Raw genomic sequence first — 57671 nt, 5'->3', positions numbered from 1 at the left:
GAACTGCCACCTCTACCGCAACCGGGCGCTCGTGGTGCCGCGCGTGCGCTTTGAGCGCGACGACTACCACTCCTACGCGGACGTGATCGTGGCGGCCGCGCCGGACGCGCGCCGCGCCCGCGAGGAGTACCACGTGGGGGAGGACGCGCTGCTTCGCGCCCTGCGCGACCGCATCCGGCTGGTCATGGCTATCGCGGATGACCTGGGACACAAGAAGCTCGTGCTCGGCGCCTTCGGCTGCGGCAGCTTTGGCTGGGAGGCGGCCGCGGTGGCGGAGGCCTTTCGCATCGAGCTGGAGCGCGGGACGCATGCCGCGCGCGAGGTGGTCTTCGCGGTGCCCCGCGGCCGCTTTGACGAGAACCTCGAGGTCTTCGAGCACGCGCTGGCCACGTTCCCCGAGGTCAACGATGCCCCGTACGTGAGTCGCGCCGAGCGCGCTGCCGCCGAGGCCGAGCGCTCCGTCGCGGATGACGTCGACGAGGACGAGGACTGGCGCCAGTACCTGTAGGCCCGCCGCCTAGGACCGGGCGCGGGCGCGCGCCAGCGCGGTCCCGGCCACCGCGATCGCCACGGCGAAGAGCGCCACGATCGCGGACTGTGTGAGCACGCTCGCCACGAGCTCTCCGGTGAGGCCGTCGGACGCGTACACCGCGCCCATGGCATGGACGGACCACCAGATGGGGGTGAGGCGCGCCACGGCCGTCACCGCCGCGCCCATGCTCGCCTGCTGGACCCAGGTCCCGCCCAGGAACGTGAGCACCATCGATCCCATGTTGCCCGCCGCGTGCGCGATGTCCCCGGTGGCCCCGAGGCCCCAGAGCAAGTAGCCGTACGCCGCGCCCACGCAGGCTAGGGCCAAGAGCGGCACCTGCGCGAGCGCCGCCAGCCGCACGTCCGAGCCCGCGAGCGACTCCGCGCACCAGAGCGCCCCGAGCAAGCCCATCGCCGCCCAGACTGCGAGCCCCACGCCGAGACAGGCGAGCGCGAGCTGGGTCCCGCGCGCCGTGTCGGAGACCGGGGCCGCGAGCAGGCGCGCCGTGACCGGCTGGTCGCGCCCGAGCGAGCGCAGCCCGCATGCGATGAGGATGGCCGTCCCGCCAAAGAGGGCGTAGGTCGAGAACTGCATGAAGACGAGGTAGTCCGTCGGCAGCGCCCCGGAGTCGCCCGACTCTATGACGCCCACCTCAAGACGGGCCCCCTCCGACGCCCGCGCCTCCTCCGCGCAGGCCACGGCCTGATCCACGGAGAGCCCCGTGCCGGCGAGAAGCGCGTAGAACTGCTGGGCGTAGGCGCGCACGCGCTGGTCGGCGAGCGAGCCGCGCGCGTCGCTGTAGCTCACCACGCACTCGAGCTCCGGCATCTCGGCGCCCTCGCGGGCCGCCGCCTCGAGGGCCTCCCCGTAGCCCGCGGGGATCACGAGCACGTAGTTTGCCAGGTCCTTGGCGGCCGCGTCCTGCAGCGCGTAGGTGGTGTCGGGCAGCTCCACGAGCTCGCCCGCCTCGGCGGCGCAGCCGGCCAGCGCCGCGGACACCGCGGAGCCGTCCCGGTCAATCACGGCCACGGTCGGCCGGGCGGCCTCGTAGGCGCTCGAGTCCGTGCCTACGTAGGAGGCCATGAGCCAGCCAAAGGCCCCGAGCATGACCACGTAGAGGGCGAGAAGCCCGCGGTGCCGCAGGACCACGCGCCCAGCAAGCCTAAAGAGCTGCATAGCGCTGCCTCCTCATGAAGAGCGCCGCCACGGCTAAAAGCACGGCGGAGATGGACAGGATCGTGCCCACGGACTGGGCGAACGGCGCGAGCGAGTCGTAGAACGCCAGACGGTAGAAGGCCTCGCCGACCTGCACCGCCGGGTTTATCGCCTGCGCCCACGGCAGGTGGAGGGAGAGCCAGTCGGCCAGGCGAAGCGACGGCGTGCCGAAGAGCCCCGCCGGGAGCGAGAGGCCCATCGTCGCGATGGTGCAGATGACGTCCTTGGCGGACGTGGAGAGCCGCGGGATCGAGCCGATGAAGGTTCCGATGGCGCAGCTCACCAGCGCGCACGCGGCGCAGGCGGCAACGGCCAGCCCCTCTCGGCCGCCAAAGGAGACGTCCGCGACGACTCTGATGTAGACGAGCGCCACCACAAGGCAGACAAAGACCACGACCCACGCGGCGAGAAGGGCACTTGCGAGCTGGCGGACCGGCCCCACCGCGCCGAGCTGGCGCCGCGCGCCCTCCGGCGAGCCGTCCGCGCGCTTGGTGACCACGAGCAAAAGCGCCACCTGCGCGCCCATGAGGCTCGAGAAGCCGAGCATCGCGTAGTAGTAGCGCGCGAACTCGCTCGACTCGGTGCGCAGGACGGAGAGGCGCACGCTCTCCACGTCGTCGCCGGCAAGCGCCTCGGCAAGGCGGGTCGCGGCGTCCGCGGAGGGGAGGGCCGCCGGGTCGGCCTCGGCCACGGTCGCGAGCGTCGAGGAGACCTGCAGGTAGCGCTCGAGCACGAGCTGCACCACCGCCTGGTCCACGGTCCCGGTGGAGCGGGCGGGCACCTCCATGCGCGGTGCGGCGTCCGCCGAGGCCACGACGTAGGCGCAGACCTCCTCGGACTGCGCCCCCTCGGCGGCGCTCGCCTCGTCGGGGTAGGTCACGACCTCGAGGACCGCTTCCTCGCCGGAGGCGAGCTCGTCCAGCACGGCGACGAGCTCGTCGGCCGCCGCCGAGCCGTCCGAGACCACGCCCACGCGCGCCGCGTGCGCCGCCTCGCCGGAGGCGTAGCCGTCGAACATGAACACGAAGACCGTGGCCAAAAGCAGCGGGAACAGCAGCACCCAGATGACCACGCCGCGGTTGCGCAGCGCCTGGGTGAGGTCAAAGCGCAGAAGCGAGAGCACGTCTTTCACGGCACACCCCCCTAGTCGCGCAGTTCACGGCCGCAGAGCTCGAGGAAGACGTCGTTCAGGGTGGGAGGCTCGCTCCAGACGCGCCCGCAGCTCACGCCGGCCGCGCGCAGCTCCTCGAGCACGTCCACGAGCGCGTGGGCGGCCGGCGCGCAGTCCACGCGCAGCTCGCCGTCGGCGTAGGAGGCGCGCCTCACGCACGGCAGCGCCTCCAGGCGCGCGAGCGTCTCGGGTGCGAGGGGCCCCGTCTGCGCCACGATCTTCTCGCCGGCGTCTATGAGGCGCTTGAGCTCGTCGCAGGTGCCCTGCGCGATGGCGCGCCCTGCGTCCATGATCATGACGCGCCCGCAGATCTGCTCGACCTCCTCCATGTAGTGGCTCGTGTAGACCACGGTGGCGCCTGAGTCACGCAGGCGGCAGATGCCGTCCAGGATGGCGTTTCTGCTCTGCGGGTCCACGGCCACGGTGGGCTCGTCGAGGAAGAGCAGCTCGGGCCGGTGCGCGATGCCGCAGGCGATGTTGAGCCGGCGCGCCAGGCCGCCCGAGAGCCTGCGCGGGCGCTTGGTTGCGTGCTCGGCCAGGCCCACGAAGTCGAGCGCCTCGTCCACCAGGCGGCGGCGCTCGCGGCGGTCGGGAACGTAGAGCGCGCAGAAGGCATCCACGTTCTCGCGCACGGTGAGCTCGTCGAGCACGGCCACCTGCTGCGGGACCACGCCGATGCGTCGCTTGAGGTCGTGGCGGGAGGGCGCCATCGGCTCGCCGAAGAGCTCGATGGAGCCGCGGTCGTAGGTGAGCAGCTGCAGGATGCAGTTGATGGCCGTGGTCTTGCCGCAGCCGTTGGGGCCCAGAAGGCCGAAGATCTCCCCCTGTGCCACGGCGAGGTCGAGGTGGTCGAGCGCCAGCGTCTGACCGTAGCGCTTCACGAGCCCCTCCACGCGCACGATGTCGGTCATGTCTCCTCCTTATGCGGTCGGTGGCTCAAGTGTGCGTCGTCGGCCGTGCGCCCGGAAGTGACGTATGTCACGAGAAGGACGGGCGGTACGTGACAGATGTCACGGGTGTCGCCCGCGCCGCGCCTGCTAGAATCCCCGCATGGAAAGAATCGCTGACAAGTTTGTGGCGCTCGCGTGCTGCGCCGGCGCGCTTGCCCTCACGGGGACGGGCGCTGACGTCGTGGGCTCGCTGCTCGCCTCGATTGCCTGCGCGTTTGCCCCCGAGCTGCTTCGCGGTCGCGCGCGGCTCGTGCCGACCCTCGCCTACGCGGCGCTTTCGCTCGCGGTGCCGGTGGCTGGCGCCTTCGTGGCGCCGGTCGCCTACGACCTGGCCGCCGGGCATCGCACCCGCTGGCTCGCCGCCGCGTGCGCGCTCCTGCCGCTTGCCGCCGCCTGGCGCGGCGAGCTCGTGGCACCCGCGGCCCTCGTCGCGCTTCTCGCCGTGCTCGTGGCCTCGCTGCTTGCCGGGCGCACGAGCCGCATGCTGGGGCAGCGCGCGGAGAACCTCCGCGCGGCAGACGCCCTGCGCGAGCGCGAGCTGGCCCTCGAGGCGCGCAACCGCGACCTCATGGACGCGCAGGACTACGAGGTGCGTCTCGCCACGCTCTCCGAGCGGGCGCGCATCGCGCGCGAGATTCACGACAACGTGGGCCACCTGCTCACGCGGGCGGTCGTGCAGGCAGAGGCACAGCGCGTGGTCCACGCCGGGCAGGAGTGCGAGAGGGACTTCGCGGCGGTGGCTGGCACGCTGCGCGAGGCCCTCGACGAGGTGCGCGCGAGCGTGCACGACCTGCGCGACGACGGCTGCGACCTCTCCGTGCAGCTGCGCGCGGCGGCGGAGGCCGTCTGCGCGGACTCTGGCGTAGAGGTGAGCTGCCGGACGGAGGCGTCCGACGTGCCGCTGGCGGTGGCGAGCTGCCTTCTGGCAGTGGCTCGCGAGGCGCTCTCAAACACGCTGCGCCACGCGCACGCTCGGCACGTGAGCGTGGAGTTCGCGGAGCACCCGGGGATCTGGAGGCTGCGGGTGGCCGATGACGGAACTCCGGGCGCGGACGCGGGCCCGCCTCCTGCCCCGGGCTGCCCGGGCATGGGGCTTGCCTCCATGGAGGAGCGGGTCCGTGCGCTTGGTGGCACCTTCCGGGCCGGTCCCGGGGAGCACGGGGGCTGGGTGGTCTTTGCCAGCGTGCCGAGGCGAGAGGAGCCGAGATGCGACTTGTCATAGCCGACGACGACGCAGTGGTGGCGTCGTCGCTCGAGATCGTGCTCGGAGCGCAGCCGGACATCGAGGTCGTGGGTTGCGCCTCCGACGGCGACGAAGCCGCGCGCCTGGCGGCCGAGCTCGCGCCCGACGTGGTCCTTCTTGACATCCAGATGCCGGGCACGGACGGCCTCGCGGCGGCGGAGCGGATTCTCGCGTGTCCGCACCCTCCGCGCGTGGTCTTCCTCACGACGTTCTCCGACGACGAGTACATCGTGCGCGCGCTCTCGCTTGGTGCCGCGGGTTATCTCATCAAGCAGGACGTGGGCGGGGTTGCTCCGGCCCTGCGCGCGGTCATGGCGGGGCGCAGCGTCCTGGAGGGCGAGATCCTGGAGCGAGCCGTCTCCCTCGGTGCCCCCGCAGGTGGGGGAGACGCGTCGGAGCCTGACCTCGTTGCTATGTTCCCGCAGCTCACGGGGCGCGAGCGAGAGGTCGTGCGCCTCGTGGCGGAGGGTCTTGACAACCGCGAGGTGGCCGCGGCGGCCTACATGGGGGAGGGCACGGTGCGCAACCACATCAGCCAGATCCTCGCCAAGCTGGGGCTTCGCAACCGCACTCAGATAGCGGTGGCCTACTGGCGCGCCCTGTAGGGAAATTGGGGACGTGTTATTTCTCTCAGAGAATTTGGGACAGGTCGCCTCTCCCGGGGAGGAGGGCATGTCCACCGTCTGCGCGTCCTGACGTAGGCCGCTGGTGACGCGGTGGGTGGCGCCCGCGACGCCCGCAATGCCCGCGAGCTTGCGACGCCCGCAGCGCTTAAGTAAGCGGGGTAGTTGCACCTTCCTACCCCGGACTCCCAAGCGGCCGGGAGCGATCGGCCCTGTTTCTTGCCCGTAAGCCAATGTTTCGCGTCTGCGTCGGAATCGGCGAGCGGGCTCACCGCTCCTCTCGGCGCGCGCTATCATGGAGTCCCGTGGAAACAAATCGATTCTGCGGGAGGTCCTCATGACAAAGCACATTTTTGTGACCGGCGGCGTGGTCTCGTCTCTGGGCAAGGGCATCACGGCGGCCTCGCTCGGCCGTCTGCTCAAGGCGCGCGGGTATCGCGTCATGATGCAGAAGGCGGACCCCTATCTCAACGTTGACCCGGGCACGATGAGCCCGTTCCAGCACGGCGAGGTCTTTGTCACCGAGGACGGCTACGAGTCCGACCTCGACCTCGGCCACTACGAGCGCTTCATCGACGAGAACCTCACGCGCAACTCCAACTTCACCACGGGTGCCATCTACCAGGACCTCATCTCCCGCGAGCGCGCCGGCGACTTCCTCGGCGGCACGGTGCAGGTCATCCCGCACGTCACGGACGCCATCAAGGAGCGCTTCTGGCGCATCGAGGAGCAGACCGGCGCGGATGTGGTCATCACCGAGCTCGGCGGCACCATCGGCGACATCGAGGGCCAGGCCTTCGTGGAGGCCATCAGGCAGTTTCGCAAGGAGAAGGGCGCGGCGGACTGCTGCATCATCCATGTGAGCCTCGTGCCCTACATCGCCGCGGCCCACGAGCTCAAGTCCAAGCCCACCCAGCACTCGGTGCGCGAGCTGCGCTCCATGGGCATCCAGCCGGACTTCATCGTCTGCCGCTCGGACCACGAGGTGGACGCCTCCCTGCGCGCCAAGATCGCGAGCTTCTGCGACGTTGAGTCGGACTGCGTCTTTGAGAACTCGGACTGCCCCTCCATCTACGACGTGCCGCGCCACCTTGCCGACCAGGGCTTTGACGTGAGGGTCTGCGAGCGCCTGGGCCTCGAGCCGCGCGAGTGCCACATGGAGGGCTGGTACGACTTCACGGACGCCCTGCTCGAGGCCGGCGAGAAGGACGACGTCACCCGTATCAGCGTGGTGGGCAAGTACACGCAGCTCCCCGACGCCTACCTCTCCGTCATCGAGGCGCTCCACCACTCCGGCGTGCTCTTTGGCCGCCACGTTGATATTCGCCTGGTGGACGGCGAGGCGCTGAGCCAGGAGAACGTCGAGGAGGTGCTCGGCGGCTCCGACGGCATTCTCGTGCCCGGCGGCTTTGGCCTGCGCGGCATAGAGGGCAAGGTGGCGGCCGTCCACTGGGCGCGCACCAAGAAGGTGCCCTACCTCGGCGTCTGCCTGGGCCTTCAGGTTGCCGTGTGCGAGTTTGCCCGCAGCGTCTGCGGCATGGAGGGCGCCAGCTCCACGGAGTTTGCGCCGGATTGCGCCTACCCCGTGATCGACCTCATGCCCGAGCAGGAGGGCGTCACCGAGAAGGGCGCGACGATGCGCCTCGGCGCCTATCCGTGCAAGGTGGTCTCTGGCACCCTTGCGGAGGAGGCCTACGGCGCGCCGCTCGTCTACGAGCGCCATCGCCATCGCTTTGAGGTCAACAACGCCTATCGCGAGCGGCTTGCGGAGGCCGGTCTCGTCATCTCGGGGCTCTCTCCGGACGGGCGGCTCGTCGAGATGGTCGAGCTGCCCGAGGACGTTCACCCCTGGTTTGTGGCGAGTCAGGCGCACCCCGAGTTCAAGAGCCGCCCGGACCGTCCGGCTCCGCTCTTCAGGGAGTTTGTGAGGGCGGCGGTCGCGCGCCACGAGGGCTGCGACCGCCACGACGTGAGTCCGCGCAGCGAATAGCGGTTGGAGGGGGGCCGAGGTGAACCTCGAGCGCGCGAGAGGGGAGTACCTGAACTACCTCGCCGTCGAGCGGGGCAGCTCGGAGAACACCATCGCGTCCTATGGCCGCGATCTCGCCCGCTACGTGGCCTGGCTCGTCGAGCGCGGCGTGAGCGATCCCGAGGACGTGACGCGTGAGCTCGTTGAGGCCCATATCGGGGCGCTCGTCGAGGTGGGCCTGGCCCCCGCCTCCGTGGAGCACGCGGTCTCCGCGATCAAGGGCTTTCACCGCTTCATGGTGACCGACGAGATCTGCTCCGCCTTTCCCACCTCAGACCTCCCGCTTCCCGCAAAGCCGTCGCACCTCCCGGACGTGATTTCGGTTGACGACGCCGAGCGCCTGCTCGACCAGCCGTTCCCCTCAACGCCCGCGGGCCTGCGCGACCACGCGATGCTCGAGGTCCTCTACGGCTGCGGCCTGCGCGTGAGCGAGCTCTGCGGCCTCGACCAGCGCGCCATCCAGCTCGAGGACGGCCTGCTGCGCGTCTTTGGCAAGGGCGAGAAGGAGCGCGTGGTGCCGGTGCTCGGTGCGGCCGCCGCTGCCCTGGAGGACTATCTCGACCGTGGCCGCGGCGCGCTCGTGGGACGCAGGCCCACGGACGCCGTGTTCCTCAACGTGCGCGGCGGGCGCATATCGCGCCAGTCCGTGCACGCCACCGTCGAGAAGTACGGGCGCGTGGCGGGCCTCAAGGGCTTGCACCCCCACACCTTGCGACACAGCTTCGCGACGCACCTGCTGGAGGGCGGGGCGGACCTGCGCGTGGTGCAGGAGCTTCTCGGCCACGCCAACATCACAACGACCCAGCTCTACACCCACGTCGACCGCTCTCACATACGGCGCGTGTACCTCGCTGCCCACCCCCGCGCCCGGGAGTAGGGGGAGCGCCCCGCCCCTCCCGTCTTGCTCACTGCTGCGCAGAAATCGCAGACGAGAGGGGCGGGGCGGTTCCCTACTCCCGGGCGCGCGCGATCGAGGTCCCCTGGGGGGCGCCGGGAGGAGACGGTCCCCTGCGCTGTCTTGCTCCCTTCTCGCCGAAAGAATCTCGCCTCTGTACAGGTCTTCACGTCTCGCCGCCGAGAAAAGCGCTCCTCTGTACCGGCCCCCAAATCTCCGCCGAGAGAATCCTGCCTCTGTACCAGTTTTCGCTGTTCTTGCCGAGAAAAGCCTGCCTCTGTACCGAGGGCGGATCGGGGGTGTTGGTTGGCTTGGTACAGAGTGCTGATTCTCTCGGCATGGCTGGTACAGTGCCTCGCTTTTCTCGGCGTCTGTCAGCCTTGGCTGGTACAGACCCGCGGCTCTCTCGGCATGCGTCGCCGCGGCTGGTACAGGGCCTCGCTTTTCTCGGCGTGTCAGCGTGAATCTGGTACAGCCCCGCGGTTTTCTCGGCGCGCGTCCAGCCGGTTCTGAGCGGCGCTTTCACGGCGGCAACACAAATCGTTTGCGAGAAATGCGAACAGGTGGGGCGCCTCTTGTGGTGGGCTCGTCAGTGAGGCCCCATATCTAGGGTCCCTAGCTTGCAAAAAACCGTCCGCGCCCACATATCAACCGCAAGGTGTAGCAAAGTGTTTTTCTGTGTCGCAAAGTGTCGCGGATGACGTATAGTATTCGCACGCTCCAATCGGGGGCGAGGTTTTCGTCTCTAGAGGGGAGGGTGACATGCTCGCCGGTTCGTATCCGATGTCCGTGGATGCCAAGGCGCGCGTTACCCTGCCGGCCGTCTTCCGCAAGCAGCTGATCGACGGCGATAGCAAGACGATATACCTTCTCCCGCTCAAGGAGTGTGTGAACGGCTTCACTCCCGAGGGACTCGAGAAGTTCATCGACGGCCTCTTCATTGAGAACGGCGAGAACCGCTTTGACTCCCGCAGCCGTAAGGACGTTCAGCTCAAGTCCCGCCTGTGGGCGAGCGCCGTTGAGGTCGACATCGACTCCGCCGGACGCGTTGCCCTCGGAAAGCTCGACTCCGCCAAGGTGGGAACCCGCGAGCGGCTCGGCCTTACCGCCGACGTGACGGTCGTGGGCGCCGGGGACCACTTCGAGGTGTGGAACACCGAGCTGTGGAACACGACGCAGGAGAGCTTCGAGGACGAGCTCGACGCGCTCCTCTACCGCGACTAGCCAAGGGGGTGGAGGTCTTGACAGCAGAATATCGGCACGTACCCGTGATGCTCGCCGAGGTCCTGCGCGAGCTCGACCCCCAGCTGGGAGAGATCGTGTGCGACTGCACCCTCGGTGGTGCGGGGCACACCGTCGAGCTCGCCCGCCGCGTGGCCCCGGACGGCCTGTCGCTTGGAATCGACCAGGACGACATGGCCCTCACCGCCGCAGCGGCACGCCTCGAGCGCGAGGTGCCCGAGGCGAGCGTCAGGCTTCTCAGGGGAAACTTTGGGGACCTCGACGAGCTTCTCGTTGAGGCGGAGGTGCCCGGGGTCGACTGCTTTCTCTTCGACCTTGGCGTCTCGTCCCCGCAGCTCGACATCCCGGAGCGCGGCTTCTCGTACCACGAGGACGCGCCCTTGGACATGCGAATGAGTTCGGGTAACAACACCCTAACCGCAGCTGAGGTCGTAAACACCTACAACGAAGCAGACCTCGCCCGAATCCTTCGCGTATACGGCGACGAGCGCTATGCCAACCGCATTGCCCGCCGCATCGTCGAGACCCGCTCAAAGGCTCCCGTCGAGACCACCCTTCAGCTGGTGGAGGTCATCAAGGCCGCGATTCCCGCGGCGGCGAGAAGAACCGGCGGCCACCCGGCTCGCAAGGCCTTCCAGGCGCTGCGCATCGAGGTCAACCACGAGCTGGACGTTCTCGATCGGGGACTCAGGGCGGCGATTCGCTGGGCCAACCCGGGTGGCAGGATCTGCGTCATCTCCTACCACTCCCTGGAGGACCGCATCGTCAAGCACGTCTTCTCCGAGATGTCGCAGGGGTGCACCTGCCCGCCGGACCTCCCGGTGTGCGTGTGCGGTCACGTGCCGATAGTCGAGGTCAGGACGAGAAAGCCGCTCGTTGCCTCCGGCGACGAGATCGAGGCCAACCCCCGTTCGCGCAGCGCCCTCATGCGCGTGGCGGTCAAGCTGGACGTTACGGACTGAGGGCACAACGGGTGAAGTAGCCGGCGTAAGCCGTCTACGAGAGACAACAAACGAGGCACCACCACAGCACAAACGCACCCTAAACGCACCACCAACGAACCACAACGATCTGGCAAAGACGGTATCAACTCTTAAGGTCGCTACAGCACAGCTTGAGACATAAACGTCAAGCAACCCTCAAGCTCCCAGCGTACCTGCCACGTACGAATGATTCACAGCACATCAGCTGAGTAGCGGGGAAGTGTCATGAGGTATCAGGGTTCTGAGGCATATAACGTGGCTGCGGCCGAGAGGAGGCGCGAGCGTCTTGAGCGCTCGGCGCGCCCGTCCTTTGAGGTCGTTGACGGCGGCGGCCTTGATGCCCGCGCCCGCGCCGGCGTCTCCCAGACGTTTGTCATGCGCGTCCGCGCCGTTGTTGCCATCGCGGCGGTCCTCGTCGTCATGGGCATGGCGCGCGTTGCCCTCGCCTCTGCGACGGTCTCAGTCCTCCAGGCAAACGCCGATCTCTCCGCGCAGATCGAGGAGGCGCAGACCCTCAACAGCGATTTGAGGATTGAGCGCTCCGTCCTCTCGAGCAACTCGCGCATCAGCCGCATTGCCACGCAGAACTACGGCATGGTCCTGCCCACCGAGTCGGTCCACGTGAGCTCCCCCGAGCCCGCCCCCTCCGAGGAGGCCGCTCCCGCTGATGGGGAAGCTGCGCAGACGGCAAACGAGACGGGCGCCATCAGCGACGTGTCGTAGACTGTTCTGTCGTGAGCAGAAGAAGCAGACAGAGCCGCAGCGTGCGGCGTTCGTATCCGGAGGCCTCGTATGACGAGGCCTCTCGTGCGCGTTACCACGTAAGGGCCTCGCGCCCGGGTGGCTCGGGCAGCGGTGGCTCCGAGAAGGGCCTCTCCGTGACGCGCCGCCTCTTCATGGGCCTCTTTGGCATCGTTGCGGCGCGCCTCGCCTGGCTCCAGGTGGTCGACGCCGGCAACCTCTCTTCCAAGGCCGAACTGCAGCGCACCAACGTGGCCACGCTGCACGCCAAGCGCGGCACGATCTACGACCGCAACGGCAACATCCTCGCCATGAGCGAGGAGTGCAAGACCATCTACGCCAACCCCGAGGCCGTGAGCGACCCCTCGGGCGTGGCCGACGTCCTCGTGGAGCTTCTCGGCGGCGAGAAGGACACCTACATGGACCTTCTCACGATGGACGGGACCTTCGTCTACATTGAGCGCCAGGTTGACCAGGGCGTGGCCGACGAGCTCAAGAGCCGCCTTGCCGAGGCGGAGCTCTCCGGCATCTACTACCTGCCGGACATGAAGCGCGTCTACCCCTACGGGAAGGTGGGCGCCCAGGTCATTGGCTACGTGGGCACGGACGGCACCGGCCTCTCCGGGCTCGAGTACTACTACAACGACATCCTCACGGGCACCGACGGCGAGATGCTCATGGAGACGGGCCTCGACGGCACGCCCATCGCGGGCGGCGCCTCGCAGGTCACCGAGGCCAAGGACGGCATGGACCTCGTCCTCTCCCTCGACATCGACCTCCAGGAATCCTGCGAGAACATCATCTCGCAGGCCGTTCAGACCTACAACTCAGACTCCGGCTCCGTGATGGTGACCGACCCTCTCACGGGCGAGATCATCGCGGCCTGCTCCACGCCGCTGCCGGACTTCTCGGACCTCGACTCGACCTCCCTCAACCTGAGGCTCGTCTCGGACTCCTACGAGCCGGGCTCGGTCTTCAAGGTCCTCACGACCTCCATTGGCCTCGACCTGGGGCTCTACACCAAGGACACCGTCTACAACGTCCCGGCGTTCTATAAGGTTGGCAACGACTACGTCTCGGACGACGACGGGCGCGACTACGCCCTCGACATGAGCGTCGAGTACATGCTCGTCCACTCGTCCAACCCCGCCATGTCCAAGCTCGTGCTCGAGGTCATTGGCCCGGAGCGCTTCTCCGAGGGCGTTGACCGCTATGGCATCGGCCACCTCACGGGCATCGACTTTCCGGGCGAGGTCGAGGGCATCGTGAAGACCCTCGAGGAGTACGACGGCTCCACCGCGGGCTCGATGGCCTTTGGCCAGGGCCTCGCCATCCCCATGGTGCAGATCGTCCGGGCGTTTGGCGCCGTTGCCAACGACGGCGTTCCCATGACCCCGCACTTCCTCGTCTCCAAGGGCGGGGAGGACGTGGAGTGGCCGGCGGGGGAGCGTATCATCTCCGCCGAGACGGCCAACGAGGAGACCGTGATGATGCGGGGCGTCATGCGGGAGGGCACGGGCAAGAACGGCCAGGTTGAGGGCTACGACTTTGCCGGCAAGACCGGCACGGGCGAGCAGGCCTCCGAGGAGGGCGGCTACGCGGCGTTCCACTACGTGGCGTCGCTGTGCGGCTTTGCCAACGCCGACAACCCCGAGCTGCTCGTCTACGCGGGCCTCAACGGCACCGCCTACCTCGCCCTGGCCTCCTCCGCGCACGTCTTTCACGACGTCGCCGCGCAGGCAACGACGATCATGGGCGTCAAGCCCGTTTCCTAGACTCAGGAGAAGAGCAGATGATTCACCTTTCTGTAGAGGAGATAGCGCGCGACACCGGGGCCTCGCTCGTCCAGGCCGGCACGCGCGACGTGGCGGGTGACGTGGTCATCGACTCCCGCGCAGTGGGCGAGGACGGCCTCTTCGTCGCCTTTGCCGGCGAGCGCGTGGACGGCAACGCCTACCTGGCACAGGCCGCCCGCTCCGGCGCCGCCGCCGTCGTGGCCTCGTCCGAGGTCCCCGCCGAGGCGCTCGCTGCCGCCGCGGAGGCCGGGTGCGCTGTCCTGCGCGCCGAGGGCGACGACTGCGAGGAGTTCCTGCTGCGCCTGGCGCGCCGCTGGCGCGAGCGCCATCCCGAGTGGCTCGTCGTGGGCGTCACGGGCTCGGTGGGCAAGACCACCACAAAGGAGATGCTCGCCGCCGGCATTGGCTCGCAGCGGCGCACCCACGCCACCGCGGGCAACTACAACAACCTCATCGGGCTGCCGCTCACGGTGCTCGCCGCGCCCGAGGACTCCGAGATCCTCGTCTGCGAGCTCGGCATGAACCACTTCCACGAGATCGAGCGCATGGCGGCCTGCTGCGCGCCCACGCTCGCCTGCATCACCAACGTGGGCACGAGCCACATCGGGCTTCTCGGCAGCCGCGAGAACATCGCGCGCGCCAAGGCGGAGATCGTCTCCGGCATGCGCGCCAACGGCGGCGTGGAGCCCATGCTCGCCCTCATGGGCTCGGGCGACTTCACGCCCTTCATCGCCAACGGCTACGCGATCCCGGCGGGCGTCGACGTGATGCTCGTGGGCGCCTCGGAGGGCGACGCGGTTCGCGCGGAGGGGGTAACCCTCAACGCCGAGGGCTGCGCCACGGCTACGCTCGTCTGCTCAGACGGCTGGCGCCGCACGATCACCCTCTCGGTCCCCGGCAGGAAGTCCGTCGACGACCTCCTGCTCGCGCTCGCCGTCATCTGGCGCCTCGGGCTCGACCGCGACGCGGCCGTCGAGGCCATCGAGCGCATGCCCGCGGCCCACATGCGCCTTGACGTGCAGGTCTCTCCCAAGGGCGTGCGCGTGATCGATGACTCCTACAACGCCGCCCCCGCCTCGATGGCCTCCTCCCTCGACGTGCTCTCCTCCATGGACTGCGAGGGTCGTCGCATCGCGGTTCTCGGCGAGATCGGCGAGCTCGGCGACGAGGCGCCGCGCCTCCACGGCTACGTGGGCGCCTACGCTGCCGCCAAGGGCGTCGACCTGCTCGTGCTCGTGGGGGGCGAGCTCGCCGACGAGATGGCCGAGGCCGCGCGCACGATGGGCCTCTCCGAGGACGCCATCGAGCGCTTCGAGACGGTCGAGCGTGCCGTCGAGGTCATGGGACCGGTGCTTTCCGCCGGTGATGTCGTGCTTGTCAAGGCGTCGCGTGCCTCTGGGCTCGACGCCTTCGTGAGGGGAGTGCTCGCTTCATGATCGGAAATCCCGCCTATCCCACCTACCAGGTGTTTCTCGCCGTGGGCATTGCCGCCCTCGTGACGGGCCTCCTCATGCCGCTCTTCATCAGGCTCATGCGCCACGAGGGCGTGGGCCAGCAGATTCGCGCGGACGGCCCGCAGCGCCACCTCGTCAAGCAGGGCACGCCCACCATGGGCGGCCTCATCATCCTCGTGGGCGTGCTCGTCTCCACGGCGCTCATCGCCCAGTGGACGCCCGGCCTCATCCTTGCCGTGGCCGTGACGCTGCTCACGGGCTCGCTCGGCCTGCTCGACGACATCGAGTCCGTGGCGCACGGCCGCTCGCTCGGCCTCACGCCCTCGCAGAAGATGGCGGGCCTCATCCTCATCTCCGTCTCGTTTTGCCTCATTGCGGTCAACGTCTGCGGCGTGGCCCCGGCGGTGCGCTTCCCGGGCGGCCTCTCCATCGACCTCGGCGTGCTCACCACCACCTTCTCGCTCGGCGACACCCCGGTGAGCGTGCCGTGGCTCTACGTCGTCTTTGTCTTCCTGCTCATGGCGGGCCTCTCCAACGCCGTCAACCTCACCGACGGCCTCGACGGCCTCGCGGGCGGCTGCACGATGGTGGTCATGCTCGTCATGGCCATGGTCGCCTTCCGCTACAACGAGCTCGACCTCGCCATCTTTGCCGGTGCCATCGCCGGCGCCTGCGTGGGCTTCCTCTGGCACAACTGCTACCCCGCCACCATCTTCATGGGCGACACCGGCTCGCTTGCCCTCGGCGCCGCCTTTGCCGCGCTCGCCGTCCTCACCAAGACCGAGGTCACCTCCCTCATCATGGGCGGCCTCTTCATCGCCGAGGCGCTCTCGGTGATGATCCAGGTTGCGAGCTTCAAGCTCACGGGCAAGCGCGTCTTCCTCATGGCGCCCATCCACCACCACTTTGAGAAGAAGGGCTGGGCCGAGACCAAGGTCGTCATTCGCTTCTGGATCGTCTCCGCCGCCTTTGCGGCGCTCGGCTTTGCCCTCTACTTCCAGCTTGGATAGGAAAGTGACGAGAATGACCACGGCTTCAAGCGCCCATCTCGGAAACGTCCTCGTGCTCGGGCTCGGCCGCACCGGCGAGTCCGTCGCGCGCCACCTCGCCGCCCTTCTGGGCACCCGCGTGGACTCCGTCACGCTCTACGGCGGCGCCTCGTCCGCCCCCGGCGAGAAGACCCGCGAGCTCGAGGAGGCGGGCGTGAGGGTGGTGTGCGGCACCGAGGACGTGCGCGGGAGCTATGACCTCGCCGTGGCGTCCCCCGGCATCCCCGAGTCCTCCGCGTTCTTCCGCGCTGCCGCCGCCCGCTCGTCAGAGATCATCGGCGAGCCGGAGTTTGCCTTCCGCGAGAGCCCGGAGCGCTGGGTGGTCATCACCGGCACCAACGGCAAGACCACGACCACCTCGCTCACCACGCACCTGCTCCGCGAGGGCGGGTTTGCCGCGGAGTCCGTGGGCAACATCGGCACGCTCGTCACCGACGAGGTTGCGTCCCGCCCCGAGGGGGGCTGGTTCGTGGCCGAGCTCTCGAGCTTCCAGCTTGCCACCACGCGCCTTCTGCACCCGCGCGTCTCGGTGATCTTGAACGTCACGCCGGATCACCTGGAGTGGCACGGCACGATGGAGGCCTACGCCGCGGCCAAGGAGCGCGCGCTCGAGAACCTGGGGCAGGGCGACCTTGCCGTCGTCTCCGTGGACGACGAGTACTGCCGCGCCATGGCCGAGCGCGCCGAGGGGCGCGGCCTGCGCGTCTGCCGCCTCTCCGTGCATGGGGAGCCCGAGGGCCCCTGCGCCGCCTTCCTGCGCGGCGGCGAGCTCGTCGTCCGCCTTGACGGCGCGGAGACAGCGCTGCTGCCTGCCTCCGAGCTCAAGATCTTTGGCCTGCACAACGCCGAGAACGCGCTCGCCGCCTCCGCGGTTGCGCTCGAGCTCGGCACGGCCGCGCCCGACGTGAGCCGGGGCCTTTCCTCCTTCTCGCCCATCGAGCATCGCATCGAGCCTGCCGGCGAGGTCGGCGGCGTGCGCTTTGTCAACGACTCCAAGGCCACCAACACGGACTCCGTGGAGAAGGCCCTCACGGCCTTTGACGCGGGGACCATCGTGGTCCTGCTCGGCGGGCACGACAAGATGACCGACCTCTCCTCGCTTGCCGAGGCCGTGTGCGAGCGCTGCCGCGTCGCCGTGTGCTTTGGCGAGGCGGGGGAGCGCATTGCCCGCGCGCTCGAGTCCGCCCGCGGCGAGAGGGACCTCGAGGTCCTGCGCGCGGAGCACCTGCGCGATGCCTTTGGCGTTGCCGTCCGCGCGGCGCGCCCCGGCGACACCGTGCTGCTCTCGCCCGCCTGCTCATCGTTTGACGAGTTCAACAACATGGGCGAGCGCGGGCGCCTCTTCAAGGCGCTCGTGCGCGAGCTCGCTGACGGGGAGGTCTAGCCGTGGCGGCCCTCTCTCGGACAAAGACGGCGCAGCGCCGCTCGCGCGGCGGCTCGCGCGAGGAGCGCACGATCTTCGGCGTGCCCGAGCGCTTCATGCGCCCGCGGCTCGTGCTGTTTGCCGTCGTGGGCATTCTCGCGGCGTTTGGCGTGCTCATGGTCTACTCCGCCTCGTCCGTCTCGGCGCTCAACTCCACCGGTGACGCCGCCTACTACCTCAAGCGCCAGCTGATGTTCCTCCTGGTGGGCGCGATTGCCGCCGTGGTTCTCGCGAAGAGCGACTACCGGCTCTGGGCAAAGAGCCTCCTTCTGCCCATCTGGGCCGTCACCGCGCTCATGCTCCTTGCCGTCATTGCCCTCGGCACGGATAACGACATGGGCGCCACGCGCTGGATCAACCTCGGCTTCTTTGACCTGCAGCCCTCGGAGTTTGCCAAGATCACCGTCATCTTCACGGCGGCAGACATCGCCGAGCGCTACTACGAGGAGGGCTCCATCGACTGGTCCACCTTCATCAAGCTGCTCGTGGCCGGCGTGGGCGTGCCCATCCTGCTCATCCTCATCCAGCCCGACAAGGGCACCACGATGGTTCTGTGCCTCACGCTCGTGGTGATGGGGTACCTCGCGGGCATGCCCAGGGGGTTTCTCGCCATCGTGCTCGTGGGCGGCGCGCTCGCCTTCCTGGCCCTCTCGCTCAAGGACGACTACTCCCGCCAGCGCCTCCTCACGATGCTCGATCCCTGGCAGGACCCCTACGGCACCGGCTACCAGCTCATCCAGGGCTTCTATGCCTTTGGCTCGGGCGGCCTCTTTGGCGTGGGCCTGGGCTTCTCCAGGCAGAAGTACTCCTACCTGCCCATGGCCCACAACGACTTCATCTTTGCCATCATCGGCGAGGAGTGCGGCCTTGTGGGGACGATCGGTCTGCTCGCGGGCTTTGCCGTCTTCCTGTGGGCGGGCTTCCAGATCGCGCGCTACGCGCCGGACCTCTGCGGCAGGCTCATCGCCGCGGGCTGCACGAGCATCGTGATCGTGCAGCTGCTGCTCAACGTCTGCGGCGTCCTGGGGCTCTTCCCGCTCTCCGGCAAGCCCATCCCCTTTGTGAGCTACGGCGGCTCCTCGATCATCGCGAGCATGATGCTCGTGGGGCTCATCGCCTCCGTCTCGCTCCACTCGAGCCTGCCGGAGACCACGCACGACAGCGCCCGCCGCTCGTGGCAGGTCGAGGGTGACGACGGGCGTCCCCGCGGCGGCCGCGGCCTCACCGTCGTTGAGGGCGGGGCGAGCTCCCCGCGCGCGTCGAGCGGCAAGGGCGCCAAGACCGTCCGCAACGCCCGCGGCGTTTCCGGTGCCAGCCGCGCGGGCGGGACGCAGCGAAGGATCAACCTCGGGCCCAGCCCAACCGACCGCCTGCGCGGCGCTCGCGGCGGGTCCCGGGACACATGGGGAACACGACGAGGGAGATAGCTTATGGGCGGGAAGAGGCTTGAGGTTGCCATCGCGGCGGGCGGAACGGCGGGTCACATCAACCCCGCCCTCGCGCTGGCGGAGGAGCTGCGCGACCGCGGCCATCACGTGACGTTCTTTGGCCAGACGAGCAAGCTTGAGGGCAGGCTCGTTCCCGAGGCGGGCTTTGAGCTCGTCCCGGTGGTAGTCTCCGGCTTTGACCGCTCGCGTCCCTGGACGCTCGCCAGCTCGCTCTACCGCATGCGCCGCGCCCAGGGGCAGATCGCGCGGCGCTTCTCCGCCACGGGCGCCCCGGACGTTGCCGTGGGCTTTGGCGCCTACGTGGAGATGGCCCTTCTCAACTGCTGCCATCGCCTGCACGTGCCCTACGTGCTCCACGAGCAGAACTCCGTGCCCGGCCTTGCCAACAAGGCGCTCGCACCGCATGCGGCGACGGTGTGCATCTCGGTTCCCGCGGCGCGCGAGGTCTTTGAGCGCGAGGGGAGGACGTCCCCGAGCGTGGTGCTCACCGGCAACCCCGTCCGCAGGAGCGTCGTGAGCGCGAGCCGCGAGGAGGGCCGCGCCGCCTTTGGCGTGGAGCCCGAGGAGACTATGCTGCTGGTCTTTGGCGGATCTCTCGGCGCCGCCCACATCAACCAGGGCGTCACCCGCCTCAAGGACGAGCTGCTCTCCCGCGAGGGCCTCGTCGTGGTGCACTCCACGGGCGCCGACGGCTTTGACGAGACCGTCTCCGCCCTCGCCCTCACGCCCGCCGAGCAGCTGCGCTGGCGCGTCATGCCCTACATCTCCAACATGGGCCAGGCCCTCGCCGCGGCTGACCTCGTGCTTTCGCGTGCCGGCGCCTCCTCCATCGCGGAGATTGCCGCCCTTGCGATTCCGAGCCTGCTCGTGCCGTACCCCTTCGCCACGGCCGACCACCAGACCACCAACGCCCGCTACCTTGTGGACGCCGGCGCCGCGGCGCTCGTCTCGGACGACAAGATCGACGAGCCGGTCTTCACCGAGGAGCTGCTCGGCCTGGTGGACGACCCCGCCCGCCGCGCCGCCATGCGCGAGGCCGCCCGCGGGCTCGGCCAGCAGAGCGCCGCGGCCGCCCTCGCGGACCAGGTGGAGCTCGCCGCGCGCGGCTAGCGCCGGGTCCTTCTCGCCGCGGGGACCCTTCTCGACGTTCTTGTCGCACATTCCGTCGCCTTGCGTCCCCGCCCCCGCTTGCGGGGACCCTTCCCGACGCTTTGGCGAGAAGAACCGTCGGTCCGCGTCCCCAAAAGCACGCTGCGCCATGCGTGCCCGATGGATTCTTGCGCGCCTCTCTGGTTGAGGCCCCGTATTCGGCTAAAGTAAAGTGATTATGCGTCGCGCGCAGGACGCGCGCCTTCCCAACGGCAAAGGCAGGATCCATGGCTGACTTTGATAACGTGACGAGCGCCCACTTCATCGGCATCGGCGGTGCGGGCATGAGCGGCATCGCCCTCGTCCTCCACGAGCGCGGTTGTTGCGTCACCGGCTCCGACCTCAAGAGCTCCCACTACGTCCGCGAGCTCGAGGCCGCCGGCATCCCCGTGCGCGTGGGCCACGAGGCCGCAACCATTGACGAGGTCTCTCCGCAGGTCGTGGTGACCTCGACCGCCATCCCCGACACCAACCCCGAGGTCGTGCGCGCCCACGAGCTGGGAATCCCCATCTGGCCCCGCGCCAAGATGCTGTCGTACCTCTCCGGCTCGCAGCGCACCGTCGCCGTGGCCGGCACGCACGGCAAGACGACCACCTCCTCGATGGTGGCCACGATGCTCGACCGCATGGGCCTCGACCCCTCCTTCCTCATCGGCGGCGTGGTGGAGGGCTATGACACCAACGGTCGCAACGGCTCCGGCGAGCACTTCGTCTGCGAGGCGGACGAGTCCGACGGCTCCTTCCTCTACCTCAACCCCAACGTGGTGGTGGTCACCAACATCGAGGCGGACCACCTCGACCACTACGGCACGCTCGAGAACATCGAGAGGACCTTCTGCACGTTCATGGGCCTCGTGGGCGAGGAGGGGACGGTCGTCATCAACGGCGACGTCGCGCACTATGTGGAGCTCGCGCGCTCCACGGGGCGCCACGTGGTGACGTACGGCTTTGACGAGTCCTGCGACTACGTGTGCCTGCCCGAGGACAGCCACCATGCCCTCGCGAGCAACTTCTCCGTGCGCCTCCCAGGCGGCGAGAAGAGCGTGCACGTGACCATCAGCTCCAACCCCGGCCGCCACAACATGGCAAACGGGACGGCCGCCATTGCCGTGGCGGACGTCCTGGGCCTCGACGTTGACGCCGCGGCCGCGGCGCTCTCCCAGTTCAAGGGTGCGCGCCGCCGCTTCACGCACGTGGGCGACGTCGCGGGCGTCACCGTGGTGGACGATTACGGCCATCACCCCACCGAGATCTCTGTGACGCTCGACGCGGCGAAGGACCTGCCCTTCAAGCGCGTCATCTGCGTCTTCCAGCCCCACCGCTACAGCCGCACCCAGGCGCTCGCCACCGAGTTTGGCCACGCCTTCGACAGCGCCGACGTCCTGCGCGTCATGGACGTCTTCTCCGCCGGCGAGATGCCCATCCCCGGCATCTCCGGCAAGACCGTGGTCGAGGCGGTCCGCCACACCGGCAACGTCACGGATGTGGCGTACGTCCCCAACCGCAAGCGCCTCATCGAGAACCTCTGCGAGCTCGTGCGCCCCGGCGACCTGCTCATCACCCAGGGAGCTGGCGACGTCACGAGCATGGGACCGGCCTTCATCGAGGCCATGCGCCAGCGCGAGGAGAGCGCGTCGTGAGCGTTTCCAACGCGTACATGACCCTCTCCGGCGCGGTTGACGCGGACGTCCTGCGCGACGAGCCGCTGTCCCGCAGGACGAGCTACCGCATCGGCGGCCCGGCCGCCCTCGTGGTGGTGGCGCACAGCTACGGCGCCCTCCAGAGGACGCTTGAGGTCCTGGCGCAGGAGGGCGTCGAATGGGTGCTTCTCGGCAAGGGCTCCAACGTGCTCGTGTCCGACAAGGGCTATGACGGCTGCGTCGTCCTTCTCGACGGCGAGTTTTCCCGCATGACGGTCTGCGCCGAGGAGGCCACCATCACCGCCGGCGGAGGCGCCCAGCTCGCCCGCGTTGTCAACCAGGCCATGAAGTCGGGCCTCTCGGGTCTTGAGTTCTGCGTCGGTATCCCCGGCACGCTCGGCGGCGCCGTCTCCATGGACGCCGGCACGCGCAGGGAGTGGATCGGCCCCCGCGTGCGCGACCTCGTGGTCCTGCGCCCGGGCGAGGGCATGCACCGCTACGCGGGCGGGGAGATCGAGTGGGGCTATCGCCGCACCTCGCTTCCCACCTCCGAGATCATCCTCGAGGCGACCCTCGAGCTGGAGCCCGGCGACCCGGCCGTCATCACGCGAGACATGGAGGAGCGCCTCCGTCGCCGCAGGGAGGCCCAGCCGCTCTCGAAGCCCAGCTGCGGCTCGGTCTTCCGCAACCCGCCCGAGCGCTCCGCCGGCCTGCTCATCCAGTCCTGCGGCCTCTCCGGGGCCGAGCAGGGCGCGGCGCAGATCTCTCCCGAGCACGCCAACTTCATCGTCAATCGCGGCGGGGCCACGGCGGCGGACGTCGTCGCCCTCATCCGCCGCGCGCACGACGCTGTTCTCGAACGCCACGGGGTCGACCTCGCCTGCGAGGTCAAGCTCCTCGGGTTCTAGGCGGTCACGATGGCAGGTAACGAGGTCAGGCGGCCCACGCCGCGCAAGAAGGCGACACCCTCCAAGCCCACGCGCCCCGCGCGCGAGGCGGGGGCCTCCTCGTCCGCGCGCAAGGTCACGGCAAAGGCTGCGGCCAAGGTTGCGCCCAAGACGGCGCCCAAGGTGGCGCCCGCCCCGCGCAAGGGCGGCGGCTCCGGCTCAACGCCGGCGTTTCTCAGCCGCGTCTCGCACCGCGGCGCGGCGTCGCCGCAGCAGGCCCCCGCGACCTCGCGCGACCGCCGCAAGCGCCATCAGCGCATCGAGGCCCTCCGCATCCTGGCCATCGGTGCCGGCGCGCTCGTTGCCGTGGCGCTCGTGCTGCTCGTTGCCTACTTTGTGCTGCGCGACTCGTCCATGTTCCAGATCACCTCGGTTGAGGTCGAGCCCACCGAGCACGTGAGCGTGGAGGACGTCGAGAACCTCGCGCAGGTCCCCGTTGGGTCCACGCTCCTCAACGTGGACACCGCCGCGGTTGAGGCCTCGCTCAAGAAGAACCCGTGGGTCGCGTCCGTCTCCTTTGAGCGCATCTTCCCCGGCACCCTCAAGCTCATCATCACCGAGCAGCACGTGGACTCGCTCGTGGTCATGGGGTCGGGCTCCGTTGCGTGGTATCTCGGAGACGCCGGGACGTGGATTCAGCCCACGAGGATCGAGGCTGCCGAGGGGCAGTCCGTGGATGATGCCGCGCTCGCTCTTGCTCAGGCGGAGGGATACCTGCTCATCACCGACGTTCCCTCGACCGTTGACCCCAAGTCGGGCTCCCAGGCAACCGACGAGGTCCTCCAGAGCGTCTCTGAGTTCCGCGAGGGCTTCTCTGACGAGCTCTCCTCAAAGATCGTGTGCTACTCCGCCTCCTCAACGGAGGACATCTGGTGCATGCTCAGCAACGGCGTGGCCGTCTCCCTGGGCTCCGCGACGGACATCCCCGAGAAGGAGCGCATCGTCACGGAGTATCTGGAGAAGTACCCCGACACCGCGCTCTACATCGTCGTGCGCGTGGTCTCCAACCCGTCCGTGAGGACCATCGACTCAGAGACCGTGGAGTCCGCGGAGGGCAGCTCCATGTTTGACGGCCTCAACGAGGGCCTTGATGCCAACGCGCCCACCCAGGCAGACCCGCAGCAGGACGAGGAGCAGGGCACGGATGGCGAGCAGGGCACGGATGGCGAGCAGGGCCAGGACGGCTCTGAGGCCAGCTCCGGAACCGTCGAGCAGAACGTCGAGGGTTCCGAGCCTGCGGACGCGACGGCGCAAGATGGCGCAACCTCCGATGGACAAGGCCTCTGAGCTGCGAGGTTCACAGTTTCATCAAACCGTTTGACGAACTACCCTCAAGTGTGCAAATATACTTCGCTTTATCCCAAGCGTCGGGCTTAACTTGACCTTTAGGGTTTTGCCTACGACGGGATGAGCGAAAAATCGTAAAGGAACACGCTCAGAACGAAGTACGTAGGCACCATGAGGAGGAACACGATGATCAAGGACACCGACACCCTCAGCAACTATCTCGCCGTGATCAAGGTCGTTGGCGTGGGCGGTGGCGGCACCAACGCCGTCAACCGCATGATCGAGGAGGGCATCCGCGGTGTTGAGTTCGTCGCCGTCAACACCGACGCCCAGGCTCTCGCCATCTCCGACGCTGACATCAAGGTCCACATTGGCACCGACATCACCAAGGGCCTCGGCGCCGGCGCCAACCCCGAGGTCGGCAAGGAGGCCGCCGAGGACACGCGCGACGAGATCAAGGCGGCGCTCGCCGGTGCCGACATGGTCTTCATCACTGCCGGCGAGGGCGGCGGCACAGGTACCGGCGCTGCCCCCGTTGTGGCCGACATCGCCAAGAACGACATCGGGGCCCTCACCGTGGGCGTTGTGACCAAGCCCTTCGCCTTTGAGGGCCGCAAGCGCTATAACTCCGCCATCGAGGGCATCCGCAACCTCTCCGAGAACGTCGACACGCTCATCGTGATCCCCAACGACCGCCTGCTCGACCTCTCCGAGAAGAAGACCACCATGCTCGAGGCCTTCCGCATGGCCGACGACGTCCTGTGCCAGGGCACCCAGGGCATCACGGACCTCATCACCGTCCCGGGCCTCATCAACCTCGACTTCGCCGACGTCTGCACCATCATGAGGAGCTCCGGCACCGCGATGATGGGAATCGGCACCGCCTCCGGCGACAACCGCGCCACCGACGCCGCCGAGGAGGCCATCTCCAGCCGCCTGCTCGAGGGCTCCATCGACGGCGCCACGCGCGTCCTTCTCTCCATCGCCGGCAACAAGGACCTCGGCATCCAGGAGATTAACGACGCCGCCGACCTCGTTGCCCAGAACGTTGACCCCGAGGCCACGATCATCTTTGGCACCGTGGTCGACGAGTCCCTCGGCGACCAGGTCCGCGTGACCGTCATCGCCACCGGCTTTGACGACGGCAACGTCCAGCAGCAGCTGCCCACGATGACCGTCACCCGCCCCGCTGCCTCCGAGCACAGGAGCGCCCCGAAGTCCAAGCCGGCCTCCATGCCCATCAACGTGAGCCGCCCGCAGTCCTCCTCGTCCTCCAACGACAAGGAGTTTGACATTCCCGAGTTCCTCAAGCGCAGCCGACTCTAAATGCCCCTCCTGACACGACATCACGTGGGAGGCGTGACCCTGCTCACCAACGAGACCGTTGGGGGCGGGGTCACCTTTGCATTCACCGAGCGCTCGGGCGGGGTCTCGAGTGCCCCGTACGCCTCGCTCAACCTGGGCTCCGCCTGTGGTGACGACCCGGCCGCCGTGGCCGAGAACCGCAGGCGCGCGCTCGCGGCCATCGGGGCCGAGGGGCTGCTTCGCAACCTCGTGAACCCGCATCAGGTGCACGGCGACCACATCGTGGTCGTGCGGTCCGGGCGCCCCGATGACGTGGCCAGCGCCCAGGCGGAGGCGCGCGCGGGGGCGGACGCCGTCGTGTGCACGGCGCGCGACGTTCCGGTGCTGCTCTGCTTTGCGGACTGCGTCCCCGTGGTGCTCACGTGCCCCGGCGGCTTTGCCGTGGCGCACTCCGGCTGGCGCGGGACGATAGCGCGCATCGCGGCCAAGGCCGTGCGCACGCTCTGCGAGGAGGCAGGGTGCGCGCCGTCTGAGGTCAGCGCCTTCGTGGGGCCGCACGTGCTCGGCCCCGACTACGAGGTCTCGGAGGAGCTCGCCGAGCGCTTCTCGGCGGAGTTTGGGCCGACGGCGCTCTGCTCGCCGCGCCACCTCGACCTCTCCGCCTGCCTTGCGGCAACGCTCGCGGAGGTCGGCGTCTCACCCGAGCGAACCTCGTGGTGCGACGTCTCAACGGCGAGCAGCACGGACCGGTTCTTCTCGTATCGAGCTGAGGGCGGAACCTGCGGCAGGCACGGCGCCCTCGCGGTGATGCGCAACGAGGCGTGGGCGTGGCCCGCTGATGCGGACGCGTCGGGCGCGAAGGGGGAGGCGATGCCCCGATGAGCGAGGACGAGCAGTACGCGCGCTTCCTTCGCGAGCGTCGGGAGGAGATTCTGGAGAGGGTTGCCGCCGCTGCGGGGCGGGCCGGCAGGTCCGCGGGCGACGTGCGCGCCATTGCGGTCTCCAAGACCGTGGGTCCGCGCGAGGTGCTTCTCGCCCGCGGGGCGGGCTGGGACGCCTTTGGCGAGAACCGCCCGCAGGAGCTGGGAAGAAAGCTCGAGGCGCTCGGCCAGCTCCCCGAGATGGCGGGCGTGCGCTTTGACATGATCGGCAACCTCCAGAAGAACAAGATCAACCAGGTGATCGGGCGCGTGACGCTCATTCACTCTATCTCGTCGGAGCACCTTGCCGAGGCGGTCTCCGTGCGCAGCGAGGCGCGCGGCATCTGCTCGGACGTGCTTCTCGAGGTAAACGTCTCGGGGGAGGCCTCAAAGTCCGGCTTTGCGCCGGACGAGCTCCGCGCCGCCGTGGAGCGGGTCGTGGCGCTCCCGGGCCTGTGCGTCCGGGGCCTCATGACGATGGCTCCCGTCGGAGACGCGGACGCCGCCCGCAGGACCTTCTCGGGCCTGAGGGAGCTCGCCGAGGAGCTGCGCGGGCGCACGGGGCTCGCGCTCGAGACGAACTCGTGCGGGATGAGCGACGACTTTGAGATCGCGGTGGAGGAGGGGTCGACCCTCGTCCGCCTCGGCAGGTGCGTGTTTGACCAGGGCTACGCCCTGACGTGACCCCGGCGCCCGTATCCGCCGTGCCCACTTTGCACCGGGTGCATTTTGGACACGCGGTCGCAGGGCGGGCGTGCGGGGAGACAGACGGCAGCAAGCCAGATGAAGGAGAATGACATGAGTTTTCTCGACACGATCAAGGACAAGCTCCACGGCATCGCCGGGGACGACTACTACGAGGACGACTACTACGAGGAGGGCTACGAGGACGAGGGCTACGACCGCGGTGCCTCCTCCCGCCGCCGCGACCCCGGCTCGAGCCCGCGCCTTCTGGGGACGACCCCCCGCCCCGAGGCGGAGAGCGTATCCGTCTACACCCGCTCCGGCCGTCCCGTGAGCGCCGAGCGCACCCAGCAGACGGCTCCCGTGAGTCCGCGCGCATACGCAGAAACCCCTGCCGCCGAGGCCTACGAGTCCGCGACCGGGCGCATCCCCACCCCCGGAGACCTCGGCCCGCGCACCATCTCGCGCATCTCCTCGAGCCAGCTTCCACCCTACGTGCTCAAGCCGGTCTCCTATGACGACGTCCAGACCGTCGTGCGCCGCGTACGCACCAACCAGCCCGTGGTCGTCGTCTTCCGCAACACCAACATCGAGACGGCCAAGCGCATCCTGGACTTCTGCTTTGGCTTCTCGTACGGCGTCGGCGGCGAGATCGAGGAGCTGGGCGACCGCGTCTTTGCCGTGCTGCCCGCCGGCGCCTCCCTCTCCAAGGCTGACATCGACAAGCTCGTCGCCGATGGCGACCTCGTCCGCTAGGCGGCGCGCGATGTCATCTGAGCTGAACATCTCCGTTGGCATCATCGGCGGTGGCTCGATGGGTGGCTCCATTGCCCGCGGGCTCGTCGACTCGGGTCTGCTCCCCGCCGCGCGCGTGCTCGTGGCAGACTCCGACGCCGAGAAGCGCGCGGCTATCGCCAAGACCGGCATGCGCGTCCTCGCGGACGCGCCGTCGCTTGCCGCCGAGGAGCCCGACGTCGTCATCCTGGCGGTGAAGCCCCAGGTGCTCGGCGACGTCATGGGACAGGTGGCCGCCCGCCTTGCCGGGAGGTGCGTGATCTCCATTGCCGCGGGGGTGAGCGTCGCCACCATTGAGGCAGCCCTTCCCGGGGCGCGCGTGGTGCGCGTGATGCCCAACCTGCCGGTGCAGGTGCGCTCCGGCGCCACGGCCGTCACGGGTGGCGCGAGCGCCACGGCCGATGACGTGTCGCTTGCGTGCGAGCTCTTCTCGGCGCTTGGGTCGGTTGCCGTGATGCGCGAGGACCAGCTGGACGTCTCGGGGGCCGTTGTTGGCACGGCTCCCGCGTTCTTCTCGCTCTTTGTGGATGCGCTCACGCGCGCCGCCGTCCTGCGCGGGCTTCCCGCGGCCTCCGCGCGCGAGCTGGTGGAGACCACCATGCGCGGGTGCGCCGAGCAGCTGCTGAATGAGGGTGTGCATCCGAGGGAATATATGGAGCGCGTGACCTCTCCCGGCGGAACGACGGCTGCGGCTTTGCGAGAGCTCGAGCCGGCGCTCATGGACGGGACGTACGCGGCCGTGGACGCGGCGCTCGCCCGCACGCGCGAGCTCGCCGGCAGGTAGGAAAGAGGAAAGGCTCCCCGAGTGCTCAACTTCGTCGTTTTGATTCAACGTCTGTTTAACATCTACGAGGTGCTCATCGTGGTCTGGTGCCTCCTGTCGTGGGTTCCCATGCGCGGCGGGGGCTTCCTGGATGACGTTCGCGGTGCCATCGGCATGCTGGTCGAGCCCTATCTTGGGATCTTCCGCAGGGTCATCCCGCCGTTTGGCGGCATTGACTTCTCGCCAGTTGTGGCAATATTGGCGCTCGGCATCATCGAGCGACTGGTCTTCTCGCTTATTCTGTAGAATTATCTGGTACGGTTGCGCGGGCAGGCGTCCGCGCCGGCGCTCAGCGAAAGGGAAATAGAATGGCAATCACACCAGCAGACATCGAACAGCAGACCTTCTCTCCCTCCAAGCACGGCTACGACACCGAGGAGGTCGACGCCTTCCTCGAGCAGCTCTCCTCCGAGGTTGACGCGATGCTTCAGAAGATCGCTGACCTCAAGGGCCGCCTGACCTCCACCGAGCAGCAGCTCTCTGCCGCCCAGGCTCAGATTGCCAACCTCGAGGAGCGCGAGGTCGCCCCCGCGCCGGCCCCCGTGCCCGCGCCGGTTGCCACCGACACGCTCACCGCTTCCGAGCGCCAGATCTCCCAGGTGCTCATCGTTGCCCAGCAGTCCGCCGACAAGCTCGTGGCCGACGCTCGCGACAACGCCGAGCGCATTCGTAACGAGGCCGACGCCAAGGCCCGCGAGGTCATCCGTCAGGCCCTCGCCGAGAAGCAGAACGAGCTCGACGAGATCGATCGCCTCAAGAGCTCCCGCGAGGAGTTCCGCGCCGAGTACAAGAAGCTCCTCCAGCACTTCATGGACGACGCCGAGGCCGTCTTCCCGTCTCAGGTTGGCCTCTCCTCCTCGCTGACCGGCTCCGCCGGTACCACGCACGCCGACGTCCCCGTTGCCGCCCCCACGCCCGTGGCCCCCATCTCCACGCCTGCCCCGACAGCGACTGCGGCTGATTTCGGCGACCTCGACTAGCGCGCCGCACGCATCTCGCCCCTCACGCCCCGTGCCCTTCTCGGCCCGGGGCGTTTTTTCACGGCTCTCCTCGCCGCGCGCGGGGTGGACGCCCGACTACCGCCACCTCTCTCCGCACCGCGCAAGGTGGACGCCCATGGTTGCGCCCGTGGGTAGATTTGGACCCCAGATTTACTCGCGGGCCGGGGTTCCTTTCATGTTGAAACATCACAGGACCCGCGTGAGAAGACCTCCTGCGCCCGTCCATTCTCAGGCTCATAAAGTAGACAATTTGAACGGCGGGTGATTAAATGTACAAAATGTTCGAGGGGGGGGGACGTTCATCTGCAGAAACGCTCAGAGTGGCGATTTCTTCGGGCAATGGGAAAAATGTCTACGTTTTGGACAGGGGGGTGCGTGATGACGGGGTTTGAAGGGGTCAGGGATACCGAAGTTGCTCCCCGTCGCCTCACGAGGACCCAGCGCGAGCTCCTGCACTACATCGGTGGGGAGACCGCGCTCAACGGTGGCACCTGCTCCACCAAGCGTGACCTTGTAAAACTCACCGGACGAAACGTCAAGACCGTTGACCGGGGCCTTGCCGCGCTGCGCCGCGACGGGCTCATCGAGGTCGAGATGCGCTTTGCCGAAAACGGGGCACAGCTGTCGAACTGGTATCGAGTGCGGCTGCCGGCCGTGCCATCCGAGTGACACGACGGGACATCGGCGCGGCCGGTGTTTCTTGATGTGCAAATTGTCGAAGGAAAGGCGGTAAGCATGAGAAATACGGGAGGGAGCCCGAGGTGGCTTGCCGTGCTCGTTGGCGCGAGCATGGTGCTTGGCATGATGCCGACCTCGGCCCTGGCCGAGGCGGTCACGTCCGTTGAGGGCGAAGACTCAGGCCTCGCTCAGGTTGACGTCGAGGGGGACGGCGAGGGGCAGGCCGACCAGAGCGAGGCGCCTCTCGACGAGGGCAGCAGTTCTGCGCAGCAGTCCCTTGACGAGCAGGGCGACGTTGTGCCCGAGGCCATGGCGCAGCAGGCCCCGGCCGAGAGCTCGCTGCAGGACGTATACGTGGGCGTTGGTGGCGACAACAACAACGCTGGCACCGCAGACGCGCCGCTCGCGACGATTCAGGCTGCGGTCTCTGCCGTTTCGAACGGCGGAACGATTCACCTGCAGAGTGACATTACGCTGAGCTCGTATATCTACATCGGGAGCAAGGCTGTCACCATAGATGGCGACGGGCACACCGTCACGCGAGCGGATAACTTTAGTGCACACAATGACGGGGGGCGCGGCGGCTACAACCCCGCGATGATTGAGGTCCAGAACTACGCCATGCTCACTCTCGTTGACATCACCCTTGACGACGCGAACCGACAGCCCCAAAACGGGCTCAATGTAGGCGGGCCGGTAAGCTACCAAGAGCAGAGCACGACGAACAAGGAGAACAGAGACAAGGTTCAAGGCGCCATCATTGAGGCATCCGGTGACGGGCACGGCTCGATCATCCTTGAGTCCGGTGCCGTGCTGAAGAACTTTGGTGGCATGTCTGCCGTTCGCATTGGCGGTGACGTCGGCAACGGCAGCTCGCTTACCATGAAGGCCGGCAGCATGATCTGCGATGATGCCGACACTGTGCACGGGGACGAGGGAACCGCATCCAACGACAGCAACACCACAGACGGCATAGGCCCTGCGGGAGCGGTCTGGAACCAGGGCGGCACCTTCAGGATGGAGGCTGGGTCGTCGATCCAGGACCTCAACGGCCGCGCGATCTTCTCCGAGGACGGCGGCAAGACCTACGTTGACGGGAGCATCAGCAACATCACGTCGAATGAGTCGGAGCGCAACTGCACGTGGGCAACCGGCAACGCCTTTGCCGGCGTCGCTTACTTCGGCACCGCTCCAACGACCGAGTTCACGCTCGGTCCGAACGGCACCATCAGCAACATCAAGTCGCACGACGGCAAGGGAACTGACGTCATCTTCATGCTCATCAATGGCGCCACGATGACGACTGAGGCTGGGTCTGAGATTTCGGACAGCAACGTCTCGCTGGCCGATTCCAACGCCGGACGCATCTATATTGGCGGTACGGTCACGGGAATCAGCTCATGTACGGTCACGGGAATCAGCTCAGGAAACGTGATCGTTCGCGGTCGCGGAACCAACAACACGTTTGTGGTGGAGGAAACCGGACTGATCACTGACTGCAGCACCACCGACGCGGGCCTCTATTACCTCAACGGGGGCAAGCCCACGATCGAGGTCGCGGGCACCATCAGCAACATTACGGCGAGCGAGGTGTTCTTCATCTCAAACAACGGTTCCAGGGCCGACGGAACCATTGACATCACGGGCACCATCAAGGACTGCAGCGGCACCGCGCTGCTCGCGGGCGATCCTTCCATCGTGACGATCAGCGGCACAATCTCCAACTGCGGCGGCTATGCGCTGGTCTATGGCGCGCAGGCAAACGGATCCTCTGAGTCGGTGGTCAACATAACTGACGGCGCGGTCATCTCCGGGAACCACAACGGGGGCGCGCAGATTCAGGTTACGAGGGAGGGTGCTGAGCGCGTTGCTGATAACGCCGGTCGACACGTCTCGATTGCCCCGGGAACGCTGCAGGGCTCCACGACCATCGACCTCGTGCCGTTTGACGTGACCATCGATTCTGGCTATGCACCCATCAAGCTCGGCAACGCCAACACCGTCACCGTGAACGCGATCAAGAGCGCCCTGAATGTCCAGCACCCGGACTGGGCGGTTGTGAACGAGACCGGCGGGCCCATCTGGTTCCAGCCGTCCGAGGATACGGTGCACTTTGTGGCGAGCCGTCCGCAGGACACCAAGAACACGGGACTCTACGCCGCGCTCGTGGAGCTCGATGAGGATGGCACGCCGGCATCCGGTGCAAGCGTCACGTTCGTTGAGGTTGAGAACGGCAGCACCATTGACGTCACGCTCGAGGGCCTCACGGCCGGACAGTCGTATGCCCTCATGTTCGTCAACAGCAACGAGTACACCATCACGCCTGATGCCGTCACCATCTATACCGGCGGCGGTCAGGGCGACGAGTCCTATGATGACGGCGGATGGCCTGTCGTGACCCTCACCGACTCGCTCGATGAGATCACCGAGATGACCTATGACGGTCAGGATGTCCTGGCTGACGGCACCGACCCTCTCGACTATCTGATGAGCCAGCTTGTGGTGTCCTATACGGATGCCGATGGCAACCCCGTTAGCAATGACTCCGTCGCAGGTGAATACCTCGTTCACCTGAGCTGGAACGACGGGTTCGACCCCAGCAAGCTCAGGATCAACGGAAACCTGGTGAACGAGGAGCTTGGCCTCGGCACCATCATTGTTCGTCACGTTCAGGATGTTGACGCTGCCAAGACTGGCGAGAGCACCTATGCGGTCAGGACCACCGCTCCTGCCACGATGGAGTCTCATGCCGTTGCCGTGGTCGATGGGAACGCGTCCTTCACCCTGAACGGGGACGCGGGTCGCCCGGTGGATGATACGAGCGGCGTGTCCGTGCTCGATGACTCCCTGCTCACCAACACTGGCGACAATCGACAGGAGCTTCTCGAGCAAAAGGCCGTGGACTCCGGCCTGCTCCCCGAGCTTGGCACCGGTCAGGCGTATCGCTTTGCGTTCCGCTACCTTGACCTTGTCGATGCCAACAACGGCAACGCCTGGGTGGCTAACAACGGTGACACGACGATCTATCTGCCCTATCCCGACGGCATGACCTATGAGGACGCCCAGGGCATCGACTTCACGCTTGTCCACTACAAGGGCCTGCACCGCGAGTATGGCATCAGTGGCCAGGCGGAGGTTGAGGAGGCGATTAGCAACGCCGAGCTCGAGACCATCGAGGTCACTCCGACCGAGCAGGGCCTGATGTTCACGGTTCCCAGCTCCGGCTTCAGCCCGTTTGCCATGGTTTGGCAGACCGAGGCGCACACGGTGACCGCTTCGGCCGGCGAGGGCGGCACCATCACGCCCTCTGGAGCCGTTGTCGTTGCGGAGGGCGCTGACCAGACCTTCTCGATTACCCCTGACGACAACCACATCATCGCGGACGTGAAGATTGACGGTCAGAGCATCAACCTCTCCGAGGTCGTTGCCGATGACGGCATGGGCTCCTACACCTTTGCTGCCGTTGACGCAGACCACACCATCGACGTGTCGTTCCGCGCGGCCCAGCACACCATCACCGCCACGGCAGGGGAGGGCGGCAGCATCTCTCCGTCCGGTGCTGTGACCGTGGCCGACGGCGCTGACCAGGCCTTCACGATCACGCCCGACGAGGGCTACGCGATCGCCGACGTGAAGGTCGACGGCGTGTCCGTGGGAGCGGTGGACAGCTACGCCTTCAGCGACGTGACCGGTGACCACACCATCGACGTGTCGTTCCGCTCGGCACTCCACACCATCACCGCCTCGGCCGGTGAGGGCGGAACCATAACTCCCAACGGTGCCGTGACCGTGGCCGACGGCGCTGACCAGGCCTTCACGATCACGCCCGACGAGGGCTACGCGATCGCCGACGTGAAGGTCGACGGCGTGTCCGTGGGCGCGGTGGACAGCTACGCCTTCGGCAACGTGACCGGTGACCACACGATCGAGGCGACCTTCGTTGCCGAGTCCGTGACGCCCCCGGCTCACGAGCACGTCTGGTCCGACTGGAAGCACGATGAGGCCGACCACTGGAAGGTCTGCGAGGAGTGCGGGGCCGTGAAGGACCGCTCTGAGCACGTCTTTGGCACGTGGGAGCAGGTCGGAGACGGCCTGTGGGAGCGCTCCTGCACCGTCTGCGGCTACGTTCAGGAGGGAACGACCTCCGTTGACGACACCACCGACGACACCGGCGACACTGACGACACCGGCGACAACAACAATGTTGCCGACAACGATGACACCGGCGTCGCCGGCGACAACAACAATGCCGCCGACAACAACGAGGCCGGTGACGAGGCGATTCCTTACGCGGGCGACGATGCCAACACGACGCTGCCCGGGCTTCTCGCCGTGGGCGGGGCTGCCGTGGCTGCCGTGGCGCTGACGCTGCGTGGGCGTCGCAACAGGGGCTAGCCTCCGCTCTATCCGACGCGCGTCCCGGTCTTCATGAGCTGCCTCCCATCTCTTGGACATGGAAATAGAAGTCTGAGGAATGGGAGGCAGCTCACTCACGATGCGGGGCTTTTTTGTAAGGGCTCCGCGCCCGTCTGGGCATGGCGGCCCCTGCGCTGCGCCCTAGGTCAACGGGGGCACCTGTCCACGAGGTGCGCCTGCGGGCCGCGGCCGGAGAGGGCGGCGTGCTCGCGGAAGCGCTTCCAGAGGGCGCGAAGGAGGCGCTCGTCCTCGGTGAGACGCTGCATCTCCATGCCCCTGAGGCGCCCGCAGAGCCGCTCGTCAAGGCCTACGAGGACGCATCGCGCGGCGCGGGCCTCGTGGAAGGCCGCAACGCGATGCCGCGGGTCCGCGAGGCAGAAGCGCTCGGACCCGAGCCGTTGCGCCCAGCGCGCGCCCAGAAGCGGCACGATGTTGGCCGCCGGCTCGATGGCGGCTACGAGCGAGCCATCCGCCGCGCGCGAGAATCGCGTGAGCCTCTGGGCGCTCTCCAGCTCGCGCAGGACGAGGCACGACAGCTCGTCCACGGCGAGCACGCGCTTGTCCGTGGTGCCGGGGCGCACCTCCCAAGGTTGGGAGAACCCCAGTCTGAGGTAGCGATGGACCGCCTCGGGCGCGCAGCTCTCGTCCGATGCGCAGGCAAGGGCCGCGCGGCGCGCGCACTCACGACCGTTCTTCCGCTGAAACCCCTCCAACACGCGCCTCGTGAGAGCCGTCGCCCCCTCGCTCGCGGCGTCGAGCGGCCCGAGCACCACCTGTCCCGGGTGCGGCTGGCAGCAGTCCGCCCGACAGAGCTCGAGCTGGCCCTCGTCAAGGTGCGCGAGGTAGCCCACTCCCACCGAGGCGACGATGCCCTCCGCAACGGGTTCGCAGGCGAGAAGAACCCCGTAGCGGCGCGCCGTCTCGGCGAGCGCCGAGGTCATGCGCTCCACCTCGGGAGGGGAGCTGCTAAGTTGTGCGCCGTTCTCGTCCATCACGTCCCCCGAACGTCTGTTTGACGTTAGGGTAGCACGCACACCGGACACATGTTCGTCTCTGACATGACAGTGACGTCAGAACTGAGTGTCATGCGACAGTGACGTCAGAGCTGGGTGTCATGAAAGAGGGTGCGAGGTGGGCCTGTAAGCCGGGTTCTGTCGTGGGCGGCCATTTATCTACTGCGGACGTCTCCGCCCGCCTCTAGCGCGCAACCCGAGCGCAGTGCGGGCCACACCATAGCGCTCCTATTTGCGTTTGCTCCGGATGGGGCTTGCCAAGCCGTCGCGTTGCCGCGGCGCTGGTGGTCTCTTACACCACCGTTTCAGCTTTTCCCTTTGCGTTTCGGCGCGCGGGGCGCCTCCTTCGCCAGTTGGAGTCTTCTTTTCTGCGGCGCTTTCCGTCGGGTTACCCCGCCCGGCCGTTAGCCGGCATCCTGCCCTGTGGAGCCCGGACTTTCCTCATGACGCTCCCGTTTCCGGGTGCGCCCCGCGGTCGCCTGGCCCACCTCGCGAGAGAGATTCTACCATGTTGGTAAAACTTGCCCCGCCCAAGCTCGCGTGACTACAATAAGGCCGCAGAAATTTGGCCGGAAGTCAGCTTGTTGCGCGCCGGTCGTGGGGGAGGGGTCGTCTCGTGGGTCTGTTGCAGAAGCTTGGTTCGTTGGCCGAGAAGCCCGTGGCGCTTGACGTGGCGGACGACCCGCAGGCGGTGCTCGCTCCCGTCTCGGGCCAGGTGGTCGCGCTCGAGGACCTTCCGGACCCGGTTTTTGCCCAGGGTATGCTCGGGGCGGGCATGGGCGTGCGCCCGGAGGGGGACGTCGCCTTCTCGCCGGTCACGGGAACCGTGACGGCAGACGTCAAGACCAAGCACGCCCTGCTCATCAAGGCCAACAACGGCGCCGAGGTCCTTCTCCACGTGGGTCTGGACAGCGTCGAGCTGCGCGGCGCGGGCTTTCACGCCTTTGTTCGCAAGGGAGACGCCGTGCGCGCGGGCGAGCCGGTCCTGGGCTTTGACCGCGCCCTCATGGGGGGTCGCGGCATGGACGACACCGTGGTGGTCACCGTGAGCAACCCAGAGGCCTTCGCTGAGGTGGCGCCGGTCTGCGGCGAGAAGATCGTGGCGGGGGAGCCGCTGCTCAGGTGCGTGGGCCGGTGAGCGCGGGCGAATCCTATCTCACGCTGCGCGCGGGTGTCGAGGCACGCGGCGAGTTCGAGGACCGGCGGAGCCGCTTCATCGCGCAGCTTGCGCACGTTGGGAGCGAGGCGGAGGCCGAGGCGTTTATCGCGGAGGTACGCTCGCGCCACCACGACGCGCGCCATAATGTACCCGCATGGATCTTGTCCGATGGCCGCGAGCGCTGCTCCGATGACGGCGAGCCCAGCCGCACCTCCGGCATGCCCACGCTCGACGTGCTGCGCGGGGCGGGCCTCGCGGACGTGTGCTGTGTGGTGACGCGCTACTTTGGCGGCACGCTCCTAGGGCCGGGCGGGCTCGTCCGGGCCTATACCGCCGCTACGCAGGCGGCCGTGGCCGCCGCCGAGAAGGACGGCGCGATCTGCGAGATGACGCTCGTCGTGCCCGTGACGGTCCAGCTGCCCTATGCGCTCTACGACCGAGTGACGCGCCTCGTGGTCGATGCCGGCGGCAAGGTGGCTGACTCGCTCTTTGCCGAGGACGTGCAGCTCTCGTGCGTGTTTCGCGCGGGGGAGGAGGAGCGCTTCGTGGCGGCCGTGCGTGAGCTCGCGGGTGGGGAGGATCTGGCGCGCGCCGGCGAACCGCGCTTCTCGGAGTTTTAGACGCTGCTCGGCTCCGCTTTAGCGCGCACTTTCCGTTGAGACCCGGCAGTCCGTGGCGCACAAATCTTGGAATTGAGCGCCGGGGCACATGGTCCCACCCGCCGGGCACGTTATCCTGGTGCACTCAAATCTCCCATTTGAGCAAACGTGGTACTCAAATCTTGGAATTGAGTGTCGGGGACGTCGCAGAGGCCCGGGTTATTGGGCTCTGATCCCGCCCGTCCTTCTCGTCAACTGGGCTTTTATATCGAGAAGAACCTTCCGCCCAAGGTGTGAGCGCTCAAATCACCCATTTGAGCACGGCGTTTGCTCAATTCTAGATTTGTGTGCAAGGGCGCTGCCGGTGCAAGGGCGCTGCCGGCACGGGGAGCACTGCCGGGTCCGTGACAGCGCTTGGACGCGGTGGCCCTTGGCCTACGACGTCGTCTCGTCCCACTTGCGATGTCCTGCCATGATGAGCGGGACGTCTCGTGCCGTCCAGGAAAGCCCGTCTATCCTCCCGAGCTCACGTGCGAGAAGGGCCCGGCGAGCCCTGTAGGCGTCTTCGCTTGCCTTGGCTCGGCGAGGCTCGCTCATCCCCAGGTCCTCGCGTATCTTTGCGGCCAGCCAGTCCATGTACTCGAGGTCGGAGGCATGTGACGCCTCCATCTCGTAGTCCTTTACCCCGCGTGCCAAAAGCTCGTTTCTCCTGTTGACATCGAGCTTGTCCTGCCAAGGATCGCGGTGGTAGATCCCTTTGTAGTCAACGGCGACGGCCCTGAACGGCATGTTGGTGCCCACCTCGGCTTCTCTGGGGACAAGAAGCATGATGTCGGGCTTGCGAATCCTTACACCGGACCCAAGGATGATGCCGTCCGCACGGTCGGTGAGAAGCGCGTTGTTGAGCCCCACGACCGGGAGGCCATAGCCGCCTCGCCTCGCGCAAAACTCGAGGCGGTGCACCGTCTTGCTCTCGGGCGGGGACCCGCTGCGAACGCGAGCCAACGAGAGCGCGCGGCGAAGCTTGGCGGCCCCGCGGCATGGGCCCACGCTGTCGAGCAAACGCGAGATCTTCTCGACCGAGGTAAGGGGGTCGGACCTCTTGACCAGGCCCGCCTTGGCATGCGGCTGGATGCCGTAGTAGCCGCAGAGCTCGTCAACGAGCAGGAGCAGCTCGAGGTCGGTTGCGTACTCCGTCATCTGAAGGGCAACCAATTCCGGCGAGGGGCACATCAGTCCCGGGGCGAGCTCAAACTGAGCGAACGCCGGAACCTGCGACGAGGTGAGATGGGGAACGACCAGCTCGGAGTGGTGCCTTCCGCACATGTCCGCCACAAGCACGTGAAGCGGCGTTGAGACGCCGGCAAGGACCGGAGAGACGCTGCACATCCGTTCGACTTCCGGCACGCCGGGCATCTTGCTCGGAACCGGGGGCGCCTCTTCCCTGAGGCCCCGCTCAATGAGCCTGAAGGAGTCCCAGCGTCTGATCACCTCGAGGGCGGAGATATGCGAGAGAAAGATCGACATGCAACGAGGGTAGCCGCCGAGAGGTTCTTCTCGCCCGTTGTTCAAAGAAAGTCGGACACGAATCTTCCGCTTGACTTACTCGAATCTGTCAAGATTGCTGTTTGAGCATGTAAATGCTGGTGCATCACATAGATTAACAAATCAAATCGAAGGGTCGACCGACCGTTTGCCCCTTAAGGGCCTGCCATTGGCGGCGGTGGCGACCTTCGACGCCAAAATACCGTGACGGTGGGTTACCGCTGTTGTGGCTAGGTGCTTCTCGGCGCACAAATCCGGAATTGAGCAAAGGGCGCACTCAAATCCCCCAATTGAGCGTCGGGCGGGTGGTCGGAGCCATCTCGTGTTGACAAACGCGCAGTTGGCGAGAAGGACGATGGGCTGAGAGCCTGAAAACCGCGCTCGCGGAGAAGATCTTCGCGCTCAATTCATAGTTTTGAGTGCGGCGTTTGCTCAATTCCGGATTTGTGTGCCGGGAGGGGGTGAGCAGGGGTTTGCGCAGGGGGGGGTATGCGCAGGGGTGCGCGCCCCCGGGGCGGCCCCCCGGGGGCGCGTAGGACTTACAGTCGCGGCGCCATTGCCAGGCCCACGGTGGTCCAGGGGTCGACCTCCTCAACGGGCGCGTTGTCCCAGAGGTCGAGCAGCTCGGCGGGCACAAACTCGCGCCGCACGACGACCTCGCCGCCGTAGGTGCGGAACCACTCCGCGCTCGCCACGAGGTAGCCGTCCTTGCAGGCCTCCTCGCCCCAGCTGTTCTCGATGCGCCAGGCCACGGGGCGGCCGTCGTCGCCCAGCTCAACGCCCTGGAACGTCATCGCGTGGGTGTTGCGGGTCTCGTGCGCGTCGATCATCTCGGCGCGACCCATGGAAAGGTCCACGCCAAAGAGGCCCTCGAAGTCCATCGTGTCGCACGCGAGCACGCCGGGGAAGTCCTCGATCTTGCGCGGGAACTGCTGGGCCACGTCGCAGGCCATCTCGCAGGGGACGCCCGCGGCGAGCGACGCCATGGCGGCGTCCTCCATCACCTCGGGCGCCACGTTGAGCATCTTGACCGGACGGCCCCCGGCCATGGTGTCCGAGAAGCGCCGGTGATACACGTGGCCATACGGGCGGCTCTCGCCGGGCATCGAGACGAGCTGCACGTAGTCGTCGGGGTCAAAGGGGACGTAGCGCTCGGCAAACTCGCGCGGCGTGATGCCGCGGTCCACGAGCAGGTGCCGCTGCTTGCCGTCGGGGCGCTCACCGCCTCCCTGCTCCACGAGGTGAGACGCGTGCACGCGGCAGTTCTTGCCCACGGGAATCTCGACGTCGATCGTGGCGGGCGGCTCACCGAGGCACACGCAGAGCACGCGGTGGCAGTCGGCGACCATGCCCTCCTTGGCGGCGCGCAGCTCGTCCACGCCGGCACCTGCCGCCGCCATGCGGCGCAGCTCCATCGCGCTCTTGCGGAAGAGGCGCTCCAGCTGGGCATTCATCTGGTCGGCGTCCTTGGTGCAGGCGCTCTCCGGCATGGCGTCCTTGGGCACGAGTCCCCACTTCTTGATGATGTTCATCGCGGCGGGGTAGTAGTTGCCGTCACCCATCGAGTGCTCGAGAAGCCCCGCGACCTCGCGGGAATCTATCGGCAGCGCGGCGGTCTCTATGACGTACTCCAGGCCCACGTTGAACTTCTCGAGCTTGTCATAGAAGAAGCCAAAGGCCTGGGAGAACTCGAAGTCGTCAACGTCGAGCAGCTCCATCGTGGCCGCTCGGGCCACGTTGAAGGCCGCAAACATCCAGCAGCGGCCGGAGTGGCGCTGGTTGGTCACCTTGCCGGTGCGCACGCGGCTCACGCCGAAGGTGTCGTGGTAGGTGCGCAGGCGGCTCACGTCGCGCGCGGCGGCGTGGACGTTCATCGAGGTCACGGCGTTTCTCGCCACGCGGTTGGCGCGGTCGGCAGAGAAGGACGCGGCAAGCTCGCCTGCGGTCTCGGGCGCGACGGCGCCCGCGGAGTAGTCGGTCATGCGAGTCGCCTCCTTAGCGCACGCGCGCGAGCGAGCCCATGGGGTCCCACGGAGCCAGGACCGTGGGCTGCTCGGTCTCGTAGGTTGCGCGCTCTGCGTCCGTGAGGTGCTTCTTGTCAACCACGACCTGGTAGACGTACTCGTCAAACCACGGGTCGGAGAGGGTGTCAAAGCCGTTGCGGCCGTGGTCGGCACCCCAGCTGTTCTCGACCTTCCAGAGCGTGGGGTGGCCGGACTCGTCCAGGTTCACGCCCTCGAGGACCATGGCGTGCGTCATGAGGGACTCGCCGTAGTCCAGGCGCTCGGCGCGGTTCATGCAGCCCTCGACCTCAAAGCCGAAGAGGCCGTCCACGTCCAGCGCGGCGGTGTCCATGATGCCCTCCTCGCGCAGGTAGCTCTGGCCCACGTCGCAGCCAAACCACACGGGCAGGTCCTCGCGCAGCTGGGCCACGGCGCACTCCTTGAGGCGCTCGATCGGGAGGTTGAGGTAGCGCACGCCGCCGTCCTCCACCACGTTGCCCAGGCGGCTCACGGTGTAGGTGTGGCCGAAGGGCTTGTCGGCGGTGGGGGCGGAGATGAGGCTCACGTAGTCGTCCACGTTCATTCCCACGGCCTCGGCGAAGAACTCCTGCGGCGTGAAGCTGCCGGAGAGGGCCAGCTTGTCGTCCTTGTCGCGCAGGCGCACGTCAAAGCGCGCGGGCGGCTCGCCCAGGCAGGTCACGAGGAGGTGGTAGACGTCGCCCATCATCTCCTTTTTCATCTCGGCGAGGTCCTCGGCCGCAACGCCGGCGGCGTGGCTCTCGCGCAGGCGCTTGGCCGCGCCGCGCAGGTAGCGCGTGAGGTAGGAGTCCATCTCGCGGGTGTTGCGCGAGCAGGCGGTCTCGGGCATGGCCTCCTTGGGGACCACGCCGTACTTCTTGACGAGGCTCTTGAACATGTCCCACTGGCCGCCGTCGCCTACGGGGTCGGCGAGCAGGTAGCTCACGAGGCGGCCGTCGAGCGGCTCGTCCAGGGTGTCCAGGATGTTCTCGAAGAACCAGTTGCTCTTCTCGAGCTTGTCCCAGAAGAGCGGGTAGGTCTGGCTGAGCTCAAAGGTCTTGAGGTTGTACTTCTTGATGGCGCGGTAGCGCATGGTGTTGAGGCTCGCGAACATCCAGCAGCGGCCGGAGCGCTCCTGGTTGCAGCGCTCTCCCTGCTTGACCTCGACGTCAAAGGTCATGGCGTTGGCGGCCACGCCCTCCGGCACGCGCGCGGCGGCGGTGATTCCGTTGGAGCTCACGGCGTTCTTGGCGACCACGTTGGCGCGCTCGGCGAAGAAGTCCTCGCGAGCGGCGGCGAGGTCATCGGCGGTGACCGACTTCATCTCGTCCATGGCTGAATCCTCCCATTCAGTCGGCTTTACTTGACCGCAGTTGAGCATAGCACTCGGCGGTGACGGCGGTGCGGCGGGCGGTGCCGTCCGGCGGGCTTCCTGAGGGTATGTACACGGTTGCAACCTTGATGCACTTCTCGCAAGCCCACGACCTGCGGGTTCTTCTCGCCAGAGAGCCGATAAAAACTTGAATTGTGTACATACCCTCCGGAGGAGCAATGCAGCCCGCGGAGAAATTCATACCGCCTACCACATTTGTGGGCCTGACACTGCCAGGAGCTATTGAAAAAGCGACCGGGGGGGGGGTTACGGTTGCAGCACTGTTCCCCGACACCGCGTCCGCGCGGGAAAGGACGGAAGCCATGAGAAAAGCCGACAGTGGCTGGATGAGGAGGCGCGCGGCCGTGCTGCTCTCTGCGGCGCTCGTGCTCGCCCCCTTCGCAGCGACACCCGCGATGGCAGCGGAGGGCGGTGACGTTTCCAATGCCGGCTCGACGGTCGAGAAGAGCGTTGATGCTGAGGAAACATCTAACGACATTGAGCCGCGTTCCGGAGCTTCCGTGTCAATGACGCAAGGTGACGAACAGACTGTCCAGTACGAGAGCCTCGCCGCCGCGCTCGCGGACGTGGAGCCGTATGACTACAAGACAAACAAGGACACCTACACTATCGCCCTCGCCCAGAACGTGACGGAGGACGTGACCATTCCCGAGGGCGTGAACGTCACTATCGACCTCGCGGGTCACACGCTGACGAATGCGGGCGACCATACCATCACCAACAGGTCGACGAGGACGGTCATCACCGACAGCGTTGGTGGGGGCGTGGTGGACAACGTCTCGCACGGTCGCGCCGCCGTCTACAACAACATCAACGCAAGCATCACGCTCAAGGGCGGCACGTTCTCGCGCTCTGCCGAGACCAGCAGGGGCGCCAACGACGCTGGCGGGAACTCGTGGTACGTGCTCAAGAACTTTGGCACCATGACCATCAGCAATGGTGTGACCGTGAAGTTCTCGGATAAGAACCTTGGCTACTACTCCAGCCTGATCGGCAACGGCTGGCAGAACTCCGCTGCCGCTGAGGCGGGCAGCTCGGAGCCCAAGCCCTCTATGGGCAATAAAAAGGCCACGCTCAACATTAACGGCGGCAAATTTGTCGGCGGTAAGATCACCGTCAAGAACGACGACTACGGCGTTCTCAATGTGAAGGGCGGGTCCATCTCACAGGGTACGGACTCCTACTACGCGATTTACAACGCCAACAAGGCGACCATCTCAGGTGGCACCATCTCCGCGTTGAGCGACGCCATTGGCTCTGAGCACTATGACGGCGCCGCGAACGACGGATCGCTGACGGTGTCCGGCGGGACCATCACGAGCGAGAGCGGCTCTGCCGTCGCGCTGCTCGGCGGCGCTAAGGGCACCATCAAGGGCGGTACGTTCCAGGGTGGTTCCGGCCAGTACGTGATCGATGTTGACGAGAGCTCGTCTGCTGCTATCTCTGCGGGCACCTTCGTGGGCTCTGCTGCCGATAAGGTCGTCAACGAGGACGGGTCGTTCGTCGATCGCTTTGGCGTTGTCAAAGATGATGAGGGCAACCTCGTGGTTGCGGTTACGGATGCCCTGGCCACGGTCAAGGCGCTTGACGGTACGGTTACGAACTACGAGTCGCTCTCCAAGGCGCTCTCCAACGCCCCTGCTGGGAGCACGGTGACCCTTCAGGAAGATGTCTCGCTCACGGCGAAGGTTGCTACGAAGAACTACGGCGTGACGCTCGACTTGAATGGTCACAATGTGACCAGCACTGTTACCTCTGACGCGGCAATCGCGCTTAGCACCAATTACGGGTCCAAGCCCGTTGAGGGCGTTGGCTCCACGATGCGCCTCATCAACAGCGTTCCCGATAAGGGTGGCGAGGTACGCGCCGCCATTCCTCTCGGCTCGAAGGCGGGTGACAGCACCAAGCCGCTTGCGCTGGAGGTTGGCGAGGGCGTGACGCTGGTGCCGACCAATCCCGCCTCGGACGCGGTCAAGCTCGAGAGCTCCGCGTACCTCAGGTACAGCGAGCAGGCTGTCGACTACATCAAGAACGGCGGGTTCAAGGTCAGCGCCGAGGACGGCGACAGGATTTACGGTACCTACGCCAACGCTGCGAGTGCCTCTGTCGACGACACGGTGACGATGCTCCATGACTATGCCGGCACGACGAAGATTAATTCCGGCTATAACGAGGCGGTCCTTGACCTTGGTGGTCACACATACACCTACACGGGAAACGAATCTAGCAACAATTCGATTGCCGCGGTCAACTACGATGGCGCGTCGCTCACTATCAAGAACGGCACCCTCAAGACGACCTCTGACCCGGCCGACGGTATCCTGATGATTAACTCGGACTCCTCACTCGTACTTGAAGGCGTGACGGTCGAGGTTCCTCATGGTTCCTACGGCATCGTAACCAACGGTCAAGAGACGAACAACACTATCACGCTACGCAACTCCGAGCTGAGGGTTGCGGAGGGTGCTGGCATCTATTTCCCGAGCACGGGATCGGTGCTGATTGATAACTCCGTTATCAGCGCGGAACTCACCGGTGTTCAGATTTGCGCTGGTGACCTCACCGTTCAGGGTGCGGATACTGTCATCTCCGTAACTGGGCAGCCTGTTGAGAAGACTGAGGGGGATGGTGTCATTGCTGATGGTGCGGCCATCTCCATCATCGAGCGCGAAGGCTATCAGGACCTTGGTGCCGTAAGCATTACGGGCGGCACGTTCTCGTCTGTCGACGGCGTGAATGCGATTAAGGCATACACCTATAACAACTCCGATAGGGAAGAGGGAGAATGGGCGACTGCCGGTGACGTCGTGACCGTCTCGGGCGGTTCCTTCAGCACGAGTGTCCCCGCAGACCTTTGTGCGGATGGTCTTAAGCCCGTGGACGGCGAAGACGGTTCTCATACCGTGGGCTTTGCGCAGGATAAGCTCGCTGCTGTTTACGACGCGCAGGGCAACGTCCTCTCGGCTCACGACTCGCTCTCTGCCGCCATTACGGCTGCGGGCGAGGGCCAGACCGTCACTCTGCTCGATGACGTGACCGAGTCCGTCACGATTCCGGCCGACAAGAACCTTACGTTTGACCTTGCGGGTTACACGCTTACTGGCCAGAGTACCGCAGTGGCAGTTACCGTTGAGAATGGTGCTGCGCTTGCGATTAAGGGTGGTGCAGTTAAGAGTGCGAGCGGCTACGCGGTTGTTACCATGGGGTCTCTCGAGACGAGTGACGTTACCATCGGCGCTCCCGGAGGTGTCCAAGTTGGATATCAGGCCACTCCTATTGCGGGCTCGTTTACGATGGGCGCAGGGACCAAGATTAGTGCGACGGGGGCGGGCTCCTGTGGCGTCCTTATCTTTGGGGACGGTACTAACACATCCTCGTTTGTCATGAACGGCGGCGAGATCCGCGTGCCCATGGGCTTTGGCATCTCCGGTAACGGATCGGCCGGTCTCGGCAACACGAGCATCGTCATCAACGATGGCGAGGTCGTGAGCGACAACGGTCCTGCGCTCTATCATCCGCAGTCCGGCGAGCTCGTGCTCAACGGCGGTTCACTGACGGGCTGCGTCGGAGTTCAGATGTGCTCCGGCAGTCTGAGCGTTCCCGAGGGGAGTGCGGTTTCCGTGAAGAGCACCGGTGCGGACGATATGGCCGACAAGGGTGCGGGCGACGGCAATATTGATGACGCCGCGGCGATTTCCTTGATTGACCGAGGCTATCCCGGCGGTGCCCCGAAGGCCAACATTGCTGGCGGTTCCTTCACTTCCGAGAAGGGCGCGGCGGTTCGTACATATACCTGGGATAACGCTAATGGGTCTTCGTCCGATTGGGCGGAGGCGCCTGAGAACGTACGTCTTTCCGGCGGTACCTATAGCAATGCCCCTGACGAGGCGCTCATCGTCCCGGGCTCAGGGCTCACGAGCAACGACGACGGCACCTTTGGCATCCACAAGCACGTTGGCGTGGCCGTTGCCGCAAAGGATCCCACGTGCACCGAGGCGGGCAACAAGGCCTACTGGACCTGCGAGAAGTGCGACGAGCTCTTTGCCGACAAGGACATGACGCGGCCGACCACGCTCGATGACGTGACGATTGCCGCCACCGACCACCAGAGCGTCAAGCACGTTCCCGCCAAGGACGCCACGGAGACCGAGGCCGGAAACCACGAGTACTGGTACTGCGCCGACTGCGACACGTACTTCTCGGACAAGGCGCTTACCAAGGAGACCACGCTTGAGGAGCTGACCATTCCGGCAAAGCCGGCGCCCGAGCCAGATCCCGAGCCGGAACCCACCCCGGATCCCGACCCCGAGCCCGCCGTTGAGATGCAGGTCATGTACCGTCTCTACAACCAGTGGACCAGGGAGCACCTCTACACCGCGGACGAGAGCGAGCGCGACTTCCTTCTGAGCCTCGGTTGGAGTGACGAGGGCGAGGCGTGGACCGCACCGGCCGAGGGCGCCCCGGTCTACCGCCTCTTCAACCCCTATGCCGACGACCACCACTACACCATGAGCGAGGGGGAGGTCGATGCACTGGTGGCTCTCGGCTGGCAGGCCGAGGGCATCGCCTGGCGCTCGGCGGAGAAGACGGACGAGGGCGCGCTGCCGCTCTACCGACTCTTCAACCCGTACGAGAAGACGGCCACCCACCACTACACCGCCAGCGTCGAGGAGCGCGACGCGCTCGTGAAGATTGGTTGGCAGGCCGAGGGCATCGCCTGGTACGGCGTCTCCGCTGCGGAGAAGTAGCACCTCGCAGATTGCGATCTGCCACGGGGCGGTCCTTCGGGGCCGCCCCTTCCTGTTAAAATCGGCGAGAAGAAGAGCGCGGCAAGAGGGGCATGACGAGAGGGGGTCGCGTGAGCAGCACAGTTGAGATGCGCCTGGCGCGCGAGCTTCCCGCCTACGCGCGGCGCGTGGTCGACGTCCTCGAGGCCGCGGGTTATGAGGCCTGGGTTGTGGGCGGCTGGGTGCGCGATGCCCTTCTCGGCCGTCCCGGACATGACGTGGACGTGACCACCTCGGCCCCTTGGCAGGAGACGGCGCGCGTGCTGCGCGCTGCGGGCATCGAGGTCCACGAGACCGGCACGGCGCACGGTACGGTCACGGCCGTCGTGGAAGGCCGGCCCGTTGAGACCACCACCTACCGCGTTGAGGGCAGCTACAGCGACCGCCGCCACCCCGACGAGGTCCGCTTTGTCACAAACGTGCGTGAGGACCTCGCCCGGCGCGACTTCACCGTGAACGCCATGGCCTTTCACCCCGAGCGCGGCCTGCTCGACCCCTTTGGCGGTGAGAAGGACCTCGCGGCGCGCATCATCCGCGCGGTGGGGGAGCCCAGGCTCCGCTTTGAGGAGGACGCCCTGCGCGTGCTGCGTGCGGTCCGCTTTGCGTGCCGCCTCGACGCGATGATCGAGCCGGCCACCCAGGCGGCCCTCGTGGCATGCGCGCCGGAGCTCTCAGAGATTGCGCAGGAGCGCATTGGCCAGGAGATGGACGGGATTCTCGCCACGGGCCGCGCCGCCTGGGCGCTGCGCCACGAGTTCGCGGTGCTCTCCGCGGCGGTTCCGGAGCTCGCGCCCATGGCGGGCTTTGACCAGAAGAGTCCCTATCATGACTACGACGTACTCGAGCACACGGCGCGCGTGTGCGCGGGCGTGGAGGAGTTTGCCGGCGGGTCCCCGCTGCACGCCCTTCGCTGGGCGGCGCTGCTGCATGACGTGGCAAAGCCCGCCTGTTGGAGCGAGGACGTCTCCGGCCGCGGGCACTTCTTCGGACATCCCGAGGAGGGCGCCCGCGTGACGCGCTCCGTGATGGAGCGCCTTGCTATCCCGCGCGAGGTCGTGCGCGCGGCGTGCGCGCTCGTGAGCCTCCACGACTTTGAGATTCGAGCCACGGCCCCCTCTCTGCGCCGGATGCTCCTGGAGCTTGAGCGTTGCGCCCCCGGGCAGGCCCGCGAGCTCTCCTTTGCCCTTCTCGACCTCAAGCGCGCCGACGCCGTTGCCAAGGCGCCCCAGTGCATGGGCTACGCCGTTGAGCTTGATGCCATGTCTCGCGTCCTGCGTGCGGAGCTGGCGGGCGGCGGTGTCTGGAAGACGGGTCAGCTTGCCGTGAGCGGGGCGGACGTCATCCGCGAGCGCGGCATCGAGCCGGGGCCGGGCGTGGGCATGGTGCTCGCGCAGCTGCTCTCTGCCGTGATGGCGGGGGAGGTGGAGAACGAGCGCGAGGCCCTTCTCGCCTGGTTGCGCTGGTAGGGGCCCGCCCCTCCAAAGCGTCCAATCGTTGCCCGCACAACATCTCCAAAAAAAGTGCTTGCATGGCCGGAGACATTCCCGTATAGTATTTCTCCGCGCTGAGAGGCGCACGAAGTGGCAAATTGGGACTTCGTCTAGTGGTAGGACAACGGATTCTGGTTCCGTCAGCGGGAGTTCGACTCTCTCAGTCCCAGCCATTTGCCCTTTCAATCGCATAGTGGCCCGTTCGTCTAGCGGTTCAGGACGCCGCCCTCTCAAGGCGGAGATCACCAGTTCGAATCTGGTACGGGCTACCAACGGCCCGTTCGTCTAGCGGTTCAGGACGCCGCCCTCTCAAGGCGGAGATCACCAGTTCGAATCTGGTACGGGCTACCAAACGTGACGCCGGGGCCTCAGGCTCCGGCTTTTTTGTACGCTGCCCTTCGCATCTTCCCTGCAATCCAAAGCTCAGTGTTTCCACCCCGTAACGGCAGTGTTGTTTCTCAGTCTCTGTTCAGCGGGTCGGGGCCACGAGACCCCTGTCCCTAGGTAGTATTAACAAATCGCAACACGACGGGAGGACTTCGACACATGGCAAACATGATCGAGATCAAGGGTCTCAACAAGTACTTCGGCGACCTCCACGTGCTGAAGGACATCAACCTCACGGTGGCCGCGGGCGAGAAGCTTGTCATCATCGGCCCGTCCGGCTCCGGCAAGTCCACGCTCATCCGCTGCGTTGACTACCTCGAGGAGCCCACCTCCGGCGAGGTCATCATCGACGGCACGCCGCTCACCAAGAAGAACCACCTCGAGATGGCGCGCAAGTACTCCTCGATGGTGTTCCAGCAGTTCAACCTGTACCCCAACATGACGGTGCTCGGCAACCTCACGCTGGCCCCCATCAAGCTGCAGAAGAAGAGCAAGGAGGAGGCCACCAAGACTGCCATGGCCGCGCTCGAGCGCGTGGGCCTGGCCTCCAAGGCGGGGGAGTACCCGCAGAACCTCTCCGGTGGCCAGCAGCAGCGCGTCGCTATTGCCCGCGCGATGTGCACCAAGCAGCCGATCATCCTCTTCGACGAGCCCACCTCCGCGCTCGACCCCGAGATGATCCAGGAGGTCCTCGACGTCATGATCGAGCTCGCGCGCGACAACATCACCATGATCTGCGTCACGCACGAGATGAACTTCGCCAAGCAGGTCGCCGACCGCGTCATCTTCATGGACGACGGCCAGATCCTGGAGGAGGGCACCCCGGAGCACTTCTTCACCAACCCGCAGAACCCGCGCTGCCAGGACTTCCTCAACAAGATCTTGCGCTAGCCCCCGGGCGTGCCCGGCGGCACACACGGCACCACCCGCCTACGGGCGGTCAATCGCGGGCGAGAAGAACCCGGTCTCGCCGCGCTCAACCAACGGGAAGGGAGAACCACCATGAACCTGTCACGTCGCCAGCTCCTCAAGGCCTTTGGATCCGTCAGCGCCCTTGCCGGCCTGGGCGTCCTTGCCGGCTGCAACTCCGACCCTGCCGCCGAGGGCGACAACTCCGGCTCCAAGGTCGAGACCATCAAGGCGCGCGGCAAGCTCAACTGCGGCGTCAAGGCCGACGTCCTTGGCTACGGCTACCTCAACACCGAGACCGGCGAGTACGAGGGCCTCGAGATCGACCTCTGCTACCAGATTGCCGCGGCGGTCCTGGGCGTCTCCTACGAGGAGGCCAAGGAGCAGAAGCTCTGCGAGTTCACCACCGTCACGCCCAAGACGCGCGGCCCGCTCATCGACAACGACAGCCTCGACATCATCTGCGCCACCTACACCATCACGCCGGTCCGTCTTGAGGACTACGACTTCTCCGACCCCTACCGTGTGGACCACGTTGGCGTCATGATCATGAAGGACTCCGGCATGGAGAAGCTCGCCGACCTCGAGGGCAAGCTCATCGGCGTCTCCCAGGGCTCCACGACCAAGGACGCCGTGACCGACGCCGTCGCCGAGCAGGGCGTGACCCTCACCGACGACAATTTCAACGAGTACCCCGACTACCCGTCGATCAACTCGGCCCTCGAGTCCGGCAACATCGACGCCTTTGCGATGGACCGCTCCACGCTCAACACCTACATGAACGACCAGAAGGAGCTCCTCGAGCCCGAGGTCGAGTTTGGCGAGCAGCAGTACGGCATCGCGTCCAAGAAGGGCTCCGACCTCTCCGCGGTTGTAAACGAGAAGGTCAACGAGCTCCTCGAGAGCGGTTGGCTCGACGAGGAGGCTACGACCTGGAACCTGCTCTAGCGAGCGCCGCGCGGCGCGTGTGGGCGAGAGGTCCTTCTCGCCCGCACGCCGCGCACGTGCGCCCGGGTGGCGCCATCCCCCTGGTGCCCCGCAGGTGTTGGCATAGGAAAGGAACAAGATGCTCGAAGGCCTGTTCGATCCCAAGCGCTGGGAGATTACCTTCAGCGACATGAGTAGCTTCTTCGACGGCTTCTCCATGACGCTTGCGGTGGTCCTGCTGGGGCTTGCCATATCGCTGGTGCTTGGGTGCCTGCTCGGCGTGCTGTCCACCACGCGGTCGCGCATCCTGCGTGCCGTGAGCCGTGTCTACGTTGAGTTCTTTCAGAACACGCCGCTGCCGGTTCAGGTGTTCTTCTACTACATGGCCGGACCGCGCGTCCTGCAGATGATTCTGGGCACTGAGAGCCCGGTGCGCCTCTCCGCGTTTGCCATCGGCGCTGTGGGCGTGGGTCTCTATCATGCCGCCTACGTCTCCGAGGTCATCCGCACGGGCATCGAGAGCGTTCCGCGCGGCCAGATGGAGGCCGCGCGCAGCCAGGGCTTCACCACCGTGCAGGCCTATGCCTACGTCATCTTGCCACAGACCTTCAAGGTCATCTTGCCGCCGCTCTGCAACCAGGCGCTCAACCTGGTCAAGAACACCTCGGTGCTGGCGCTTATCGCCGGCGGCGACCTTATGTACAACGCCGACAACTTTGTCTCCACCTACGGCTACCTGCAGGGCTACATTCTCGCGTGTGTGCTCTACTTTGTGATCTGCTTCCCGCTGGCGATGCTCGTGCAGTGGCTCGAGCGTCGCGCCAAGGAGCGTCCGCGCGCCAAGGTGATCCCCGGCATCACGCCCGAGACCGCAAGGGAGGCGTAGGCAATGGCTATCTTTACCCCGGCAAACGTCTCCTTCATCATGCAGGGCTTCTTGAAGACGATCGAGATCTCCGTGCTGGCGATCATCTTCTCGGTTGTCCTGGGCACGGTGCTCGCCCTCGTCAAGCAGTACTGCACGGGCAAGCTGAGCGTGTTCAAGTGGATTGTCTCCGCCTACATCGAGCTCTTCCGCTGCACGCCCAACCTGCTGTGGATCCTCTTCATCTACTTCACGGTCAAGGGCTCGGACATCTTCATCTCGGTGTTGGCGTTCACGATCTTCACCTCAGCCGTCATGGCGGAGATCGTCCGCGGCGGCCTCAACTCCATTCCCAAGAGCCAGTTTGAGGCGGCCAAGAGCCAGGGCTTCGGGTTCTTCTCGAGCATGCGGCTCATCATCTTGCCGCAGACCTTCAAGACCATCATCCCGGCGCTCTTCAGCCAGTGCACCACGGTCATTAAGGACTCGTCGTACCTCGCGGGCATCAACGTGGCGGAGTTCATGTTCTCGGCCAAGGTCGTCATGGGCTACACCACGGACCTCATGCAGGTGCTCTTGCTTTACGGCTTTGTGTTCCTGCTCTACTTTGTGCTCAACTTTGGCATCTCGCTCATCGTCCGCGCCTACCAGCGCCGCATCGTGGCGGCGTAAGGAGGAGCCATGTCACACAAGCACCCCGCGCAGCCCGTCATCATCACCATCGCGCGCGACTTTGGCGCGGAGGGACACGAGATCGGCAAGATGCTGTCCCTTGAGCTGGGCATCCCGCTCTACGACAACGAGCTGCTCGTGCGCTCGAGTCTGCGCACCGGCGACGCCATCGACCAGATGGCGGCGTATGACGAGCAGCTCGCCGACGAGTTCATGGCCTTCCTGCCCGACCGCGTGGACGCGCGCAGCGCCTCCGACCGCCTCTTTGCGTCCATGTCCCAGGTCATTCTCGATCTGGCGGCCACCAAGAGCTGCATCATCGAGGGGCGCCTCTCGGACTACCTGCTGCGCAACAACCCCCATCACATTGCGGTGCTGGTCACGGCGCCGCTGGCCGACCGCGTGGAGATCGTGCGCGCCAAGCGGGGGCTCTCCAAGAAGGATGGCAAGAAGCTCGTCAAGCGCAGGCAGAAGGCGCGCGAGGCGTTCTACAAGCGCTACTCGGGTGGCAAGTGGAAGATGACCGACGGCAAGGACCTTGTGGTCAACCGTGCCAAGCTCGGGCGGCAGGGCTGCGTGGACGTGATCGCCGCGGCGTACCGGTTCAAGTGCGCTGAGGCAGCGGGGGAGTAGATTCGTTGGCTAGTCTGCGTGCTCCCCGGGTTTTCGGTCTCAGGGCTGGGAGCCTGGGAAGCATCTCCGTAAGCGATGGCTCCATTTCGGCCTCTCTGCGCAGAATCGCCGCTCGCAGTGCTCAGCGCCCGCAGGCTCCGCAAGCGGCGCAGGCGGCGTGGGCTGCCGGTGTGGCGGCAAGCCCGCCGCGCGCCGTCTCGCGCAGGCGCGAGGGGAGGGCGTGGCCCACCTCCGCCATGGCATGAACGACCTCGTCGAAGGGGATGAACCAGGACACGCCGGAGAGCGCGAGCTGGGCTGCGGAGAAGGCCGCGGCCACGCCGATGGCGTTTCGTGCCTGGCAGGGGATCTCCACGAGGCCGCCGACGGGGTCGCAGACAAGGCCGAGCAGGTTGGAGATGGCAAGGGAGCTCGCGGTCAGCGCCTGTTCGGGCGTGCCACCGAGCAGCTCCACGAGCGCGGCCGCGGCCATTGCCGCGGCGGAGCCAACCTCAGCCTGGCAGCCGCCCTCGGCCCCTGCCACGCATGCGTGCGTCTGGATGTTGAGGCCCACCGCCGCGGCGCACCAGAGCGCCGAGGCAACGGCGTCGTCACCTGCTCCGATGGCGTCGGCCACGGCGAGCACGCAGCCGGGGACCACGCCCGCCGAGCCGGCAGTTGGCGCCGCCACGATGACGCCCATCGCGGCGGAGCGCTCGAGCACGGCCATCGCGCGCGCGACGGCGGCGGTCTGGACCTCGCCCATGAGGCTCGCACCCCAGTTGTCGGCGCCCCTGCTCACGAGCTGCGCCTCGCCGCCAATGAACCCGCCGAGCGAGGGCTTGGGGTCGGCGATGGGGGCGGTCGTCTCGTCGCGCATGACCTGGATGATGTGGCGCATGGACTCCTGCGCGAACTTCTCGCCGGTAAGGCCGCGCTCGCGCAGCTCCATGACGCCACCGATGGAGAGGCCGCGCTCCGCACAGGCATCGAGCAGCTGCGCCCCGTCGTCAAAGAGCTCCTCCGCGGTGACGCCCGGTGCCGTTGCGGAGGCAGACCCCGGTACGGAGATGAAGGTCGCGAAGCCCACGTCGCGGATGCGGCGGATCATGGGCAGCACGGAGGCGTCCGGCGCGCCGTCGGTCTCAAAGACGGAGTAGGCGCGACCGCCCTGCTCGGTGCGATAGGTGCGGCAGAAGGCAATGTTGACCTCCGCCATTGCGAGCAGGTGGGTGAGGGAGGCGAGGATGCCGGGGGCGTCCTTGTGCGCAACGAAAAGCGTGGCGTAGGCGCCCGTGATGTCAACGCCCACGCCGTCGATGCGGCTGATGCGCATCTTGCCGCCGCCGAGGCTCTCGCCGCGAACCTGGCAGCGGACGCCGCCCTCGGTCTCCATGTCAATGTCCACGGTGTTGGGGTGGACGGAGGAGTCGTCACCCGCCTCCACGAACTCGAAGTCAAGGCCGGACTCGCGCGCGAGCTCAAAGGCATTGCGGATGCGCTCGTCGTCCGTGTCGAGCCCGAGGATGCCCGCCACGAGCGCGCGGTCGGTTCCGTGGCCGTGGTAGGTGTGGGCGAAGGAGTTCCAGAGCGTGAAGCGCACGCGGGCGATGCGACCCTCGAGAAGGGATGCGGCGACGCGCGCGCAGCGCAGGGCACCGGCCGTGTGCGAGGACGACGGGCCCACCATCACGGGGCCTAGCACCTCAAAGGCCGAGGTGGTGGCGAGGGTCTGGGGCTTTGCTGCCATGAGGGCTCCTTCGTCGTCGCCCGCGGATGGCCACTCTGCCCCCGCGGTTTCCATAGGAAAGTTTGCCACACTCGCGCGTTGCGCGCCGGGGCGGGGCCGCGACTCTGTTGCCGTACGCTTGCTTATTCGGTCACCGTCCGACGCTCAAATCCGGATTTGAGCAAAGCGGGCGCTCAATTAGGGGTTTTGAGCGTTAAGGGCGTCTCATAGGTCGCCTTTTCGGGGCGGGGAGTCGCCCGTCCTTCTCGCCAGCTGGGCTTTTGTCGCCGAGAAGGACCTCGGCTTGGGACGCTGACGCTCAAATCCAGCATTTGAGCACGCCGTTTGCACAAATCCGGATTTGAGCGCAGGGGGTATGGCCCGCTACGGCCGCGACGCCGGGGGCGCTCACGGCCCGCCCGCACCGCGCCACTGTTTCCGTTTGCGCACGTTATTCTCGTCATGCTTGTTGGGTGGGTACGATACCCAAGTCGTATTGACTGAACAAGGAGGACCGATGGACCCCACCGAGCTTCTCAAGCTCCTGGGAATCGTCATCGTTGTGGTCGGGTTTGCGCTCAAGCTCGACTCCATCCTCATCATCATGGTGGCGGCCATCGCCACCGCCGTGGTGGGCGGAATGGACCCGGTGGCGTTCCTGGACACGCTCGGCGAGAGCTTTGTCTCAAACCGCAGCATGTGCATCTTCATCATGACGTTTGTGCTCACGGGCACCCTCGAGCGAAACGGCCTGCGCCAGGCTGCGGCGGCGCTCATCCGCAAGCTCAAGAATGCCACGTCGGGCATCATCATCTCCGCCTATGGCCTGGTGCGCGTGGCCTTTGCCGCGTTCAACATCAACTTTGGCGGCGTGGCCGGCTTCATCCGCCCGGTCATCATGCCCATGGCACAGGCGGCCGTGGAGCGCGACGGCAACAAGATCGACGAGAAGCACCTCGAGGAGCTCAAGGCCACCTCTGCCGGCATCGACAACGTTGCGTGGTTCTTTGGCCAGGTGCTCTTTGTGGGCGGCTCGGGAGGCCTGCTCGTGCAGGGCACGCTCGCGGGCCTTGGCTACGACGTGAGCCTCGTCGACCTTGCCGCCGTGCAGATTCCCGTGGCGGTTCTCGCCATGCTCGTGGCGATCGTCTACTACAACCTCCTTGACCGTCGCCTCATGCGCCGACGCTCCCGCGTGATCAAGGCCACGGGCTCCTCGGTCTATGAGGAGGATGGCGCGGCCGGTTCCCCGGCAGCTGCCGAGAGGGACGAGGCCGAGAAGGGCGGCGAGGACGCATGACGGAGTTCATCCAGTTCTTCCAGAGCTCCGACGTGACGCTCTCCGACAAGCTCCTCGAGGTTGCCTACATTGTGATGGGGCTTATCGCCGTCTACGCGGGCGTGCGCAACGCGCAGGACAAGACCAACCCCAAGCGCATGGGCACGGCCATCTTCTGGGTGGTCTGCGGCATGCTCTTCATCGTGGGTCGCTGGGTTCCCAGTACCGTGGCCGGCGCCCTCGTGGTCGTCATGGTCCTCCCCGCCATCTGCAAGCAGGTGGGCCGCGGCACCGGTGACGAGCCCACGGCGGAGGAGATGCAGGGCAACTACGAGAAGATCGGCATGAAGCTCTTTGTGCCCGCGCTCTCGCTGGGCGTCATGGCGCTCGTGTTTGCCCTGTTCACCAACATCAGCTCGCTCGTGGGTCTCACCTTTGGCGTGGTGGTGGGCGGCCTCATGCTCTTTGCGTTCTCGCACAAGAACACGCCCACGGTCTTTCTCAACGACACGCGTCGCATGCTTGACGCGGTGGGCCCGCTCTCCATGCTGCCCATTCTGCTTGCGGCGCTCGGCTCGATCTTCACCGCCGCGGGCGTGGGCGACGTCATCTCCCATCTCGTCTCCGGCGTGATCCCGCAGGGCAACCTCGTGGTGGGCATCGTCGTCTATGCGGTGGGCATGGCGGTCTTCACCATGGTCATGGGCAACGCCTACGGTGCCATCACGGTGCTCACGGTGGGCATCGGCGCGCCGTTTGTGCTCTCGCTGGGCGCCGACCCCGCGCTCGTTGGCTCGGTGGCGCTCACCTGCGGCTTCTGTGGCACGCTCATGACGCCGATGGCGGCGAACTTCAACATCCTCCCCGTGGCCATCCTCGAGATGAAGGACTCCTATGGCGTCATCAAGAAGCAGATTCCCATCGCGCTGATCATGCTCGTGGCGCAGATTGCCTACATGATCGTCATGACCGCCCTTTAGCCAAAACCTGACAAAGGTGACAGGGTAATTTGTCATGATGACAATCTACCCTGTCACCTTTGTCATCAAAGAAAGGAAGAGATACGAATGAAGGTGCTGGTAACGGGTTTTGAGCCGTTTGGTGGGGCGACCATCAACCCTGCGCTCGAGGCGGTCATGCGCCTGCCGAACGAGATTGCGGGCGCCGAGGTGGTCACCGCACAGATTCCCGTGGTCTTTGGCAAGGACGCGGCTGCCGTTGCGGCCGCCATCGACGCCGAGCGGCCCGATGTGGTGCTCTGCGTGGGCCAGGCCGGAGGTCGCAGCCACATCACGCCCGAGTTCGTGGGTATCAACTACGCAAACGCCCGCATTCCGGACAACGAGGGCAACCAGCCCATCGGCCGCCTCGAGGAGGACGGCCCGGACGCCTACTTCGCCACGCTGCCTGTCTTTGCGATGGTCGACGCCGCGCGCGCCGCGGGCGTGCCTGCCGCCGTCTCCTACACCGCGGGCACGTTCTGCTGCAACGAGGTCCTCTACGAGCTGCTCCACACCCTTGCGACGCGCCACCTTGGCGTGCGCGGCGGCTTTGTGCACGTTCCGTACGCCACCGAGCAGGCCGTCACCATGGGAGAGGGCACCGCGTCCATGAGCGTGGACATGATGGTCACGGGCCTTACGGCCATGATCGAGGCGGCGGTCACGGCTTCCGATGACGCCGTTGCGGCAGGGGAGGGCACCGAGCAGTAGGTTCTTCTCGGCACCGGTCCTTCTGCGGGTGCCCGTAGAAGGACCGGTTCCGACACAATTGATGGGCAAACCGTCGACAAGGGTCCACGCTCTACGAAGTGCGGACCCTTGCCGACACTTGTGGCGAGAAAAA

Annotated in this window: 46 protein-coding genes, 3 tRNA genes and 1 other RNA gene (1 of these 50 running past the window's edge); 41 read left to right on the top strand and 9 right to left on the bottom strand. The window is 66.7% G+C overall.

Annotated features, from left to right (window positions below):
• A protein-coding gene (locus tag QUW25_RS06880; protein ID WP_289511474.1) for a TIGR02452 family protein crosses the window boundary here: on the top strand, positions 1 to 508 show its 3' portion. The gene continues 404 nt to the left of window position 1, outside the view; 508 of the gene's 912 nt are visible here — the last part of the coding sequence; the start codon falls outside the window, past its left edge; it ends in the stop codon at positions 506 to 508.
• Positions 509 to 517: 9 nt separating this feature from the next.
• Here the strand turns inward: QUW25_RS06880 and QUW25_RS06875 are convergent, their stop codons facing one another.
• The 3 genes from QUW25_RS06875 to QUW25_RS06865 are packed head-to-tail and all read right to left on the bottom strand — an operon-like array spanning position 518 to position 3829.
• Positions 518 to 1708 carry an ABC transporter permease gene (locus QUW25_RS06875; protein WP_289511473.1) on the bottom strand — a complete coding sequence of 397 codons (1191 nt, stop codon included), beginning with the start codon at positions 1706 to 1708 and terminating at the stop codon, positions 518 to 520.
• Positions 1695 to 2879 (bottom strand): ABC transporter permease, encoded by a 1185-nt coding sequence (locus QUW25_RS06870; RefSeq protein WP_289511472.1) that lies wholly within the window; start codon positions 2877 to 2879, stop codon positions 1695 to 1697. Before QUW25_RS06870 ends, QUW25_RS06875 begins: the two co-directional genes overlap by 14 nt.
• An 11-nt stretch (positions 2880 to 2890) precedes the next feature.
• A complete protein-coding gene (locus tag QUW25_RS06865) occupies positions 2891 to 3829 on the bottom strand; it encodes an ABC transporter ATP-binding protein (protein ID WP_289511471.1) in 939 nt (312 codons plus the stop codon).
• A gap of 139 nt (positions 3830 to 3968) precedes the next feature.
• Here QUW25_RS06865 and QUW25_RS06860 point away from each other — a divergent pair, with 139 nt between their 5' ends.
• The 25 genes from QUW25_RS06860 to QUW25_RS06740 all read left to right on the top strand — a co-directional run bounded on the left by QUW25_RS06860 (position 3969) and on the right by QUW25_RS06740 (position 34418).
• Positions 3969 to 5090 (top strand): sensor histidine kinase, encoded by a 1122-nt coding sequence (locus QUW25_RS06860; RefSeq protein ID WP_289511470.1) that lies wholly within the window; start codon positions 3969 to 3971, stop codon positions 5088 to 5090.
• Positions 5075 to 5716, top strand: a complete 642-nt coding sequence (locus QUW25_RS06855; protein ID WP_289511469.1) for a response regulator transcription factor — start codon at positions 5075 to 5077, stop codon at positions 5714 to 5716. Before QUW25_RS06860 ends, QUW25_RS06855 begins: the two co-directional genes overlap by 16 nt.
• A gap of 355 nt (positions 5717 to 6071) precedes the next feature.
• Complete coding sequence (locus QUW25_RS06850) at positions 6072 to 7724, top strand: CTP synthase (protein WP_289511468.1); 1653 nt, start codon at positions 6072 to 6074, stop codon at positions 7722 to 7724.
• Between the two features lie 19 nt (positions 7725 to 7743).
• On the top strand, positions 7744 to 8640 hold the full coding sequence (locus tag QUW25_RS06845; protein WP_289511467.1) for a site-specific tyrosine recombinase: 897 nt from the start codon (positions 7744 to 7746) through the stop codon (positions 8638 to 8640).
• A gap of 780 nt (positions 8641 to 9420) precedes the next feature.
• Positions 9421 to 9882, top strand: coding sequence for a division/cell wall cluster transcriptional repressor MraZ (locus tag QUW25_RS06840; RefSeq protein WP_289511466.1), 462 nt, complete (start codon positions 9421 to 9423; stop codon positions 9880 to 9882).
• 17 nt (positions 9883 to 9899) lie between these two features.
• Entirely contained in the window at positions 9900 to 10862 is a 963-nt protein-coding gene (gene rsmH, locus QUW25_RS06835; protein WP_289511465.1) for a 16S rRNA (cytosine(1402)-N(4))-methyltransferase RsmH, read from the top strand.
• A 246-nt stretch (positions 10863 to 11108) separates the two neighbouring features.
• Positions 11109 to 11606 (top strand): cell division protein FtsL, encoded by a 498-nt coding sequence (gene ftsL / locus QUW25_RS06830; protein ID WP_289511464.1) that lies wholly within the window; start codon positions 11109 to 11111, stop codon positions 11604 to 11606.
• Between the two features lie 41 nt (positions 11607 to 11647).
• Complete coding sequence (locus QUW25_RS06825; RefSeq protein WP_289511463.1) at positions 11648 to 13399, top strand: peptidoglycan D,D-transpeptidase FtsI family protein; 1752 nt, start codon at positions 11648 to 11650, stop codon at positions 13397 to 13399.
• A 17-nt stretch (positions 13400 to 13416) separates the two neighbouring features.
• Positions 13417 to 14856, top strand: a complete 1440-nt coding sequence (locus QUW25_RS06820; RefSeq protein WP_289511462.1) for a UDP-N-acetylmuramoyl-tripeptide--D-alanyl-D-alanine ligase — start codon at positions 13417 to 13419, stop codon at positions 14854 to 14856.
• Positions 14853 to 15884, top strand: coding sequence for a phospho-N-acetylmuramoyl-pentapeptide-transferase (mraY, locus tag QUW25_RS06815; RefSeq protein WP_289511461.1), 1032 nt, complete (start codon positions 14853 to 14855; stop codon positions 15882 to 15884). Before QUW25_RS06820 ends, mraY begins: the two co-directional genes overlap by 4 nt.
• A gap of 13 nt (positions 15885 to 15897) precedes the next feature.
• A complete protein-coding gene (murD, locus tag QUW25_RS06810) occupies positions 15898 to 17307 on the top strand; it encodes a UDP-N-acetylmuramoyl-L-alanine--D-glutamate ligase (RefSeq protein ID WP_289511460.1) in 1410 nt (469 codons plus the stop codon).
• A gap of 2 nt (positions 17308 to 17309) precedes the next feature.
• Positions 17310 to 18773: a putative lipid II flippase FtsW gene (ftsW, locus tag QUW25_RS06805; RefSeq protein ID WP_289511459.1), complete on the top strand. Its 1464-nt coding sequence runs from the start codon at positions 17310 to 17312 to the stop codon at positions 18771 to 18773.
• A 3-nt stretch (positions 18774 to 18776) separates the two neighbouring features.
• On the top strand, positions 18777 to 19904 hold the full coding sequence (locus QUW25_RS06800) for a UDP-N-acetylglucosamine--N-acetylmuramyl-(pentapeptide) pyrophosphoryl-undecaprenol N-acetylglucosamine transferase (protein ID WP_289511458.1): 1128 nt from the start codon (positions 18777 to 18779) through the stop codon (positions 19902 to 19904).
• 266 nt (positions 19905 to 20170) lie between these two features.
• Entirely contained in the window at positions 20171 to 21583 is a 1413-nt protein-coding gene (murC, locus tag QUW25_RS06795; protein ID WP_289511457.1) for a UDP-N-acetylmuramate--L-alanine ligase, read from the top strand.
• Entirely contained in the window at positions 21580 to 22491 is a 912-nt protein-coding gene (murB, locus tag QUW25_RS06790; protein WP_289511456.1) for a UDP-N-acetylmuramate dehydrogenase, read from the top strand. Before murC ends, murB begins: the two co-directional genes overlap by 4 nt.
• A 9-nt stretch (positions 22492 to 22500) precedes the next feature.
• A complete protein-coding gene (locus QUW25_RS06785; RefSeq protein ID WP_289511455.1) occupies positions 22501 to 23817 on the top strand; it encodes a cell division protein FtsQ/DivIB in 1317 nt (438 codons plus the stop codon).
• Between the two features lie 186 nt (positions 23818 to 24003).
• The gene (gene ftsZ / locus QUW25_RS06780) at positions 24004 to 25143 is read left to right on the top strand and encodes a cell division protein FtsZ (RefSeq protein ID WP_289511454.1); all 1140 of its coding nucleotides are present in this window, start codon (positions 24004 to 24006) and stop codon (positions 25141 to 25143) included.
• A gap of 24 nt (positions 25144 to 25167) precedes the next feature.
• Positions 25168 to 26004, top strand: a complete 837-nt coding sequence (locus QUW25_RS06775) for a polyphenol oxidase family protein (RefSeq protein ID WP_289511453.1) — start codon at positions 25168 to 25170, stop codon at positions 26002 to 26004.
• Entirely contained in the window at positions 26001 to 26726 is a 726-nt protein-coding gene (locus tag QUW25_RS06770) for a YggS family pyridoxal phosphate-dependent enzyme (RefSeq protein ID WP_289511452.1), read from the top strand. The genes QUW25_RS06775 and QUW25_RS06770 overlap by 4 nt, the downstream gene beginning before the upstream one ends.
• Before the next feature lie 114 nt (positions 26727 to 26840).
• Positions 26841 to 27482: a cell division protein SepF gene (locus QUW25_RS06765; RefSeq protein ID WP_289511451.1), complete on the top strand. Its 642-nt coding sequence runs from the start codon at positions 26841 to 26843 to the stop codon at positions 27480 to 27482.
• A gap of 10 nt (positions 27483 to 27492) precedes the next feature.
• Positions 27493 to 28305 (top strand): pyrroline-5-carboxylate reductase, encoded by an 813-nt coding sequence (gene proC, locus QUW25_RS06760; RefSeq protein WP_289511450.1) that lies wholly within the window; start codon positions 27493 to 27495, stop codon positions 28303 to 28305.
• 21 nt (positions 28306 to 28326) lie between these two features.
• On the top strand, positions 28327 to 28590 hold the full coding sequence (locus QUW25_RS06755; RefSeq protein ID WP_289511449.1) for a YggT family protein: 264 nt from the start codon (positions 28327 to 28329) through the stop codon (positions 28588 to 28590).
• Between the two features lie 62 nt (positions 28591 to 28652).
• Positions 28653 to 29324 (top strand): DivIVA domain-containing protein, encoded by a 672-nt coding sequence (locus QUW25_RS06750; RefSeq protein WP_289511448.1) that lies wholly within the window; start codon positions 28653 to 28655, stop codon positions 29322 to 29324.
• A 399-nt stretch (positions 29325 to 29723) separates the two neighbouring features.
• A complete protein-coding gene (locus QUW25_RS06745; protein WP_289511447.1) occupies positions 29724 to 30014 on the top strand; it encodes a hypothetical protein in 291 nt (96 codons plus the stop codon).
• 66 nt (positions 30015 to 30080) lie between these two features.
• Entirely contained in the window at positions 30081 to 34418 is a 4338-nt protein-coding gene (locus QUW25_RS06740; protein ID WP_289511446.1) for an InlB B-repeat-containing protein, read from the top strand.
• A gap of 167 nt (positions 34419 to 34585) precedes the next feature.
• Here the strand turns inward: QUW25_RS06740 and QUW25_RS06735 are convergent, their stop codons facing one another.
• Together QUW25_RS06735 and rnpB are read right to left on the bottom strand one after the other, a co-directional pair.
• Complete coding sequence (locus QUW25_RS06735) at positions 34586 to 35431, bottom strand: DUF4130 domain-containing protein (RefSeq protein WP_289511445.1); 846 nt, start codon at positions 35429 to 35431, stop codon at positions 34586 to 34588.
• Between the two features lie 132 nt (positions 35432 to 35563).
• Positions 35564 to 35943: RNase P RNA component class A (rnpB, locus tag QUW25_RS06730), an RNA gene on the bottom strand.
• Between the two features lie 125 nt (positions 35944 to 36068).
• Here rnpB and QUW25_RS06725 point away from each other — a divergent pair.
• Both QUW25_RS06725 and QUW25_RS06720 read left to right on the top strand, forming a co-directional pair.
• A complete protein-coding gene (locus tag QUW25_RS06725) occupies positions 36069 to 36590 on the top strand; it encodes a PTS sugar transporter subunit IIA (protein ID WP_289511444.1) in 522 nt (173 codons plus the stop codon).
• Positions 36587 to 37231: an IMPACT family protein gene (locus QUW25_RS06720; protein ID WP_289511443.1), complete on the top strand. Its 645-nt coding sequence runs from the start codon at positions 36587 to 36589 to the stop codon at positions 37229 to 37231. The genes QUW25_RS06725 and QUW25_RS06720 overlap by 4 nt, the downstream gene beginning before the upstream one ends.
• Positions 37232 to 37645: 414 nt before the next feature.
• Here the strand turns inward: QUW25_RS06720 and QUW25_RS06715 are convergent, their stop codons facing one another.
• The 3 genes from QUW25_RS06715 to QUW25_RS06705 form a co-directional block, all read right to left on the bottom strand.
• A complete protein-coding gene (locus tag QUW25_RS06715; RefSeq protein WP_289511442.1) occupies positions 37646 to 38617 on the bottom strand; it encodes a hypothetical protein in 972 nt (323 codons plus the stop codon).
• A 677-nt stretch (positions 38618 to 39294) separates the two neighbouring features.
• Positions 39295 to 40737 (bottom strand): aminopeptidase C, encoded by a 1443-nt coding sequence (locus QUW25_RS06710; protein ID WP_289511441.1) that lies wholly within the window; start codon positions 40735 to 40737, stop codon positions 39295 to 39297.
• A 13-nt stretch (positions 40738 to 40750) separates the two neighbouring features.
• On the bottom strand, positions 40751 to 42109 hold the full coding sequence (locus QUW25_RS06705) for an aminopeptidase C (RefSeq protein WP_289511440.1): 1359 nt from the start codon (positions 42107 to 42109) through the stop codon (positions 40751 to 40753).
• 362 nt (positions 42110 to 42471) lie between these two features.
• Between QUW25_RS06705 and QUW25_RS06700 the strand changes: the two genes are divergently transcribed.
• From QUW25_RS06700 to QUW25_RS06655, 10 genes are all read left to right on the top strand, one after another.
• On the top strand, positions 42472 to 46917 hold the full coding sequence (locus QUW25_RS06700) for a hypothetical protein (protein WP_289511439.1): 4446 nt from the start codon (positions 42472 to 42474) through the stop codon (positions 46915 to 46917).
• Between the two features lie 110 nt (positions 46918 to 47027).
• On the top strand, positions 47028 to 48422 hold the full coding sequence (locus QUW25_RS06695) for a CCA tRNA nucleotidyltransferase (protein WP_289511438.1): 1395 nt from the start codon (positions 47028 to 47030) through the stop codon (positions 48420 to 48422).
• Positions 48423 to 48545: 123 nt separating this feature from the next.
• A tRNA-Gln gene (locus QUW25_RS06690) sits at positions 48546 to 48619 on the top strand.
• A gap of 22 nt (positions 48620 to 48641) precedes the next feature.
• Positions 48642 to 48718, top strand: a tRNA-Glu gene (locus tag QUW25_RS06685).
• Positions 48719 to 48720: 2 nt separating this feature from the next.
• Positions 48721 to 48797, top strand: a tRNA-Glu gene (locus QUW25_RS06680).
• Between the two features lie 195 nt (positions 48798 to 48992).
• Complete coding sequence (locus QUW25_RS06675) at positions 48993 to 49724, top strand: amino acid ABC transporter ATP-binding protein (RefSeq protein ID WP_289511437.1); 732 nt, start codon at positions 48993 to 48995, stop codon at positions 49722 to 49724.
• A 111-nt stretch (positions 49725 to 49835) separates the two neighbouring features.
• On the top strand, positions 49836 to 50690 hold the full coding sequence (locus tag QUW25_RS06670; protein ID WP_289511436.1) for a substrate-binding domain-containing protein: 855 nt from the start codon (positions 49836 to 49838) through the stop codon (positions 50688 to 50690).
• 118 nt (positions 50691 to 50808) lie between these two features.
• The gene (locus QUW25_RS06665) at positions 50809 to 51555 is read left to right on the top strand and encodes an amino acid ABC transporter permease (RefSeq protein WP_289511435.1); all 747 of its coding nucleotides are present in this window, start codon (positions 50809 to 50811) and stop codon (positions 51553 to 51555) included.
• A 3-nt stretch (positions 51556 to 51558) separates the two neighbouring features.
• The gene (locus QUW25_RS06660; RefSeq protein ID WP_289511434.1) at positions 51559 to 52206 is read left to right on the top strand and encodes an amino acid ABC transporter permease; all 648 of its coding nucleotides are present in this window, start codon (positions 51559 to 51561) and stop codon (positions 52204 to 52206) included.
• A gap of 9 nt (positions 52207 to 52215) precedes the next feature.
• Entirely contained in the window at positions 52216 to 52839 is a 624-nt protein-coding gene (locus tag QUW25_RS06655; protein WP_289511433.1) for an AAA family ATPase, read from the top strand.
• A 121-nt stretch (positions 52840 to 52960) separates the two neighbouring features.
• On the opposite strand, the gene sdaAA is transcribed toward QUW25_RS06655, so the two are convergent.
• The gene (gene sdaAA / locus QUW25_RS06650) at positions 52961 to 54568 is read right to left on the bottom strand and encodes an L-serine ammonia-lyase, iron-sulfur-dependent, subunit alpha (RefSeq protein WP_289511432.1); all 1608 of its coding nucleotides are present in this window, start codon (positions 54566 to 54568) and stop codon (positions 52961 to 52963) included.
• 496 nt (positions 54569 to 55064) lie between these two features.
• Here sdaAA and QUW25_RS06645 point away from each other — a divergent pair, with 496 nt between their 5' ends.
• From QUW25_RS06645 to pcp, 3 genes are all read left to right on the top strand, one after another.
• Positions 55065 to 55847, top strand: a complete 783-nt coding sequence (locus tag QUW25_RS06645) for a DUF969 domain-containing protein (protein WP_289511431.1) — start codon at positions 55065 to 55067, stop codon at positions 55845 to 55847.
• Positions 55844 to 56806 carry a DUF979 domain-containing protein gene (locus tag QUW25_RS06640; RefSeq protein WP_289511430.1) on the top strand — a complete coding sequence of 321 codons (963 nt, stop codon included), beginning with the start codon at positions 55844 to 55846 and terminating at the stop codon, positions 56804 to 56806. Before QUW25_RS06645 ends, QUW25_RS06640 begins: the two co-directional genes overlap by 4 nt.
• Before the next feature lie 87 nt (positions 56807 to 56893).
• Positions 56894 to 57538 (top strand): pyroglutamyl-peptidase I, encoded by a 645-nt coding sequence (pcp, locus tag QUW25_RS06635; protein WP_289511429.1) that lies wholly within the window; start codon positions 56894 to 56896, stop codon positions 57536 to 57538.
• Positions 57539 to 57671: the final 133 nt, after the last annotated feature.

Origin of the sequence: Thermophilibacter provencensis (assembly GCF_030372065.1) — a bacterium.
Taxonomy (GTDB): Bacteria; Actinomycetota; Coriobacteriia; order Coriobacteriales; family Atopobiaceae; genus Thermophilibacter; species Thermophilibacter provencensis_A.
This window is presented reverse-complemented; position numbering and strand designations above follow the sequence as displayed.

Excerpts from the sequence above, each read along its gene's own strand:
- QUW25_RS06875 (WP_289511473.1), bottom strand. The coding sequence starts at position 1,708 with ATGCAGCTCTTTAGGCTTGCTGGGCGCGTGGTCCTGCGGCACCGCGGG.
- QUW25_RS06865 (WP_289511471.1), bottom strand. The coding sequence starts at position 3,829 with ATGACCGACATCGTGCGCGTGGAGGGGCTCGTGAAGCGCTACGGTCAG.
- QUW25_RS06860 (WP_289511470.1), top strand. The coding sequence starts at position 3,969 with ATGGAAAGAATCGCTGACAAGTTTGTGGCGCTCGCGTGCTGCGCCGGC.
- QUW25_RS06855 (WP_289511469.1), top strand. The coding sequence starts at position 5,075 with ATGCGACTTGTCATAGCCGACGACGACGCAGTGGTGGCGTCGTCGCTC.
- QUW25_RS06850 (WP_289511468.1), top strand. The coding sequence starts at position 6,072 with ATGACAAAGCACATTTTTGTGACCGGCGGCGTGGTCTCGTCTCTGGGC.
- QUW25_RS06840 (WP_289511466.1), top strand. The coding sequence starts at position 9,421 with ATGCTCGCCGGTTCGTATCCGATGTCCGTGGATGCCAAGGCGCGCGTT.
- ftsL (WP_289511464.1), top strand. The coding sequence starts at position 11,109 with ATGAGGTATCAGGGTTCTGAGGCATATAACGTGGCTGCGGCCGAGAGG.
- QUW25_RS06820 (WP_289511462.1), top strand. The coding sequence starts at position 13,417 with ATGATTCACCTTTCTGTAGAGGAGATAGCGCGCGACACCGGGGCCTCG.
- mraY (WP_289511461.1), top strand. The coding sequence starts at position 14,853 with ATGATCGGAAATCCCGCCTATCCCACCTACCAGGTGTTTCTCGCCGTG.
- murD (WP_289511460.1), top strand. The coding sequence starts at position 15,898 with ATGACCACGGCTTCAAGCGCCCATCTCGGAAACGTCCTCGTGCTCGGG.
- QUW25_RS06800 (WP_289511458.1), top strand. The coding sequence starts at position 18,777 with ATGGGCGGGAAGAGGCTTGAGGTTGCCATCGCGGCGGGCGGAACGGCG.
- murC (WP_289511457.1), top strand. The coding sequence starts at position 20,171 with ATGGCTGACTTTGATAACGTGACGAGCGCCCACTTCATCGGCATCGGC.
- QUW25_RS06785 (WP_289511455.1), top strand. The coding sequence starts at position 22,501 with ATGGCAGGTAACGAGGTCAGGCGGCCCACGCCGCGCAAGAAGGCGACA.
- ftsZ (WP_289511454.1), top strand. The coding sequence starts at position 24,004 with ATGATCAAGGACACCGACACCCTCAGCAACTATCTCGCCGTGATCAAG.
- QUW25_RS06770 (WP_289511452.1), top strand. The coding sequence starts at position 26,001 with ATGAGCGAGGACGAGCAGTACGCGCGCTTCCTTCGCGAGCGTCGGGAG.
- QUW25_RS06765 (WP_289511451.1), top strand. The coding sequence starts at position 26,841 with ATGAGTTTTCTCGACACGATCAAGGACAAGCTCCACGGCATCGCCGGG.
- proC (WP_289511450.1), top strand. The coding sequence starts at position 27,493 with ATGTCATCTGAGCTGAACATCTCCGTTGGCATCATCGGCGGTGGCTCG.
- QUW25_RS06750 (WP_289511448.1), top strand. The coding sequence starts at position 28,653 with ATGGCAATCACACCAGCAGACATCGAACAGCAGACCTTCTCTCCCTCC.
- QUW25_RS06745 (WP_289511447.1), top strand. The coding sequence starts at position 29,724 with ATGACGGGGTTTGAAGGGGTCAGGGATACCGAAGTTGCTCCCCGTCGC.
- QUW25_RS06740 (WP_289511446.1), top strand. The coding sequence starts at position 30,081 with ATGAGAAATACGGGAGGGAGCCCGAGGTGGCTTGCCGTGCTCGTTGGC.
- QUW25_RS06735 (WP_289511445.1), bottom strand. The coding sequence starts at position 35,431 with ATGGACGAGAACGGCGCACAACTTAGCAGCTCCCCTCCCGAGGTGGAG.
- QUW25_RS06710 (WP_289511441.1), bottom strand. The coding sequence starts at position 40,737 with ATGACCGACTACTCCGCGGGCGCCGTCGCGCCCGAGACCGCAGGCGAG.
- QUW25_RS06705 (WP_289511440.1), bottom strand. The coding sequence starts at position 42,109 with ATGGACGAGATGAAGTCGGTCACCGCCGATGACCTCGCCGCCGCTCGC.
- QUW25_RS06700 (WP_289511439.1), top strand. The coding sequence starts at position 42,472 with ATGAGAAAAGCCGACAGTGGCTGGATGAGGAGGCGCGCGGCCGTGCTG.
- QUW25_RS06675 (WP_289511437.1), top strand. The coding sequence starts at position 48,993 with ATGGCAAACATGATCGAGATCAAGGGTCTCAACAAGTACTTCGGCGAC.
- QUW25_RS06670 (WP_289511436.1), top strand. The coding sequence starts at position 49,836 with ATGAACCTGTCACGTCGCCAGCTCCTCAAGGCCTTTGGATCCGTCAGC.
- QUW25_RS06665 (WP_289511435.1), top strand. The coding sequence starts at position 50,809 with ATGCTCGAAGGCCTGTTCGATCCCAAGCGCTGGGAGATTACCTTCAGC.
- QUW25_RS06660 (WP_289511434.1), top strand. The coding sequence starts at position 51,559 with ATGGCTATCTTTACCCCGGCAAACGTCTCCTTCATCATGCAGGGCTTC.
- QUW25_RS06655 (WP_289511433.1), top strand. The coding sequence starts at position 52,216 with ATGTCACACAAGCACCCCGCGCAGCCCGTCATCATCACCATCGCGCGC.
- sdaAA (WP_289511432.1), bottom strand. The coding sequence starts at position 54,568 with ATGGCAGCAAAGCCCCAGACCCTCGCCACCACCTCGGCCTTTGAGGTG.
- QUW25_RS06645 (WP_289511431.1), top strand. The coding sequence starts at position 55,065 with ATGGACCCCACCGAGCTTCTCAAGCTCCTGGGAATCGTCATCGTTGTG.
- QUW25_RS06640 (WP_289511430.1), top strand. The coding sequence starts at position 55,844 with ATGACGGAGTTCATCCAGTTCTTCCAGAGCTCCGACGTGACGCTCTCC.
- pcp (WP_289511429.1), top strand. The coding sequence starts at position 56,894 with ATGAAGGTGCTGGTAACGGGTTTTGAGCCGTTTGGTGGGGCGACCATC.